Annotated in this window: 53 protein-coding genes (2 of these 53 cut by a window edge); 14 read left to right on the top strand and 39 right to left on the bottom strand. The window is 39.9% G+C overall.

Annotation, left to right across the window (positions count from 1 at the left end):
• The 23 genes from trmL to cpxR all read right to left on the bottom strand — a co-directional run.
• A protein-coding gene (gene trmL / locus ACE2AL_RS20000) for a tRNA (uridine(34)/cytosine(34)/5-carboxymethylaminomethyluridine(34)-2'-O)-methyltransferase TrmL (RefSeq protein WP_206085996.1) crosses the window boundary here: on the bottom strand, positions 1–255 show its 5' portion. Its footprint begins 249 nt before the window's first position; 255 of the gene's 504 nt are visible here — the first part of the coding sequence; the start codon lies at positions 253–255; its stop codon lies off the left edge, out of view.
• Positions 256–397: 142 nt separating this feature from the next.
• Positions 398–1,423: a UDP-glucose 4-epimerase GalE gene (gene galE, locus ACE2AL_RS19995; protein WP_375083797.1), complete on the bottom strand. Its 1,026-nt coding sequence runs from the start codon at positions 1,421–1,423 to the stop codon at positions 398–400.
• A 17-nt stretch (positions 1,424–1,440) separates the two neighbouring features.
• Positions 1,441–3,519 carry a polysaccharide biosynthesis tyrosine autokinase gene (locus ACE2AL_RS19990; protein WP_375083796.1) on the bottom strand — a complete coding sequence of 693 codons (2,079 nt, stop codon included), beginning with the start codon at positions 3,517–3,519 and terminating at the stop codon, positions 1,441–1,443.
• A 35-nt stretch (positions 3,520–3,554) separates the two neighbouring features.
• Positions 3,555–3,983: a protein tyrosine phosphatase gene (locus tag ACE2AL_RS19985; RefSeq protein ID WP_349422700.1), complete on the bottom strand. Its 429-nt coding sequence runs from the start codon at positions 3,981–3,983 to the stop codon at positions 3,555–3,557.
• Between the two features lie 5 nt (positions 3,984–3,988).
• Positions 3,989–5,140 carry a polysaccharide export protein gene (locus ACE2AL_RS19980; RefSeq protein WP_375083795.1) on the bottom strand — a complete coding sequence of 384 codons (1,152 nt, stop codon included), beginning with the start codon at positions 5,138–5,140 and terminating at the stop codon, positions 3,989–3,991.
• Positions 5,141–5,255: 115 nt separating this feature from the next.
• A complete protein-coding gene (locus ACE2AL_RS19975; RefSeq protein ID WP_375083794.1) occupies positions 5,256–6,014 on the bottom strand; it encodes a glycosyltransferase family 2 protein in 759 nt (252 codons plus the stop codon).
• A gap of 1 nt (position 6,015) precedes the next feature.
• A complete protein-coding gene (locus tag ACE2AL_RS19970; protein ID WP_375083793.1) occupies positions 6,016–7,185 on the bottom strand; it encodes a nucleotide sugar dehydrogenase in 1,170 nt (389 codons plus the stop codon).
• Between the two features lie 24 nt (positions 7,186–7,209).
• Complete coding sequence (locus ACE2AL_RS19965; protein WP_375083792.1) at positions 7,210–8,172, bottom strand: hypothetical protein; 963 nt, start codon at positions 8,170–8,172, stop codon at positions 7,210–7,212.
• Positions 8,169–9,293 carry a glycosyltransferase gene (locus tag ACE2AL_RS19960; RefSeq protein ID WP_375083791.1) on the bottom strand — a complete coding sequence of 375 codons (1,125 nt, stop codon included), beginning with the start codon at positions 9,291–9,293 and terminating at the stop codon, positions 8,169–8,171. The genes ACE2AL_RS19965 and ACE2AL_RS19960 overlap by 4 nt, the downstream gene beginning before the upstream one ends.
• The gene (locus ACE2AL_RS19955) at positions 9,290–10,498 is read right to left on the bottom strand and encodes a lipopolysaccharide biosynthesis protein (RefSeq protein WP_375083790.1); all 1,209 of its coding nucleotides are present in this window, start codon (positions 10,496–10,498) and stop codon (positions 9,290–9,292) included. Before ACE2AL_RS19955 ends, ACE2AL_RS19960 begins: the two co-directional genes overlap by 4 nt.
• Positions 10,491–11,777 (bottom strand): O-antigen polymerase, encoded by a 1,287-nt coding sequence (locus ACE2AL_RS19950; RefSeq protein ID WP_375083789.1) that lies wholly within the window; start codon positions 11,775–11,777, stop codon positions 10,491–10,493. Before ACE2AL_RS19950 ends, ACE2AL_RS19955 begins: the two co-directional genes overlap by 8 nt.
• Positions 11,778–11,803: 26 nt before the next feature.
• Positions 11,804–12,574, bottom strand: coding sequence for an oxidoreductase (locus tag ACE2AL_RS19945; protein WP_375083788.1), 771 nt, complete (start codon positions 12,572–12,574; stop codon positions 11,804–11,806).
• Entirely contained in the window at positions 12,574–13,263 is a 690-nt protein-coding gene (locus ACE2AL_RS19940; RefSeq protein WP_375083787.1) for a cytidylyltransferase domain-containing protein, read from the bottom strand. Before ACE2AL_RS19940 ends, ACE2AL_RS19945 begins: the two co-directional genes overlap by 1 nt.
• A gap of 24 nt (positions 13,264–13,287) precedes the next feature.
• The gene (locus tag ACE2AL_RS19935; RefSeq protein ID WP_375083786.1) at positions 13,288–14,271 is read right to left on the bottom strand and encodes a Gfo/Idh/MocA family protein; all 984 of its coding nucleotides are present in this window, start codon (positions 14,269–14,271) and stop codon (positions 13,288–13,290) included.
• On the bottom strand, positions 14,264–15,331 hold the full coding sequence (locus tag ACE2AL_RS19930) for a nucleotidyltransferase family protein (protein ID WP_375083785.1): 1,068 nt from the start codon (positions 15,329–15,331) through the stop codon (positions 14,264–14,266). Before ACE2AL_RS19930 ends, ACE2AL_RS19935 begins: the two co-directional genes overlap by 8 nt.
• A 15-nt stretch (positions 15,332–15,346) precedes the next feature.
• Positions 15,347–15,994: an acetyltransferase gene (locus ACE2AL_RS19925; protein WP_349425181.1), complete on the bottom strand. Its 648-nt coding sequence runs from the start codon at positions 15,992–15,994 to the stop codon at positions 15,347–15,349.
• Positions 15,987–17,060 carry an N-acetylneuraminate synthase gene (gene neuB / locus ACE2AL_RS19920; RefSeq protein ID WP_375083784.1) on the bottom strand — a complete coding sequence of 358 codons (1,074 nt, stop codon included), beginning with the start codon at positions 17,058–17,060 and terminating at the stop codon, positions 15,987–15,989. Before neuB ends, ACE2AL_RS19925 begins: the two co-directional genes overlap by 8 nt.
• Before the next feature lie 10 nt (positions 17,061–17,070).
• Positions 17,071–18,237 (bottom strand): UDP-N-acetylglucosamine 2-epimerase, encoded by a 1,167-nt coding sequence (gene neuC / locus ACE2AL_RS19915; protein ID WP_375083783.1) that lies wholly within the window; start codon positions 18,235–18,237, stop codon positions 17,071–17,073.
• A 12-nt stretch (positions 18,238–18,249) separates the two neighbouring features.
• Positions 18,250–19,395, bottom strand: coding sequence for a LegC family aminotransferase (locus tag ACE2AL_RS19910; protein ID WP_375083782.1), 1,146 nt, complete (start codon positions 19,393–19,395; stop codon positions 18,250–18,252).
• A gap of 12 nt (positions 19,396–19,407) precedes the next feature.
• Entirely contained in the window at positions 19,408–20,598 is a 1,191-nt protein-coding gene (locus tag ACE2AL_RS19905) for a UDP-N-acetylglucosamine 4,6-dehydratase (RefSeq protein ID WP_375083781.1), read from the bottom strand.
• A gap of 817 nt (positions 20,599–21,415) precedes the next feature.
• Complete coding sequence (locus ACE2AL_RS19900; protein ID WP_375083780.1) at positions 21,416–22,855, bottom strand: capsule assembly Wzi family protein; 1,440 nt, start codon at positions 22,853–22,855, stop codon at positions 21,416–21,418.
• Between the two features lie 485 nt (positions 22,856–23,340).
• Positions 23,341–24,711 (bottom strand): envelope stress sensor histidine kinase CpxA, encoded by a 1,371-nt coding sequence (gene cpxA, locus ACE2AL_RS19895; RefSeq protein ID WP_047756819.1) that lies wholly within the window; start codon positions 24,709–24,711, stop codon positions 23,341–23,343.
• Positions 24,708–25,406 (bottom strand): envelope stress response regulator transcription factor CpxR, encoded by a 699-nt coding sequence (gene cpxR, locus ACE2AL_RS19890; RefSeq protein WP_206085856.1) that lies wholly within the window; start codon positions 25,404–25,406, stop codon positions 24,708–24,710. Before cpxR ends, cpxA begins: the two co-directional genes overlap by 4 nt.
• A gap of 150 nt (positions 25,407–25,556) precedes the next feature.
• On the opposite strand from cpxR, the gene ACE2AL_RS19885 reads away from it, so the two are divergent.
• The 9 genes from ACE2AL_RS19885 to ACE2AL_RS19845 all read left to right on the top strand — a co-directional run bounded on the left by ACE2AL_RS19885 (position 25,557) and on the right by ACE2AL_RS19845 (position 33,650).
• On the top strand, positions 25,557–26,132 hold the full coding sequence (locus tag ACE2AL_RS19885) for a Spy/CpxP family protein refolding chaperone (RefSeq protein ID WP_206085858.1): 576 nt from the start codon (positions 25,557–25,559) through the stop codon (positions 26,130–26,132).
• 183 nt (positions 26,133–26,315) lie between these two features.
• Positions 26,316–26,675: a type II toxin-antitoxin system RelE/ParE family toxin gene (locus tag ACE2AL_RS19880; RefSeq protein WP_371007502.1), complete on the top strand. Its 360-nt coding sequence runs from the start codon at positions 26,316–26,318 to the stop codon at positions 26,673–26,675.
• Positions 26,660–26,944: an addiction module antidote protein gene (locus ACE2AL_RS19875; RefSeq protein ID WP_349422687.1), complete on the top strand. Its 285-nt coding sequence runs from the start codon at positions 26,660–26,662 to the stop codon at positions 26,942–26,944. Before ACE2AL_RS19880 ends, ACE2AL_RS19875 begins: the two co-directional genes overlap by 16 nt.
• Positions 26,945–27,023: 79 nt before the next feature.
• A complete protein-coding gene (locus tag ACE2AL_RS19870) occupies positions 27,024–27,605 on the top strand; it encodes a HutD family protein (RefSeq protein WP_206085938.1) in 582 nt (193 codons plus the stop codon).
• Between the two features lie 227 nt (positions 27,606–27,832).
• Positions 27,833–28,585, top strand: a complete 753-nt coding sequence (locus ACE2AL_RS19865; RefSeq protein WP_375083779.1) for a M48 family metalloprotease — start codon at positions 27,833–27,835, stop codon at positions 28,583–28,585.
• Positions 28,586–28,802: 217 nt separating this feature from the next.
• A complete protein-coding gene (locus tag ACE2AL_RS19860; protein WP_206085940.1) occupies positions 28,803–29,444 on the top strand; it encodes a 1-acyl-sn-glycerol-3-phosphate acyltransferase in 642 nt (213 codons plus the stop codon).
• A complete protein-coding gene (locus ACE2AL_RS19855; protein ID WP_206085942.1) occupies positions 29,441–30,385 on the top strand; it encodes a phosphatidate cytidylyltransferase in 945 nt (314 codons plus the stop codon). Before ACE2AL_RS19860 ends, ACE2AL_RS19855 begins: the two co-directional genes overlap by 4 nt.
• A gap of 405 nt (positions 30,386–30,790) precedes the next feature.
• Positions 30,791–31,768 (top strand): 6-phosphofructokinase, encoded by a 978-nt coding sequence (gene pfkA / locus ACE2AL_RS19850; RefSeq protein ID WP_047756829.1) that lies wholly within the window; start codon positions 30,791–30,793, stop codon positions 31,766–31,768.
• A gap of 868 nt (positions 31,769–32,636) precedes the next feature.
• Positions 32,637–33,650, top strand: coding sequence for a sulfate ABC transporter substrate-binding protein (locus ACE2AL_RS19845; RefSeq protein WP_206085944.1), 1,014 nt, complete (start codon positions 32,637–32,639; stop codon positions 33,648–33,650).
• Positions 33,651–33,937: 287 nt separating this feature from the next.
• Here ACE2AL_RS19845 and ACE2AL_RS19840 read toward each other — a convergent pair whose 3' ends face one another.
• From ACE2AL_RS19840 to ACE2AL_RS19830, 3 genes are all read right to left on the bottom strand, one after another.
• Positions 33,938–34,882 carry an autotransporter outer membrane beta-barrel domain-containing protein gene (locus ACE2AL_RS19840; protein WP_349415948.1) on the bottom strand — a complete coding sequence of 315 codons (945 nt, stop codon included), beginning with the start codon at positions 34,880–34,882 and terminating at the stop codon, positions 33,938–33,940.
• Between the two features lie 323 nt (positions 34,883–35,205).
• Complete coding sequence (gene tpiA, locus ACE2AL_RS19835; protein WP_375083778.1) at positions 35,206–35,976, bottom strand: triose-phosphate isomerase; 771 nt, start codon at positions 35,974–35,976, stop codon at positions 35,206–35,208.
• A 178-nt stretch (positions 35,977–36,154) separates the two neighbouring features.
• Positions 36,155–36,769, bottom strand: a complete 615-nt coding sequence (locus tag ACE2AL_RS19830) for a DUF1454 family protein (protein WP_206085955.1) — start codon at positions 36,767–36,769, stop codon at positions 36,155–36,157.
• Positions 36,770–36,820: 51 nt separating this feature from the next.
• Here ACE2AL_RS19830 and ACE2AL_RS19825 point away from each other — a divergent pair, with 51 nt between their 5' ends.
• Positions 36,821–37,240: a DUF805 domain-containing protein gene (locus ACE2AL_RS19825; protein WP_272539881.1), complete on the top strand. Its 420-nt coding sequence runs from the start codon at positions 36,821–36,823 to the stop codon at positions 37,238–37,240.
• 44 nt (positions 37,241–37,284) lie between these two features.
• On the opposite strand, the gene fpr is transcribed toward ACE2AL_RS19825, so the two are convergent.
• Positions 37,285–38,031: a ferredoxin--NADP(+) reductase gene (fpr, locus tag ACE2AL_RS19820; RefSeq protein ID WP_206085959.1), complete on the bottom strand. Its 747-nt coding sequence runs from the start codon at positions 38,029–38,031 to the stop codon at positions 37,285–37,287.
• Between the two features lie 440 nt (positions 38,032–38,471).
• Between fpr and emrD the strand changes: the two genes are divergently transcribed.
• Positions 38,472–39,656 (top strand): multidrug efflux MFS transporter EmrD, encoded by a 1,185-nt coding sequence (gene emrD / locus ACE2AL_RS19815; protein WP_206085999.1) that lies wholly within the window; start codon positions 38,472–38,474, stop codon positions 39,654–39,656.
• Positions 39,657–39,692: 36 nt separating this feature from the next.
• Here the strand turns inward: emrD and ACE2AL_RS19810 are convergent, their stop codons facing one another.
• The 3 genes from ACE2AL_RS19810 to ACE2AL_RS19800 form a co-directional block, all read right to left on the bottom strand.
• The gene (locus ACE2AL_RS19810; protein ID WP_375083777.1) at positions 39,693–43,406 is read right to left on the bottom strand and encodes a hypothetical protein; all 3,714 of its coding nucleotides are present in this window, start codon (positions 43,404–43,406) and stop codon (positions 39,693–39,695) included.
• Positions 43,407–43,604: 198 nt separating this feature from the next.
• Positions 43,605–45,131: a glycerol kinase GlpK gene (glpK, locus tag ACE2AL_RS19805; protein ID WP_206085963.1), complete on the bottom strand. Its 1,527-nt coding sequence runs from the start codon at positions 45,129–45,131 to the stop codon at positions 43,605–43,607.
• Positions 45,132–45,134: 3 nt separating this feature from the next.
• Positions 45,135–45,995, bottom strand: coding sequence for an MIP/aquaporin family protein (locus tag ACE2AL_RS19800; protein WP_206085966.1), 861 nt, complete (start codon positions 45,993–45,995; stop codon positions 45,135–45,137).
• A gap of 305 nt (positions 45,996–46,300) precedes the next feature.
• Here ACE2AL_RS19800 and zapB point away from each other — a divergent pair, with 305 nt between their 5' ends.
• Complete coding sequence (gene zapB, locus ACE2AL_RS19795; RefSeq protein ID WP_004265299.1) at positions 46,301–46,540, top strand: cell division protein ZapB; 240 nt, start codon at positions 46,301–46,303, stop codon at positions 46,538–46,540.
• Positions 46,541–46,900: 360 nt separating this feature from the next.
• On the opposite strand, the gene rraA is transcribed toward zapB, so the two are convergent.
• The 7 genes from rraA to priA form a co-directional block, all read right to left on the bottom strand.
• Positions 46,901–47,410 (bottom strand): ribonuclease E activity regulator RraA, encoded by a 510-nt coding sequence (rraA, locus tag ACE2AL_RS19790; RefSeq protein WP_375083776.1) that lies wholly within the window; start codon positions 47,408–47,410, stop codon positions 46,901–46,903.
• A 120-nt stretch (positions 47,411–47,530) separates the two neighbouring features.
• Entirely contained in the window at positions 47,531–48,454 is a 924-nt protein-coding gene (locus ACE2AL_RS19785) for a 1,4-dihydroxy-2-naphthoate polyprenyltransferase (RefSeq protein ID WP_206085971.1), read from the bottom strand.
• Positions 48,455–48,639: 185 nt separating this feature from the next.
• The gene (gene hslU, locus ACE2AL_RS19780) at positions 48,640–49,974 is read right to left on the bottom strand and encodes an HslU--HslV peptidase ATPase subunit (RefSeq protein WP_206085972.1); all 1,335 of its coding nucleotides are present in this window, start codon (positions 49,972–49,974) and stop codon (positions 48,640–48,642) included.
• An 11-nt stretch (positions 49,975–49,985) separates the two neighbouring features.
• Positions 49,986–50,516 (bottom strand): ATP-dependent protease subunit HslV, encoded by a 531-nt coding sequence (hslV, locus tag ACE2AL_RS19775; protein ID WP_004265304.1) that lies wholly within the window; start codon positions 50,514–50,516, stop codon positions 49,986–49,988.
• A 166-nt stretch (positions 50,517–50,682) separates the two neighbouring features.
• Positions 50,683–51,498, bottom strand: coding sequence for a cell division protein FtsN (gene ftsN, locus ACE2AL_RS19770; protein WP_349422846.1), 816 nt, complete (start codon positions 51,496–51,498; stop codon positions 50,683–50,685).
• 73 nt (positions 51,499–51,571) lie between these two features.
• Positions 51,572–52,600 (bottom strand): DNA-binding transcriptional regulator CytR, encoded by a 1,029-nt coding sequence (gene cytR, locus ACE2AL_RS19765; protein WP_206085974.1) that lies wholly within the window; start codon positions 52,598–52,600, stop codon positions 51,572–51,574.
• Between the two features lie 351 nt (positions 52,601–52,951).
• A complete protein-coding gene (priA, locus tag ACE2AL_RS19760) occupies positions 52,952–55,150 on the bottom strand; it encodes a primosomal protein N' (RefSeq protein WP_206085975.1) in 2,199 nt (732 codons plus the stop codon).
• 217 nt (positions 55,151–55,367) lie between these two features.
• On the opposite strand from priA, the gene rpmE reads away from it, so the two are divergent.
• Positions 55,368–55,583: a 50S ribosomal protein L31 gene (gene rpmE / locus ACE2AL_RS19755; protein ID WP_004265313.1), complete on the top strand. Its 216-nt coding sequence runs from the start codon at positions 55,368–55,370 to the stop codon at positions 55,581–55,583.
• 217 nt (positions 55,584–55,800) lie between these two features.
• Here the strand turns inward: rpmE and ACE2AL_RS19750 are convergent, their stop codons facing one another.
• A complete protein-coding gene (locus ACE2AL_RS19750; protein WP_272574410.1) occupies positions 55,801–56,544 on the bottom strand; it encodes a hypothetical protein in 744 nt (247 codons plus the stop codon).
• 212 nt (positions 56,545–56,756) lie between these two features.
• Positions 56,757–57,074, bottom strand: coding sequence for a met regulon transcriptional regulator MetJ (gene metJ, locus ACE2AL_RS19745; protein WP_004265315.1), 318 nt, complete (start codon positions 57,072–57,074; stop codon positions 56,757–56,759).
• A 315-nt stretch (positions 57,075–57,389) separates the two neighbouring features.
• Here metJ and metB point away from each other — a divergent pair, with 315 nt between their 5' ends.
• A protein-coding gene (gene metB, locus ACE2AL_RS19740) for a cystathionine gamma-synthase (RefSeq protein WP_272539885.1) crosses the window boundary here: on the top strand, positions 57,390–57,671 show its 5' end (the start). It continues 879 nt past the right edge of the window; only the first 282 of its 1,161 coding nucleotides appear in the window; the start codon lies at positions 57,390–57,392; its stop codon lies beyond the right edge, outside the window.

Genomic DNA, 57,671 nt, shown 5'->3' with positions numbered 1-57,671 from the left:
CACGCGCGCCCCACTTTCAGATTGGTTATTATCCGGGTTTAGCCCTTCACTTTTCAAAAATGCATAATAATCATGGTGATGTTTGATATCGGCAAATTCACTGTAATCTAACCCAGCACGGCGCAGGCGTTTATCATCCCACGTAAACCCGAGCGGGTGGATAAGGTGCAAACTAAAGCCCGTATTGGCACAGAGGCGAATGATATTACCCGTGTTTGGTGGGATTTCAGGTTCGAATAAAACAATGTGTGGCATAGCGTTTAACTGATATTGTGATGATAAAAATGATGGGAAGAGTGTACGCGCAAATCGCATTATTTTCATGCGGAACTTTTAGTTGCGTGCTAAAAACAAAAAACGCGCCACAGAGGCGCGCTTTTAAAGTTGCTAATTGAGGTTAGCTTTTATAACCATTTGGGTTCATGGACTGCCAGCGCCAAACGTCATCAGCCATATCTTGGATGGAGTATTTTGCTGTCCAACCTAGATCACGTTGTGCTTTCGCTGGCGTTGACCAGTATTCTGCAATATCACCAGGACGACGTGCTGAAATAGTATAAGGGATGGGTTTACCAACTGCTTTTTCAAAGGCAGCAACGACTTCCAAGACACTTGTCCCAGTCCCTGTTCCTAAGTTATAGATATGCAGGCCAGCTTGCTGACTAACTTTATTTAAAGCAGCAATATGGCCATCTGCTAAATCCATCACATGGATATAATCACGCACACCCGTACCATCTTTAGTTGGGTAGTCTCCACCAAACACCGCGAGCTCTTTACGGCGACCTACCGCGACCTGCGCAATAAATGGTGTCAGATTATTTGGAATACCATTCGGGTCTTCCCCCATCAAACCTGAGTTATGAGCACCTACAGGGTTAAAATAGCGCAGTAATGAGATAGACCATTCGCTATCTGCAATATTTAAGTCAGTCAAAATGCGCTCAACCATATATTTACTGGTACCATACGGGCTATTGGTATTACCCACCGATGCTTCTTCTGTTAATGGGATATGTTCAGGTTCGCCATATACGGTTGCCGATGAACTAAAAATCAGGCTTTTTACACCCGCTTTTTTCATGCTTTCCACTAATACCAGTGTGCCATTGACGTTAACATCATAGTATTCAATCGGTTTTTCAACCGACTCACCTACGGCTTTGAGGCCTGCAAAGTGGATCACTGAATGAATTTGGTGATTGGCAAAAATAGTGTCTAAAATTTGGCTATCGCGCACATCCCCTTGGTAAAATATAGGTTTTGTGCCTGTAATCGCTTCAATACGGTTAAGCACTTCAAGGTTAGCGTTATGCAGGTTATCTAAAATAACCGGTTGCATTCCTTGCTGGATCATCTGCACACAGGTATGGCTACCAATGTAGCCAAGACCACCAGTGACTAAAACCTGTTTGCCATCCATCTCAAATTTCCTGAGCCTTAGTATTCGTAGTGGTAGTTATAATCGTCCGATCTGGCATCAATACCATTGAGGATTACACCGGTAATTTCGATATCATTTTGCTTAAAGCGTTTGAGTGATAAATCCACGTCTTTCACCGTATTAACGCCGTAGAATGCAATTAGTAGTGATGTACCGACATATTTACCAATAATCGCTGAGTCAGTAATTGCTAAGATTGGCGCGGTATCGATCACCACAATATCGTATTGGTTTTTCACTTTATCCAGTAACTGCTTAAAGCGCTCACCCATTAATAACTCAGAAGAGTGAGTAACATTTTTACCACGGCAAATCACATCGAGGTTTTCAATCACATTAGCGTGAATAGTTGGCGATTCTAAACTTTGTTGTGATAAATATTCGGATAGCCCAGCTTTGTTGCTTAAGCCAAAAGCTTTATGCAAACGGCCCTTACGTAAGTCCGTATCGATTAATAATACTTTTTTACCTGCGTTAGCCAGTACCACCGCCATATTGGAGGTGACAAAGCTTTTCCCTACCCCCGGTGACGCACTGGTGACCATCACCAAGTTATTACCTTGGTTCATTACCGAGAAATAAACACTGGTACGTAATGAACGGATAGCTTCAACGGCGGTATCCGCTGGGTTTTCTATCGCTAATGGGTTCTTATTGCCCGCCTCAATCAGTTTTTTCTCATAGGTAGAGAATGGGATGGTGGCGTAGACATTGACACCCAATGCATCGATATCTTCCGTGCTCTTAATCTTATTATTAAAGAACTCACGGGCAATTACATACGCGCAGCCGATAATAAAGCCAAGGATAGTGGCAAGTACCACAATCAGTGATTTTTTCGGTGCTACAGGCTTTGGTTGTGACTCAGCGGAGTCAATGATACGCACATCTGCCGTAATACCGGAGTTCAATACGCTAAGTTCCTGCTGCTTCGCCACTAACTGCGTATAGATAGCTTGCTCTGCTTCCACATCTCGGGTTAAACGGACGATTTCTTGTTGGGTATTGGGTAACTTTTGAATATTTTTACTGATTTTTTCTTTTTCACGTAACAGCTGTTGGCGTTTATCTAACAGCGACTGATAAGCGGGGTGGTTACGAGTATACAGTTGCTGGATTTCCACCTCTTTAAACGTGAGTTCGTTAAGTTTCTCTTCTACTTGCAATGCAGTATCTAAAGCGGCTTTGGCCTCTAAAGAGAGGTCAATTGATTCATTCTTTTTACGAAAGGCATTGAGCTGGTTTTCGTAGTTATCTAATTTCTTTTTAATCGTAGGTAAGTAGTCATCTAAGAATACGAGCGTATTGTTAGTTACTTCTTTTTTACGTTCGGTATTTTGGTCTACATAGTTTTGGATAACACTGTTGAGGATGTTAACATTCTCAACTTTATCCGCACCTTTAATGGCTAAGCTGATAATACCAGTACCTTTACCCACTTCAGCGATAGTCAAAGTATTACGTAAGTCTTCAATGGTGGAGTAACGGGCGTTTTTAACCAGTGAAAACTCTTCACCAGTTTCAGCCGCGAAACTGGAAATTAATAGGTTAATTTCACCTTGTTTCAGAACTTCACCCACCTTACCTTGTAACACTTGGCCGTCCACATTTAGGGAATAATTATTATCCCCTAAATAAGTCAGGGTAAATGGCTGGCCAATCAGGTTCTCAGGTAATTGGAACAGGTCAACCTGAACGGGTGCTACTTCACCAAGTAATTTACTGATAAAGCCTTCAGGGGCTGTTTGGGTGTCTAAATTGAGGTCTGCAACGGTTTTGCCCAATACCATGCGGGACTTAATCACCTCAATCTCGGAATCCACTTGGTTATTGCTGTTACCAAATGGCATCACATCACTCATTTGGTCAAGTAATGAGACTTGCCCTAATTTATCATATTGCAGTGTGGCATTGGCTTGGTAAATCGGTGTTGCGAGTAGGCTATAAGCCACTGCAATGGCTGCAAAGATAACGGTAAAAAACCCAATTTTTATCGAGTTGGATTTCAAAACTTTAAACAGGGCGAGCAGATCAATTTCATCTGAGGCTGGGGAGCTATTTTTTGTTGTGTTCATAATAGGTTAAATGTTAAGTCATCCAATAAATAAAATTAAATTTTGCCTTGCCAAGCAATCGCGGCTTTTTCCATCAACTGGTAAACGTGCTCAAACATTTCATCACTGCGTTTGTGCGGATCTGGGATTTCGGTTTTATTGATCCACTGCCCAAATAACATCACCTTACCGCGAGTTTCAGGAAACTGCTGGTGGATTTTAGCAATATGATCATTTTCCATCACTAGGATTAAGTCGGTTTTTTTACATAATTCGCTAGTTAACCGACGTGATTGATGGTTTTCAAGGGAAAGACTATGTTGCTCGGCAATCCGGATGGCACTGTCATAGGCTGGCATGTCATTTTTGGCGATAATACCCGCCGAATGAACAGTTTTTTCGGGAAAATAGTGTTGCAATAAACGCTCTCCCGTAGGAGAGCGACAGATATTTCCCATACAAACAACGAGAATATTATTAAACATATCGATTACCAGTCGTGAATACGCTTGGTACCTTCGGTCAATTGATTATATGAAGCGATAGTTGGTAACAGTTGGGTAATCAGGCGGTTCCAACGTACTACAGGCGCAGCGGTAACATACACTAAGTCATAAGGTTGCAGTTTAAATTCAGTACCCATCACAAGTGATGTTGCATCCGATAAATCTAACTGATAGACAGCGGCCATTTTTTTCGGTAATAGTGCTTCGAGTTCTTTGTCTTCCGCTGGCTGGTTTTTAATTGGGCGAATAACAAATACCCCTGTTGCATTAGCGGTCGTTTGGTTAAGACCACTGGCTTTACTTAGTGCCTCAGTGATGCTCATGCCTGCACGGTCGATAGTCAGTGTGGTTGGTTGACCGACTTCACCCATGACAAACACTTTTTGTGAGTCATTACGCGGCACATACAGCACATCACCTGGTAGCATCAGGTAGTTTTGAGTTAAATCCCCATACTGGACTAAATCCTGTAATGACACTTTAATTTCTTTGCCATTACGGGTTAGCACCACATTATCCCAATCGGCTTTTTCCGTTAAACCGCCCGCATTATTAAAGGCTTCTAAGATAGTTAAAGGCACGTTAGTGATAGGTAATGTACCCGGTTTGGCGACTTCGCCAGACACATACATCTTTTGCGAACGGAAGGCGGCAATACTGACATCCACTTGTGGGGATTCAATATAGGTGGCTAAGCGGTTGCTGATTAAGGTACGGATTTCCGTGACAGTTTTACCGATAACCTTAACTTTACCGATATACGGGTAGTAGATGGTTCCATCTGAATGCACCCAGTTACCGGAATCTTGCGCACTACGGTATGAACCCGCAGGGATAGTCAGTTCAGGATGGTCCCAAACCGTAATGGTTAATACATCACCCGCACCTACACGGTATTCATAGTGAGTCAGCTGTTTTTCTAACTGCGCATTCGGTTTAGCAATGGTGGGTGCAGTGTACATATCATCCAACAACTTTGGTGAAATTGGGTAGATATCAACCAATTTAGTAATGTCACGGTCACCCGTATCAACAACATTTTTGCCTGAAGTTGACATATAGGCACCAGGGGTGACTGTACAGCCTGTTAATGCAGCTAGCATAAGTACAGTAATAGAAAGGCGTTTCAGCTTCATAAATGAGCTATTCCTATAATAAATATGTAAAAATATTGGTTTAGATGTATTATTATTAAAAATTGATATTACTTCGATACAAATGTATTTAGTAGCATTTCTTTTAAGCTTTTTACTATCTTGAGGTATAATGCTTTAAAAAGCCATAAAGAGAATAAAATGAAAAATACCAAGTAGATCGAATAATGCTCAGCTTCAATGTGTCCCTATAAAATAACCATTGATGTTTAGCCGCATTCAATTTGTTTTGAGTCATCCCTGAATCAGTACGATAGTGAGCTAACACTTTTGGATAGCAGTAGGCTCTTTCTTCTAATGAAAGCAATTTTAACCATAAGCCAAAATCTTGCCGTTTACGGATCAAAGGCATATATTGCTTTCCGAAATGTGCAGTATCATAAATTACAGTTAAGCAGCCTATTACATTACCATATAGCGATCTATGATAAGTGGTGAATTTAGGTGCAGTAATAATTTTTCCTAGTCCAGCTTCACTCAAATGTTGGTAGTAACTAAAAGTAAATCGGTAATTGTTTTCCAACATAAAATTAATTTGCTCACTTAATTTTGTTTTTAGCCACAAATCATCACTATCTAAGAAAGCAATGAACCGGCCTTTGGCTTGCTCAATTCCAATATTACGGGATACACCAGCCCCTTGATTTTTCTTTGAGACAATTAGATTAATTCTAGGATCTTTTAGTTGATTTAAGATATTAATCGTATCATCTGTTGAAGAATCATCAATAATAATTAGTTCTAAGTTCTGATAATCTTGAGTGAGAACGGACTGGATAGCATTCAGAATATTATTTTGTGCATTATAGCAGGGCATAATGACAGAAACTAAAGGCTTATCGATTACCATACTCATTTTAATCGTTACCAAACAAATCTCGAGTATAGACTTTATCCGCCACATCTTCGATTTCAGGCACCATACGGTTAGCTAAGATGATATCGCATTGGTTTTTAAATTCAGCCAAGTCATTGACCACTTTTGAATGGAAAAACTCAATTTCTTTCATCACTGGTTCATACACCACCACTTCAATCCCTTTGGCTTTGATGCGCTTCATCACACCTTGCACCGCAGAGGCGCGGAAGTTGTCTGAGCCCGCCTTCATCACTAGACGATAGACACCGACTTTACGCGGCGCTTTCGCGATAATCGCATCGGAAATAAAGTCTTTACGGGTACGGTTTGATTCAACAATGGCGTTAATCAGGTTATTCGGCACGTCATCGTAGTTGGCTAATAACTGCTTGGTGTCTTTCGGTAAACAATAACCGCCGTAACCAAATGATGGGTTGTTATAATGGCTGCCAATACGTGGGTCTAATGAAACACCCTCGATGATTTGACGGGCATTTAAACCGCGGCTTTCTGCGTAAGTGTCTAGCTCATTAAAATACGCCACTCGCATCGCTAAGTAAGTGTTGGCAAACAGTTTTATCGCTTCGGCTTCAGTGCCATCGGTAAATAACACCGGGACGTCTTTTTTGATGGCGCCTTCTAACAGCAAATCCGCAAAAATTTTCGCACGCTCAGAACGCTCACCGACCACAATTCGGGACGGGTACAAGTTATCCCACAAAGCACGGCCTTCACGTAAAAACTCAGGGGAGAAAATAACGTTAGTGTAGCCAAACTCTTCCCGCAAACGCGCGGTAAACCCAACAGGAATGGTCGATTTTACGATAATCGTGGCGGTTGGGTTGATTTCATTTACATCATGAATAACAGATTCCACCGATTTAGTATTGAAATAGTTGGTTTTTGGGTCATAGTCAGTTGGTGTAGCCACAATGACGTACTGAGCGCCAGTATAGGCCTCTGTTTTATCTTCTGTGGCACGGAAATTGAGTGTTTTTTTCGTTAAAAATTGTTCAATTTCGGCATCAACAATCGGTGATTGATGATTATTTAACATCGCCACTTTTTCAGGGATGATGTCCACCGCAACCACTTCGTGGTGTTGTGACAGTAACATGGCGTTAGATAGGCCGACGTAGCCGGTGCCTGCGATTGCTATTTTTAACATTATAAATTCCTAGTTCTAAATAATCTAATAAGAAATAAATCGTTGAGATGTTGTCAAAAAATGATATAGCGATCTCAGAGATTTTTGATATTGGTTTGGTATTAAATCAATGTTTATACTTTTAAAGTAAACATTTGAAGTTGGAAAAAGGTTTGCTAGGGTAAATAGCGCAGTAGAATAGATTGAAAAAACAAATTTAGGTGCCCATTGGTTCTCAATTAAATATAGTTCAATTGGTTTGTCAATTACGGTTATAACTATATATGGGATTTGTTTTTTTAATTTATCTAAGAATTCTTTTGATTCAGCTCTGTGAGGTATATATACAAGATTTCCATATGAAATATCATAGGCTTTAATAATCGCATTACAATAACTCTCAAAATTTAATATTTTTATATCGACATATTTTCCACCTAAAAAAATAGATGAGCTATTTAATGGTGAGAAATTTTCATTGTCTAATATTGTTATTTTTTCTACATTGTTAAATGAGCTATCAGCAAATATAGAGTAAAATGTAAATGAATCAATTGGCACTTCTTTGTATTTGATATTTAAAATTTCAAATGCAAGTTTTTTCTTTGTTGAAAGGTTAGCACCACCATTTAACATTGGGATAGGAAGGCCATTTTTCAGTAGATCTAATATTAACAAACTAGAAAACCCATCATCAAAAAAAAAGATTTTTTTTGAATTCGTGAAGCGAATGGCTGAGTGATAGTATATTGATTTTATATCACCAATAAAAATTTTCTGACAAAAAAAAGTAATCAATGAAAATAAGTTAAACAATAAAAGACTATTAGGAGTATATATTACTTTTATTTTGCTTGATTTTTTGATTTTTTCTATTTGATATGAAAGTTGATAATTGTCTGATTTGTTTTTTTTAATAACCAAAATACCACTTTTAATGCTTTTTTCGATTAATAATTTGTTTAGTATGATTAATTGAAATGCGGAGTTAACAAAAAAAATATTCATAAGCAATGTTCTTTATAAATCTTTAAAAGTTTATCTTTGATAATGTTTTCCTTAAAGCTCAAAGAATGATTATATGCTAATTTTTTTAATTCCTCTATATAATTGGTTGGAAACCCAATAACCATATCAAGTATTTTATAAAGGTGGAGTTTGTTTTTAGCGAAATAAAATCCATCAAGACCAGGTTCATAAATTCCTGTACCTTCCATTCCAATAACAATATTATGTCGAGAAGCAGCTTCAATATATGCCATACCAAATGTTTCATTTACACTAGGAAGTACAAAAACATCCGATTTGTCTAGGACTTTTTTTATGCCTTCAGTATCTAAATAACCAGTAAATATAATTTCTGCATTTGATTTTTTTTTTAATTCTTTATTCAACGGCCCATCTCCACAAATGATAAGGTTAAAGGATTTTTTTAAATTATGATATTCAATGAGCCAATCGATGTTTTTTCTTGAAATAAGGTTAGATACAACAGAAATTGTTATTCTATTTGAATTGGATGGTACATAATGAGTATGATAAAAAGTATTATCAAGTAGGTTTCCAACCCTGTATATCGGTGCAGTTGGATTAAATAACTTAATTTTTTTTTCTAGGCTGTATGTAAGTGCTATAATTGCTTTTGCATTATCGAGAACTGTCTTCATGATTTTTTTATTTAAAAAATTTTTATTTGCATTTTTAAAATCGCCTTCCCGAACGGTAATAACATATGGGATGTTGTTTTTTTTAAATAAACTTAAGGCTATCAGACCATCTGGGAAAATAAAATGTGCATGTATTATTTTTATATCGGAGTCAATATTATATGATTTATTCTTTATAAAAATCCACTCTATATATGGAGTTGAATAAATACGGTAATAATTTAATTTATTTATGTGAATATCGTGGGAAATAAACGAATTATTTAATTTAGACGAGGCTTTTATTCGTTTAGCAAATCTTAGAGGTAAAAGTTTGGTTAAATTGAAAGGGAGATGCTCATCAGGGTAATAAAATATTACTTCATGTTCTGTTTTTTTAAATATATTTGCTTGTTTTAAAATTATTGGGTTTTCTTTATATCCAGGTAACGGAATGTTTTTCGCAATATATCCAATTTTCATTTTCTATCCCAAGGAAGTATTTTGTTTTTGTGTAATGTGAAATAGGTAAATATAGTTAGAACAGCTGTTGAGAAAAGTGTTCCATAAGCAGCGCCAACGAAACCAAAAAAATAAATCATAGTAAAGGGTATAGCAGAAGCAGATAATAGGGATAGTAATGAATTACTCATAATTTGCTTATTTAATTGATAGTAATATAGATAGTTACATAATGATAGATAAATTCCTTGTATGAAAAAAGAAACTAATAATGTAATGAAAATGTTATTTTCTATAGTAAATTTTGAACCTATAATAAAAACCCCAAAAAAATAAATTAGTAAGTAAATAAATATGAGGCCAAAAACAGCAATAGCTATTTGAAGTAAAAATATTTTTATTGTACTTTTATTGTTTTTTAATTGTTCAAAAAGAATAGGCTGGATAACTCGATTTACAACTAAAACAAGAATGCTAAGAGAAAAAGCTAGTTGAAAGTTGATATTATATATTCCTAGTGAATAGTTTCCAAGTAAAAATAAAATCATATATTTATCTATAGAATATCTGCTCCAGTTTATAATCTGGTGTATAAGTAATGGCGTCCCATTTTTTAATAATGAAAAGTTGAAAAACTTTAATTTTAACGCGCTAGACGATACATTTTTGATAAAAAAGCATGCTGCGAGTGCAAAAAAAGGAGATAATAAAAAGCCAATTAGTCTCCCATCAATTCCCAAGCTTAGATAAATGACTAGAATTACTGAAAAGGACATATTAGAGGCTGTTAATATAAGTTGAATTATGGCATAGTTAGCGATTTTTTTTTGTGTTTGGTTAATAGCTAAACAGTAGTTAACTAGAGATAATAATAATGCGGATAAGAGAATATATATATATACTATATTTAGTTTAAAGCTGTATATGGAAATGCATAAAATTATAAAAATCATTATTCCTAAATAAAAGGAGGTTGAAAATATTTGATTTTTTAGGTTGATAAAATCATCATAATTATTTTTATGATATCCCACCGTGAGTAGACTTGTGAAGCCAAAACTAAGAACTATAGATAATAGCTGCCATGTTAGTTGATACGTAGTGACTGTTCCATATTCACTGGGAGTTAAATATCTTGTAAGGATGGGAAGTAAAATGAATGGAATAGACTTATTTAATAGTTCAATTCCACCATAGGCAAGTATTTTTTTAAATATTTCATTCATTATTTTTAGTGAGCCTATTTAGCATAAAATAAAAAACAAGAACAGAAAGTAAATTTAAATCCCAAAAAAATGGTCCAAGAGCTTTACCTGAAAGGCGTGCGTAATGAAAGCTTAAGTATACTAATAAGGCTAAACTAGGAAGAGTTATCTCTTTTTTATTTAAAAAAATTGTATCTATTGTTACTAAAATAAAGCCTACAATACAAGAGTAGAGTATTACACCGAATAATCCAAAGTTTGCATAGGCATCAGCCCAAAATACAGTCGGGTTTTTATAAGTTAATCCTATACTTGAACGATATGAGTTCATTAACTCCCAGGTTTTTGTTTCCAAGTCAAAAAATGTAAAAGGTAGTATTGATTTAGGATTGGGCAATGTAGTTCCATATAAAAAGTCCGAATTCTTTATATATTCAATGACATAATAAGCTGGAGCTAATTGCCCTGTTGTTATTCTGCTTAGAACCGAACCCGAAATAGACAATAAATTAAAATTACCGTCAGTTGGCAATAAATAATATTGTATTATTGTGGCTACAGAGACAATTAACACTGTTCCGGAAAAAATCCATGAGAATGTTAGTTTCTTATTTTTCTTAAATAAATATAATATCCCCAAAGAGGCAATTAGAAAAACAACGCCGCCTTTAGATAAATTACTAGCAAGAGTAATACTTAGAATAATGAAAGAAATAAAAAATAATGTCTTATATTTTTTGTTGTAAATATAATTGCAAAATAAATACAGGGTCCAATAAAAACTAATTTCATTAGTAATGAACTTGATGTGTTGTTCTTTAAAAAAACCACTATCGTTCACTTCAGTCTGTCGGGCATAGAATGCTTCAACTATATTTCCCGACTTTAATAATAAATATATAGGTGAGTCAGTGGATATAATATAATAAATTGAAATTAAACAAATAATGCCGGTTATTAATAGTGTTGTGAAATTACCAGGTATGTTTTTCTTTTCTAAAACTAATGGCGCTGAAGTTTGTCCTCTTTTAAACAATATCAAAATGGTTATTATGATTACTATTGAAATAGAGCAGTACATCCATATTTTAAGAAGTATATCATAATTAATGTATATATCATTTAATCTTTTACTGTCAAGGCCAAGTAATAAAATTAGAGAGCCTAGCACACAATAAAAAAAGAAAAATAACAAAAAAATACATTCAGAAGAAACTATGCTAATTCTCTTTATTCTATAGAAAATAATAAAGGATAAAAGGCATGTAGATAATATTATTAATATTTCTTCAATTATCATAGAGCAATCTTTTTTTGTAGTTAAATTTATAGAGAAAATCCATCGTCAACAATGATATTCTGCCCTGTAACGTATCTCGACTGATCCGATAATAAAAATGTTATGGTACCAATGATTTCTTTCACATTGAGCATTCCTTCACCGTGGGTATTAGCTTTATAAGCCTTCAGGAATTCTTCTGGTTGAGAGTCAAATATACCACCAGGGCTAACGCAATTAATCCTGAATTTACTATCATTTATATAAGAAACAACATATTTATTTAAGTGGAGTATAGCCGATTTAATAGCTGCGTATTCAACTGGCATGGTCATGCTCGTTTTCTCATATATTTCAAACTTAGGTGCAATTACCCCATATATTGAAGATATGTTGACTAGAGAAAATGGCTTTTTATGTCTCAAAAAATAAGCTGCACATTGTTGCGTAAATAAAAATGAACTACCTAAATGTAATGATAAATTTTCGTTAAAGCTTTCTAAGGATACATCGAAAAAGTGGCTGCCATATTTATTATTTCTAGGGTAAGTTGTATTAACTGCACCGTCGATTTCAAGTGCACTATCTAACACTTTTTTTATTGATTCTTTATCTACAATGTTACATTGTAAAAGATGAATATTCGAATTTTTTGTATTAATATTTATCGATTTTAATCGATCATTCATCGTTTCTAGATTTATATCTGCTGCAATAACTTTTACTTTTTGATTTAATAATTCAGCTACTAATGTAGATCCCAATAAGCCACCGGCACCAATAACTAAAATATTTTTATCTGCTAATAAATTTCCCATTATTTGTACTCCATAATAATAGCTTCAGCTAGGCGAAAATCATAAATATCATCTATATCAACCGCACGATCTTTAGGTATTACTATGCAGGTTACTTGTCCTGAAAAAAGCCCATAATTATTTTGAACAAATTTAGGAGTTGTTGCGTAAACAACAGTTGTTATATCGAATACTGAAGGTGCATCTTGTCGGCGGGTCACTTCATCATTAGGTGGATTAACTATCTCCACAAATCCATTTGCTGTTTTTTTTACCATGTTAAAATAAGGACTACGGCTTGATGGGGTGACAGAAATGCAAATATCTGCTTGTTCGTTCTCTCTTTTAGCAATAGCATCTTCTACATCTTGAATACTACGTAACGGACTTGTTGCTGGCAGACTGACAAACCCATCAAATTGACCATAATATTTTTCTACCCAATCAATTGCATGGCGCCATGAGAGCCATTCAGGACTGGTATCGCTTGCTAACTCTTTGGGGCGAGGAATCACAATTGCTCCATTTAATTTAGCAATTTTAGCAATATCTTCATCATCAGTTGATACAAATATTTTATCAATAGAGGAGGTATTTTTTGCGATATCAATTGAATATTGTAATAATGGTTTACCAGCTAATAACTTAATATTTTTATGAGGTAACCCTTTGGAACCACCACGAGCAAAAATAAATGCAAAATTTTTCATTGGGAACGAACCTATATTTCATTATCACTTTGATATCATAGTGATTGGATAAGTTTTTTTAATATTTTCAATAAATTGAATGGTTCTAATTGATTCAGATAATGTTACTGACTGATTTTTTCTTCCATTTATTTTTTCAATAAAATCTAGCAGCATTTTTAAATACATATTATTTTTATCCCATTCGGGCTCACTGTATAAGGTAGTAATTTGATTTTTTGTTGTTAAAATAATTTCGTTTTTGATTAAATCCCACTCTAATGAACCAGTAGTTCCTACAAATCTACAGTGTCTATATGCTTTGCGCTGTAAAAAATCTAAGTGAATGTTAACGATGGTGTTATCGCTAGTTGTTGCAAGTATATTTACATTATCTTCTATGTCTAAATTTAATTGTTCAGAGCATTGTAATATAGCATATTGTAGGTGCAAAGTCCCTAACAGCCATTGTGTATAATCAATTTCGTGGCTAAGCTCTAATAATGCTCCGCCACCTAGTTTGGAATTTGCAGATACACAACTACGATAATCTTTATCTGGTCTCCAATCTGGTAAGTACTGCCCGATTTCAATATTTACATAAGATAATGAGCCGATTTGCTGCGCTTCTATTATTTCTTTTATCACTTGTGCTGATGTCAGGTAACGTAAGCAATATCCCACGGCTATAGGAGTACTATATTTATCAGCTATTTCTTGAAGTTTTTTTGCATCTTTTAAAGTAGATGTAACAGGTTTTTCAATTAATACTGGAATATTTTCCTTAATTAATGGAATTGCATGGAGTGAATGAAAAGTGGCGGGTGAAGCAATAATAACAAATTGAACATCTTCTAGAATTAGTTCATCAATAGACGTAACCAATTTATCACAGTCGCTTATATTTTCAGCTGGAATACGTCCACTAGCCGACATAGCGTATATCTTTGCGTCAGGAAATAAAAACTTTAGATTACGTCGATGTCTGCTTGCAATATTACCTAAACCAATTACAGCAATATTATTCATGATTGAACCTTAAGGTTTTGATATCAACTTGAGCCCTATTAAAGTCATCCATTCGGCCAATATCTAACCAATACTCATAAATCGGGAACATTAAAATATTATTTCGTTCATTCATATGCTGCTCGAGTAACGTTGGCATATCTATACGGTGATTTTTAGGAACCGAGTTTATTACTCTAGGAGAAACTACATAGATACCAGCGTTCACAAAAAAACGCTGTATAGGTTTTTCAACCATACTAGTAATTTTATTGCCTTCACCATTGATGACACCATATGGGATTTGGTAGTCATATTCTCGGACACACATAGTAGCATCTGCGTCATGTAAGACATGGAAATCAAGTAAACGCTTAAAATCTACATTAGTAAGGACATCACCATTCATCATGATGAGAGGGAGGTCTTTGGGTAAGTCTTTAGGAAGTAAACCAAGGGCTCCTCCTGTACCTAGAGGCACTTCTTCGTGGATATATGAGATTTTAACACCTAATTCATTACCATTGCCAAAGTGTTCTTGGATCTGTTCTGGCATATAATGAGTCGATATATAAAAATTAACGAATCCAGCAGAGATAAAGCTAAAAATAACTGTTTCAAGGATTGGTTTATCTCCAATCTTTAACATAGGTTTTGGGCAGCTATCGGTCAGTGGACGTAAACGAGTACCGAATCCACCAGCCATAATAAACACTGGATTTTGGTATGTTTTTTTATTAGGAGAGTTACTGAGAGTTTCTAAACCAACTATTCTATTTTCATCGTCAAGTATTGGTATTGATAAAATACTTTTTGATTCCATCAATTCAAGAAGTTTTTGACGTGAAGTTCCTACTTTAGCAGTAGTAGGTGATTGATTCATAATTAAGGATATAGAATCATTTAACTGTAGATTATTTAGTAATCCTCTGCGGATATCTCCATCAGTAACAATACCGACTAAGTGTTGTTCCTCATCAATTACAAGCGCAACGCGTAAAGCTTCATTATTTATAATTTCTAATGCTTCACGAATAGTGTTTTCTGTATTAATAAGCACATTTTTCCAACGATAACTCATAGAATCCCTTTAAACCTATTTATTTGTTTTGACGGTAATTGGGCTTGGGTAACAAATACTTGATAAAGAAATATCTTGTGTAATTATTGCACCAGCTCCAATGACTGAGCCTTGAGCTATGCTAATACCTTGAATGATAGTTGCATTAGCACCGATAAATACATCATCAAACGTTGTAACTTCGCCACAAATAGTGGAAGCAGGGGCAATATGGTTATTGCATCCAATTACACAATCATGTTCAACTATTGCCCCAGTATTAACAATGGTATTGTCTTTAATGATAGCGCCAGCTTGAATTACTGCTCTTGGTAAAATTTGTACGCTAGAGTGAAGTGTTGCATAATTGGAGACAATGGCACTATCAGCGATGACACTATCAAATTGATAGCCCAACGATGTAAAGTATGAGCTCACTTTGGTTCGTAAATTCGAGTTTGGAAGTATACCTATTCCATTAATTAATAAGATTTCATCTGGGTGAAACTTTTTAATTTCATGGTCATGTATTAAATGTGGGAGGTTTTTAAAAATAGCTCTCACCCGTATATCATCAGGGCAAACAACGGAAAGAATTTCCCTACCTTGATTGTGTAATATATCCGCTAATACACTTGCATGACCACCCCCGCCAATAATGACGACTGGCTTTCTATTACTCAAGAATTAAATCTCCAGGATAATACTCATTATGGGAGGTATTCCCTAGGATGTCCCAGTATCTATATGGTGATATTCCATTTCCAGGTCGTTTAATTGTTAGGTTTTCAGAACTAAATGTATCACCAGCTTTAATTCGTTTAGCAGCAACTAAACTTTTACGAGCAACTGATTTATTATTGATTTCAGATATGGTTGGTGTTTTTATTCTAGAGCCTAAAGCAAGCTCGACTTGTCGTATGGCCCTCACCATTTCGGTTAACTCTTGAGGTTCTAGAGATGCCTTATGATCAGGACCTTCCATATTTTTATCAAGAGTAAAATGTTTTTCAATTAATACAGCCCCGCGAGCAGTAGCGGCAATTGGAATTGTAATTCCTTCACTATGATCTGAATATCCCATCGGTAGAGAAAATGCAAGGCCCAAAGTATCCATCGCATATAGATTAATTTCTTCCATTGGAGCTGGATATTCAGTGGTACAATGCAATAACGTAACTTTAGTTTTTAATGCTTTTTGTCCTGCTTTGGACGCATATGCTTCTTGGAAGGCAGATATTGAAGGAATCACATTTTTATCTTTGGTATAACCAAAAGCAATTACACTTAATGCCATCTCAATTTCAGCTAATGTTGCCATTCCTGTGGATACTATTAGATCACAACCACTGCGTGCATGCTTGAGCACTAATGGCGCATTTGTTAATTCTCCTGAAGGAATTTTTAAGCGAGTTAAACCGAGGTCAGCCACTAAAAAATCAAGACTTTCATCATCAAATGCAGTGGATAAAAATTCAATACCTAATTTATTGCAATACTTAATAAGTTTGTGATGAGTGTCATAGGAAAGTTCCAACCGATTTAGCATTGCAAGTTGCGATTCTTGTTTTTGTGTATTTTTAACTTGATATGTAGCTTGTTCCGCATGTTCTGTAACCAAATTCTTAGCTTTAAATGTCTGGAATTTAACGATATCCGCACCAGCATTGAAAGCTGCATCAACAAGTTCAAATGCTAGTTTTTCACTACCATTATGATTAACACCCGCCTCAGCGATAATAATAGTCATATATTGTGCCCTATTGTTTCAGTTCAAATGGTAAGTCAAAAAATTTTTTACAAGGCTCAAAATGCAATGTTTTTATCATTTCAATTACTTGGCTGCTACTATCACCCTGACCATAAGGATTTATGACATTCTCATTATTAAGACCATAACGCATGTTAAGTGCTAATTGGATTGTATCGTATATCGATTTTGAGTTAGCAGAACAATTTAAAACACTTTCCGCAGCCAGCCGACCTTTTTGTCGAACACCTATGTTAACTGTTGGTACGTTAAATGACGGTACTTCAATGATACCACTTGAGGAGTTACCAATAACTGCAGCAGCATGTTTGACTGCACTGAGATAACGGAGCTGACCAAGGGATGGTATAGCGAGAGCTCGTTCAGGATTTCCAGTAGCGTATGCTTCTAGCATAGGGATAATTCGTCGGCCACCATCATCAGCATTTGGATAGGTTAAAATAACTTGATAGTCAGGATATTGATCTAGTGCACCCAAAATTGCTTGAAAGCTTTTTTCAGGGGACTCATCAGCTAATGTCACTGGATGGTATGTGACTAAAAAATAGGGTTTTTCTAATTTAAAATTTAAAGCTCTACTGAGATCTTGAAGCCTTAGAAACTGGCCTCTTTTAAGATGATCTAAACCAATAGCCCCTATATTTTTTACCCGCTCAGGGCTCTCTCCAAGTTGGATAACTCGTTGGCGGTATTCTTCTGTTGAGGTTCCATGTAAATAACTAAGCTTGGTGATTGCATGGCGAATTGCATCATCATAAGCACCTTCCGTGATTTCTCCTCCATGTAAGTGAATCACAGGAATTCGCAAAATCATTGCGGTTTGTGCGGCGGCTAATGCTTCAAACCGATCTCCAAGTATAATGAGAGCATCTGGTTTTATTCTAGAAAATGCATCACTAAAACCAAGTATACCAAGCCCCATACTTTTTGCAGTTCCAACGGGGGAGTTAGAAGATAGTAATATTTCTATTTTCTCAGTAATATTAAATCCATCTTGCTCTATTTGTTGGTATGTTTCTCCAAACTCAGGAGATAAATGCATTCCTGAAACGATAAGTTGTAGATTTAGTTCAGGATCTGCTTGTATATCCTTTAAGAGCCAAAATAAGAGCCCATATTCAGCACGAGTACCAGTAAATACAGCTATATTTTTCATTTAAAGTTCTTCTTAAACTAAAATAGGAGTACTAGGCAAGTTAATCAAGTGTGCTTCAATAAACTCTGACTGTTGAAGATCACCGCATAAAGCATCTTTAAACATTGGTAAACGGTGCATTAGTTTCCAAATAGGGCGAGTCATCACTCCTGCTGCATTGGTTTTTTCTAGTAGTTCATCGCGTAATTTGGCATCTGCACAAATTACCGCATTTAACCAATAGTTAGATTGAGCATAAGATGGCTCAACAACAAATTGATAATCACTACCTGCAAAGAAATTTTGATATTGATTCGCTAACTTGCGCTTTTGTTCTAAAAATAAAGATAAATGCTCCATTTGAGCACAACCTAAAGCTGCGTTTAAATTTGGTAGGCGATAATTAAAGCCTGGCTCATCGTGGAAAAATTCATATGGGTGAGGAATTTTGGCTGTCGTGGTGACGTGCTTTGTGTGTTTTCCCGCTTTTTCTGTGGAACAGAGAACCATTCCGCCGCCACCTGTGGTAATAATTTTATTACCATTAAAGCTCAGTGCGGCAAATTCACCAAGCGTGCCAGTATGTTTACCTTTGTAGAAAGAACCTAAGCTCTCTGCTGCATCTTCTACTAGAGCTAAGCCCCATTTTTTACACACGATAAGCAGTTCATCGAGTTCAGCTGGATGACCGAATGTATGCATTGGAACGACGGCTTTAATTGCTTGCTTTGTTTGTTTATGAAAGCAGCCGTCTTCAGTGAGTTCAGCATGTTCTTCGAGATATTGTTCTACCGCTTTAGGGCATAGGCTTAAACTGATAGGGGATACGTCGACAAAAATAGGTTGGGCACCCATATGATAGAGTGCATTACAAGTGGCAACAAAGGTTAATGCTTGAGTAATCACTAAATCGTTCGCACGAACACCAGCCATATAAAGTGCGGTATGTAATGCTGCGGTTCCATTAACGGTAGCAACAGCTCGAGCGCTACCAGTAAACGCTTCCATTTTTCGTTCAAATTCGTCAACGAATTTCCCAACACTGGAGACGAAAGTGCTATCGATCGTTTCCACAACATAATTTTTTTCATTGCCTGTGAATGTAGGGGCATGCAGGGGAATAAAATCATTAGTTTTGTATGTGTCTCGAATAAACTCTATCAGTGCTTGTGGTTTCATTATGTTGTGACCTTACATTTTACTATCGAGATATTTACCTGTTTCTTGATGACCAAAATCAGGGATCATTTTGAAAAATAGCTCAACGATTTGTTCTTTTTTCCATTCTTTTTTTGCTTTCATTTGTTCAATGTTTTTTTCAAAAAAGTTTAGGAGATCTGGTTGGTAGTTAGCTTCATTTTTAATGATGCCGAGGTTTTCAAAACGGATCATATCAAGTTCTTCTTTGTCAGTGAAAAACTCTTCGAAATCTTTTTCACCAGTCGTATCGCTTGATGTGAAGAGGCAAGGCCATTTACCTTGGGCTGGCAGTGTTTTAGCGAGTTCTCTAGCTTCGTCCTCATCTTTACATAAATGGGGTTCATAGCCACGTTGTTTTAGGTATTTAACTGCAATATCAGCAAAGGTAATAAGGTGAAGGGCTTCACTAAGTTTGGGGAAGAAAATGTCTCTATTTTCTCCAAAAATACAAGACATTAAACATAACTCACCTGACTCTTGAGGTGTAACGAAGTAGCGTTTAATATCATTAGGAGCAACGATAGGTTGTTGTTTTCGAATTCGTTGATCAAATCCGTGGAGAAGCGAGCCATCAGAAAAGGCGACATTGGCAAAACGTGCTGTTGAGATTTCGATTTTCTCGCTTCGACGCATTAAGAACATTTCCATAATACGTTTTGATGCACCCATCATATTGACTGGATTAGCGGCCTTATCGGTAGATACGCAAAAGTATTTTTTAACACCCGAATTAATTGATTGTTGGATTGTTTTATCGGTATTAAAAATATTGACGTCAATCATGCGCATTAGGGTAAATGGGTCTTTTTCACTGCGGACATGTTTTAGTGCAGATAAATTAAGCACATAGTCATACTGACCATCAGCCTTAATAAAAGCATCATATTCGATGGAACCAATATCTAAAGCAAAGGTTTGGAAATCGCCATTGATATAACCAAATGAGCTGCGAATATCTCTCACTAATTCAACCATGTTGTTTTCGCTAATATCAACAACATGAAGTTTTTTAGGGTTACGTTTAAATATCTCTTTCGTTACAGCTTGACCAATTGAACCAGCCCCACCTAGAACTAAAAAACGTGATTGACTAACTATTTTAATAAGTTCGTTTTCATGAGCCTTAATGTCTTGACTAAATAAAGCATTAGAACGACCGATAAGAGGGAGTATTTGATTCATAATTCAGAGACCAATTTAATTAAATTTGAACTATGGATTATTCAATCTATTATTAATATTTAATAACAACCCATAGCTACCGCACTGGGTTGTCGGGTCCCAGAGCACCATTGAATTTGTAAATGCATACTTATTAATTGAAAACGTTACATTTTTTGCTATCGCGTTCAATTGATAAGCATGGCTTATTGTTTTTTGCCGCCCAAAGGGTATGCCTCATGGCGAATCGGGTCAAGCAAAAGCGCTTAATAATACCACCAAACCTAGGTAGTGACTATCACTGCGATTGTGTTAGAGAATAGTCCTAATAGGAGTATCAAATGAATAAGTTATTTTAAATTATCAGGTTATAATTCTTATTATACGCTTGTTCCGTGATTAAATATTTTGCTTAAGTTAAGTCTTTTATATCATTGCATTTAATATGGATATAATTAGCTCAAAAATAAAACATACCTATTTTTACGCGAATTTGGCGTTACGATGGATTAATAATATGCGTGATTGATAATATTAATTTACCCAATTTTTACGTTTATTTTTCAGCCAGATATGTTTTACTGCAAAACAGAAACAAATTGGCAAAAAAACGGATTATAGTTTACCTATAATCCGTCAGACTGCAGCCAAACCGATTAGGCTTGGCTGCAGGTTGGATAGGTTTTGAAAAAACAAAGGAAAATCAAAGAATTGATTTTCGGCTGATAACACAAAGCAGGAAAACCACGCTTTTATCCTGCTTTGTCAGCAACCTAATGGATTATAGTTTACCCATAATCCATTTCAATAATAAGCATGGCTTGTGACTATAAGATGATTACCACTTAAATGGCACGTTTACCGTCACTGCGGCACCGACATCATTGCGTGTTTCATAATCGGTTTTTGAAACCCACACTTTTGCGTCAGTACTGACGTCATTGTCAAAGTTATGCCACCAACCCATATCAACACCTTTGATGGTTTCAGATTTAGGGAATAACTTGTTGCCGTCAAAGTTAGACTTATTCACTTTCGCATACATCAAACGTGTGCTAACACGGTTATCATCATCAAGGGTATATTCCACTTTGGTGGTTAACATACGTCCATCACCACCCATACCATGGCCTAATGATGCACCTTGTTGGTAATAACCATTTTTGTAAATAAAGTGGCGATACATAACGCCGTCTTTATCCCACTCAGTGTGAGTATTCGCGCCTTCAATATACCAATTTAATGGTTGACCCCATAGCGTGTGATAGCCCTCGATACCGCCCATAAAGGCATTTTTCGATGGAAAAAGGTTGGCTTCATCTTCACCGACCATTTGGCCATATAAGCTGACAGGTAGATCGATTAATGGGTAAAGTTTCAGTTTAAAGTCTAAACCTGCGAGTTGGTTACCTGGATCGTCATTTACATCACCAGTATTATCCCTTCCGCCCATGGCATTCCAGAAAGAATTCCAGTTATTAGGACGGCCATCGCCTCCCCACATCACCACGCGGGAACCGCCGAGTTCAAAGAAATCAGTTGGGTTCATGGTCATGCGTAAACCAATCAGTTTAGTGTTTGGCTGGGATGAGTATTGTTTGATTTGGCCAGCGGTGAGCTGATATTGCCACGAGCCAATCCAAGAAAGCCATGGGGTTTCAAATGGGCTTTGGTCGGCACGTTGCAGCAAAAAGCCAGTGACAGGGCGAGCAGCATCGGTGCGAATTAAGCTGCCGTCGTGGCCAGGGCCCCACCATTGTGGGATCTCACCAAAAGTGACCCATTGGTTCCAAATTTTTACACCACCATATGAGCCATTGAGGTTGTAGTCAGAACCATTTTCAACGCGCAGAGCGCGCTCACCATTAGCGGTGAGGTTTAAATCCACATCGTCTGTGCTGTAGTTACCTGAAACGGTGTAACGAATGTCACTTTTTTCACTTTGGGCAAAGCCTTGCGGCATAGAGTTATGGCTAGAGGCAAAGTGCGTTTCCAGTTGAACACTGTTCTTTTTACGGTCTAGGTTTTTCTTAATACGCTGAATAATCGCTTCTTGTTCGCTATTGGTAATATTTGCATTATTCAACGAGCGGGTAATTTCTTCTTGGGAGAGTGGCCAAGTGGATAAGCTAATTTGAATGACGTTACGCTCTGAAAGCCATGCTAAATCACTGCGTAAGTTATCATTGGGTAGGACTAATCCCCCCGCCACACTGTGTGCGCTCATTGCGCCTAATACCGCAAGCATTGCCAGCTTGGTAAGCTTGAATTTTTTCATTGATAAATCCGTTTGAAGTTGAGTTCGCCTAATATTGAACAGGTCAATAAAGATAAATAAATTTCTAAAAATTAAACCAATATAAAGTGTGGTGATATTTTGCTTTATTATAAGTATGCTAATTTTAACGGGTGAGCCACCCGTGTTATGTCGAGAAGCAATTATCACAATTAAATTAAGTAAAATAGAATATCAGATTAAACTATTCGGGATAGGAAAGAGTAACTTATTAAAATATATAGCAATGTGATATGCATTAGATTTGTGTGTCTATTATTTCAATTTTATTGAGATTTAATTTTGCTTTGTTATTTGAATTTAAAATAAACAGATTAATATTTTGCAGGATGGTTTAGGGTTTATTGCTATGGGAACTCAATATAAGAATATTCTATATTAGGTGCTTATAAATCCATTTGGGGAATAGAAATAAAAAAGCCCTCTATTTTAAATAGAAGGCTTTTGGGAGTAATGTTTGAAATGGCTTAACGGCCGTGCTCAGGTAGCCAGATTTGTAACCTTAGCCCGCCCAGAGGGCTGTCATCGGCTTTCACCCAGCCTTTATGCTGTGTAATCGCAGTTTCAACAATTGCTAAGCCTAACCCTGTACCGCCAGTTTCACGGTCTCGCGCTTCATCGGTACGGTAGAATGGGCGGAAGATATGCTCACGGTCTGCAGGGCTAACACCTGGGCCATCATCATCCACAGTAATCAAAATACCGTTGTTTTCTTCTTTAAAATCAACAGCAATATGGGTATGTGAATAACGCAGCGCATTACGGACAATATTTTCAAACGCACTGCCCACCGCTGAAGGATTGCAATACAACGGCCAAGGGCCTGGATTTGAGGTGATATCGAGCGTTTTGTTCATCTGTTCCGCTTCGAAGCTAGCATCATCTAAAATATCCCCCCAAAGTTCATCGGCTTTGATATTTTCGCGCAGAATTTCATTTTTATGTTGGCTACGTGAGAGCACCAACAAGTCATTGATCATGCTATCTAAACGATGCGTTTCGGTTTCGATGCGCTCCAGCTCTTTACTTTCACCATGGCGACGGCGTAATAGGGCGGTTGCCAGTTGTAAGCGAGTGAGTGGGGTGCGTAGTTCATGTGAAATATCAGAAATTAAGCGCTGTTGTGCACTCACCATGCCATCAAGTGCGCTGATCATCTGATTGAAACTGTTCCCTGCGGAGAGGAACTCTTGAGGCCCAGCTTCCAGTTCAGGGTGCGGCCGCAAATTCCCTTTGGCGACATCATCGGCTGCCATTTTGAGTTTTCGAGCGGGTCGAGCTAAGCTCCAAGATAGCCATAATAACAGTGGGGCACTGATTAACATGGTGGCAATTAAGAGCAAGAATGGCCTATCAAACAATAAGTTAATAAAGTCAGATTGCGGGCTGCTGGCTGGGCGCACTAAATAGAGTTGATAGTGGTCTTCGCCATCACGAATAGAGAACGGCCCGAGAATTTCAGCTCGACCATATTTTTTCTTTTTGGGGTGATCGGCGTTATCGGATTGACCAATAAAGTTACGGATCACCTGCATTTCACTTGGCATTGCACCAATAACACGGCCTTCACTGGTGACAATAATTAGCCGCTGACCCGGCGGCGCCCATTTTTTGATGGCGTTGGAAATCCGACGCCACCAAAGTAGGTCATTCATGGGAGCTTGTGCGAGTTCGGCTTCAATATGTTGCTCAAGCATCTCGCCTTGGCGTTGTTCACTTTCCATCAGGACGGTGATTTGCCGAGAGTCGAGCTTGGGCACCATCAGCACTAGCATTAGCACTAGTGCGAGGGTAAACCAGAAAATCGCAAAGATCCTTGCGGTTAAGCTGTTGATCATGTGGCAGAAACCATTAAGTAACCACGGCCACGTAAGGTTTTAAACCAAGGTTGGCCATCAGTGCGTTCTGGTAATTTACGGCGCAAATTCGAAATATGCATATCAATAGCGCGGTCAAACGGTGTTAGGCGTTTACCCAAAACTTCTTGGCTAAGGTGTTCTCGTGAAACTACTTGGCCTAAATGTTGTGCTAACAGATATAACAAGGTGAATTCGGTGCCCGTTAAGTCCAAAATTTCATTATCGAAACTGGCTTCTTGGCGACCTGGGTTGAGTTGCAGTTTATCAACTTGCAATACAGGGGTATTGCTGTTGCTATCCTGTGTTTGTTCACTCCAGTTTGAGCGGCGTAATAACGCACGAATACGTGCCACGAGCTCACGGTCATTAAACGGTTTTGGTAGATAGTCATCCGCACCTAATTCCAAGCCCAGTACTTTATCTAACTCACTACCACGAGCGGTTAACATAATGACAGGGGTCTGATGAATTTGGCGCAATTCTTTGAGTGTCTCAATACCATTTTTTTTCGGCATCATGACATCCAATAAAAGCAAATCAATGGATGAGTCAATCTGTTGCAATGCCTGTTCACCATCATAAGCGATGACGACATTGAAACCTTCCATTTCCAGCAGTTCTTTTAAGAGCGACGTGAGTTCACGGTCGTCATCAACTAATAGGATTTTATGCATTTTTTAAGTCCTCCAACTGCCAAAATACGATAACAATCTGTACGATTCCATGACTTTACGTTCTTTTACATGCTCTGACGCTAGTTTGCAGCCACAGGTGTATATTTATTCACATTGAATCACGAGCACAGTTCGGAGACAAGGTGTCAAATGCGAAGAACAACACATAGCAAAGTACATAATACAGTACATAAAACCGCAATGTTAGTTTTAGCTTCTGCATTTGTGTTCGGACCAACAATTGCTTTCGCAGAAGTTTCACAGAACGTTGCGAATGATGAAAGCTCAGTGCCATTAATGTTGCAGATGCAGCCTGAGGAAGTACCTTCGACAGCTCACCAAGTCGTTGTGCCATTTCAGTCACATGACATGTTTAGCAGTGAAGAACGCGCCAGCACATTTATGTTTAATGGTATCACATTAAATGAAAAGCAACGCCAGCAGCTACGTGATTTGATGGCAACGCAGCGCCATTATCGCACTGATAGCACGGCATTAGTGCAAGAGCGTGAAGCGTTACATAAATTAATTATAGCGGATAGCTTTGATGATAAAGCGGTTCGCCAGCAACTTGAAAAAAGAATGCAAAAAGAATTGGAACAACGCGTTGAAATGGCAAGAATTCATCATGAATTATACCAATTATTGACGCCAGAGCAGAAAAGTGAGCTTGAACAGATTCACCAACACAAAATGGCTGAATATCAAGCGATGCAGTTCCAATAAATCAGATTGAGAGTACCCGTAGTTGTAGTTGAGTAAGTAAGTTAATTTCAGATCCTTAATTTTGAAGTAAGTAGTGAAGTAGCAATAAATGAAGTTTTTCCTTGCCATAGACACCATCCCTGTCTTTTATAGCCCCTTTTAGGGGCTTTTTTTTTGTTTAAATAGGTTGAGTGTTAACTATAGTTGACAATTTGTCGAGGGCGATTAAGATACAGGTATCAAGACAAGGAGACAACAGTATTAACGACAGATCTATTCGACAACTGGATACGCGATCTCAAGGATTTAAGGGCGAAAACAAAGATTCAAGTGAGAATTCGGCGCCTAAAAAATGGAAATTTTGGCGATATTGAGCCAATTAGTGATGGCTTTTCAGAGCTGAGGATACATGAGGGGCAAGGGTATCGTGTTTATTTAAAACAGAAAAATAACGTTATGGTCATTTTGCTCTCAGGTAGGAGTAAAGGAACCCAGCAAAAAGATATCATCAAAGCCAAACAGGTTTTTAGTCAAATTGAAGGTGAATTATGGCCACAAAATTAAAAGAATATGATATTGCTGAGCATTTAAATAGCGAAGAAGAAATCCAATTGTATCTTAATGAGATCTTGGAGGAAGGTGACCCTGCTTTAGTATTATCGGCTCTCGGGGATATAGCAAAAGCTCGCAATATGAGTCAACTAGCTAAAGAGGTAGGGATGAGCCGTGAAGGTTTATATAAAGCATTATCAGGTCAAGGTAATCCTACATTCACCACAATCATAAAAATAGTTAACTCTCTTGGTTTGAAGCTACAATTTAAAAGTATTTAATACTCTGTTTTTATTAAAATAAAAACTTCTTATCTCATTATCTTGCTATTACCTCTCTACTAAAAAATAGGATAACGTTATGGTTCAGGTGTTAACAGCTCAGGATTATCGCAGTATGCCTTGGAAAAATGGGCAAGGCGTCACGTTGGAAGTGGCGAGAAGCCATGGTGAAGGGCTTGATGATTTTGACTGGCGGGTATCAATTGCGGATGTGAAAGCTGCGGGGCCTTTTTCTCATTTTTTAAATCGCCAACGTATTATTGGTGTGCTGGAAGGGAATGGGATGACTTTGCTTGTGGATGACCAGAGCCCAGTGACGTTACAGCAAAAAGAATTCTTTGCCTTCAAGGGGGAGAGCAATGTGCATGCTGAATTAGTTAAAGGCGCTATTCGTGATTTTAATCTCATTTATAATCCTGCAAAATATTCAGCACGCCTACAGTGGGTAAATTCAGCATCGGGTAGTTCTTGGATTAGCGATGCAGCCCAAATTCTCATTTTCAGTACTGCGCCAAGTATGAGCTTGGACGTAAACTCGCAACCGTTTGTGTTAAAACATTTTGAAACGTTGTTAGTGAGAAATAATATCCAGCCACTGCAATTTTCAACTCAGCAATCTGCAGGACAGGATTTCTGCATAATAGAGTTGTTTATTAAATAGTTAGGGACTTAATGCTATTTATTTGGATGTTTTTCCAATATTTTTAGCATTAATTATTTTTTAGGTTGGGATATTACTCTGTCGATTAAATTATTTTAGTAAAAATGTTATCAAATTCATAGAACCTGTAATTATGGCTTTATTCCTATTGTTATTTTCCGCAAAATTTATAGTCTTTAGCGTCACTAAAAAAATAAGAATGGTATTTCTTAAAGGAAAAATGATCTATGAAAATGAAAGCGCTTGTCGCCGTTGCTGTCTCTGCTGTGATTTTAACTGGCTGTAAAAATATGGACCAAGGGATGTTGACTAACTCTGGAATGCAATTATTCCAAGCAGCAACACTGAGTGATTCAGATGTTAAGCAATTAAGCGATCAATCTTGTAAAGAGATGGACGCACAGAACAAAATTGCTCCTTCATCAAGCAAATATTCCAAACGTTTAGACAAAATCGCTAAAGCTCTGGGTAACGAAGTTGATGGTACACCCGTTAACTATAAAGTTTACATGACTAACGATGTAAACGCATGGGCGATGGCGAATGGTTGTGTGCGTGTATACAGCGGCCTGATGGATATCATGAACGACAACGAAGTTGAAGGCGTTCTGGGCCATGAAATGGGTCACGTAGCATTAGGCCATACTCGTAAAGCAATGCAAGTTGCTTATGCAGCAGTTGCAGCGCGTACAGCGGCAGCATCAGCTGGCGGCGTAGTTGAACAACTGAGCGCATCACAAGTTGCTGCATTGGGTGAAAAACTGATCAACTCCCAGTTCTCTCAACACCAAGAAAGCGAAGCGGATAACTTCTCTTATGACTTACTGAAAAAACGTGGTGTAAAAACTGACGGTTTAGTGACTGGTTTTGAAAAATTGGCAAAAATGGGTAGCCAAGAGACCAGCATGTTTGACTCTCACCCACCTTCAAGTGAGCGCGCACAAAACATCCGTGACCGTATCGCTGCTGATAAAAAATAATTATTAATTATTTTTGATAATAAGGTGTAACAGTGTAAATAAGCATTGTTGCACCTATTATGTATTTCTTGCAGATATTCTTATTTCAGAATTAGAAATCAGAACTTCCCCCGTTGTACTTCCTTAAATCACTCACTATCTTATCTATTAAATAATATTCAGGTTTTTTCATGGTGTTGCAGTTTTATGTTTGATAAAACGCTAACAAGGAAAAAAGATGGAAAAAGTGCAGAAAATTTCCCTTCTTGCAAAAGGAATGGGAATGCTGTTATCGGGAACTTGCCGTTTATTAACAGGGGTTCGTACTCGTTGGGTTGGCTGCCAGCCTGCCATAACCCCGCGTATTTATTATGCAAATCATTCAAGCCACTTAGATGGGTTAGTCATTTGGTCTGGTTTACCGCCGCTGATGCGCCATTTTGTTCACCCTGTCGCCGCGAAAGATTATTGGGATAAAACGCCATTTCGCCGTTATTTAGTGAATAACGTTTTTCGCGCTGTCCTTGTCGATAGAAAAGGGGACAAACCTGCGCAAGGTAATATCTTGGAGCCTCTTGAGTCCGTTTTGGCAGCAAAGCATTCATTGATATTTTTCCCCGAGGGAACCCGTGGTAGTGGCGAAGTGCTAGGTCAATTTAAAAGTGGCCTGTACCATTTAGCGAAAAAATATCCCGATGTTGAAGTCGTCCCCATCTACCTTGAAAACCTTAACCGCGTATTACCAAAAGGGTCTAAATTAGTTGTGCCTGTTATTTGCTCTGCGGTAGTCGGTAAGCCTATCTCTCCTTTAACCGAAGCTGAAAATAAAACTGAATTTTTGCAACGCGCCAAAGAAGCGCTAGAGGAGTTGATGCCATGAGCGTTTGGGACAGCGAATTAGCCTTACTGTTATCGGGTGTGTTTGGAATATTAGTATTTGCGAGTGTCGTTGGTGGGATCTTGGCTTACCGTTATTCTGGTGATAAAAGCAATCCAACAATTGATAACCTGAATGCTCGTATCCGGGCATGGTGGGTGATGTGTATTATCTGCGTATTGGCGGTAGTGCTTGGCAACATTGCAGTCGTTATTTTATTTGCATTGATATCATTCTTTGCGTTGCGCGAGTTTATTACTTTAACGCCAACACGGCGAAGTGATCATGAAGCGTTATTTTGGTGTTTCTTTATTTTCATTCCATTGCAATACCTTCTGGTCGGTATTGAGTGGTATGGGATGTTTTCAATTTTTGTGCCTGTGTTTGTTTTCCTCTTTTTACCTACACGTATTGCACTCGCAGGGGATACCTTTCATTTTCTTGAGCGCACGGCAAAAATTCAATGGGGGATGTTGGTGACGGTTTTCTGTTTAAGCCACGTTCCCGCGTTGTTGATGCTCAATATTGAGGGTTATGAAGGGGAGGGTGTGAAATTATTGCTCTTCTTAATTATTGTGACGCAAATTTCCGATGTCTTGCAGTATGTATTCGGTAAACTGATGGGTAAACGTCCGATTGTACCTAAATTGAGCCCAAATAAGACGATAGAAGGCTTTGTTGGTGGGATCTTATCCTCTGTACTGATTGGAATTTGCTTATATTGGGTTACGCCATTCAGTTGGTGGGTTGCTGGTTTAATGTCATTGGCGATCACGATTATGGGGTTTGTGGGTGGTTTATGTATGTCAGCCATTAAGCGTGATAGTGGTATTAAAGATTTTGGGGCGATTATTGAAGGGCATGGGGGCATGCTGGATCGCATTGACTCATTGTGTTTTGCCGCGCCTATTTTTTTCCATTTAACGCGTTATTACTATACATAGGCCAATTTTATTTTCGTTTTTGTTCGTTAATTAAAAGAGCACCAAATGGTGCTTTTCTTTTGTTTTATAGGTACAGCATAGAAGGAATTTAAGTGTTATCATCAGTACTTAATTTTTATTTCAAACTAAGATTCAACTAGGGTAATTCGCTTGAGTTGGTACTCTAGGGCTTTTTTTGCATTGAAAGATTTACCTATTGGGGTGATCGGCTAGAATTATGTAAACTGGATCACAATAAAACATAAAAGCTTGATGGAAAGCAGATGCATAATTCACTCTTTGCCGTATTATGCTGTTAGGTGAATCAATTCAGCACTAGTAAGCCAGCGTAATTAGCGTTAAAAAGATTAGCAGCGTAACGGTTTTATCGATTTGCAATTTTATGTTCATTAATCAGAGGTCATCATGGTCAAGCAGATTAAAAGAATTGGGGTTTTAACGAGTGGTGGCGATGCACCAGGTATGAATGCCGCGATCCGTGGTGTGGTACGTGCTGCTTTAGGTGAAGGGCTAGAAGTGATGGGTATTTTTGATGGGTACCTTGGCCTGTATGAAAACCGCATGAAACAATTAGATAGATACAGCGTATCGGATATGATCAACCGCGGTGGCACCTTTTTAGGCTCAGCTCGTTTCCCACAGTTCCGTGATGAAAAAGTACGTGCAATAGCCTTTGAAAATCTGAAGAAAAATCATATTGATGCGCTAGTCGTTATTGGTGGTGACGGTTCCTATTTGGGTGCGAAAGCACTGACCGAAGCAGGCTTCCCGTGCATTGGTCTACCAGGTACAATCGATAATGACGTTGCAGGAACCGATTACACCATTGGTTATTTTACTGCGCTTGAAACCGTTGTTGAAGCAATTGACCGCTTGCGTGATACCTCTACATCTCATAAACGTATCTCTATTGTTGAAGTGATGGGACGTTACTGTGGTGATTTAACATTATCTGCGGCGATCGCGGGCGGGTGCGAATTCCTTGTATTGCCTGAGCAAGAAATGGCGTTCGATCGCGAAGAATTGTTATCTGAAATCAAACGCGGTATTGAAAAAGGCAAACGCCATGCAATCGTTGCTATCACTGAACACGTTTGTGACGTGGGTGAGTTAGCCAAATATATTGAGCAAGAAACACACCACGAAACTCGCGCAACGGTTCTCGGCCATATTCAACGTGGTGGCTCGCCAGTGGCTTATGACCGTATTTTAGCATCACGCATGGGCGCATACTCTATTCAATTATTACTTGAAGGCTACGGCGGCCGCTGCGTGGGTATCCAAAATGAGAAATTGGTTCACCATGATATCATTGATGCGGTAATGAATATGAAACGCGTCTTTAAGAAGGATTGGTTTGATACAGCTAAGAAGCTCTACTAAAATCTTCGTCATATTTCAAGCTGTAGGGGTGTTGGCTACGCTCACTAACCCTAGTCACATACTTATGTATGCTCCTAGGGATTAGCTTTGCTTGCCGCCTACCTACAACTTGAACTATTTAGAAGATGGATATTTATCATATTTCAAGCTGTAGGGGTGTTAGCTACGCTCACTAACCCTAGTCACATACTTATGTATGCTCCTAGGGATTAGCTTTGCTTGCCGCCTACCTACAACTTGAACTATTTAGAAGATGGATATTTATCATATTTCAAGCTGTAGGGGCGTTGGCTACGCTCACTAACTCTAGTGACATACTTATGTATGCTCCCCGAGCTATCCTCGTTTGCCGCCTAGTCACAACTCAAATTATTTAGAAGATGGATATTTGTCATATTTCAAGCAGTAGGGGTGTTAGCTACGCTCACTAACCCTAGTGACATACTTATGTATGCTCCCCGAACTACCCTCGTTTGCCGCCTAGTCACAATTCAAATTATTTAGAAGATGGATATTTGTCATATTTCAAGCAGTAAGGGGTGTTGGCTACGCTCACTAACCCTAGTCACATACTTATGTATGCTCCCCGAGCTATCCTCGTTTGCCGCCTACCTACAACTTAAACTATTTAGAAGATGGATATTTGTCATATTTCAAGCTATAGGGGTGTTGGCTACACTTACTAACCCTAGTGACATACTTTTGTATGCTCCGCGAACTATCCTCGTTTGCCGCCTAGTCACAACTTAAATCTCTCCCTTACCTGTTCATATATTCCCCGTAAGCATAAGTTTTTCTTTTTAATTATTTCCAGTTATTGATGCTATCTGTCAGCCTCGCCTTATCGACAATTTGATGAGGGCTCAAAATGGCACGTTCATGGCAGGTAACAAAATCACAATTAACGACCGCATTGTTATTAATATTGACGACGGGGGCTTGGGCGAAAAATATTCAACTGTTGAATGTGTCTTATGATCCTACGCGTGAGTTCTATCAGCAATATAATCAGGAGTTTAGTGATTATTGGCAAAAGAAAACGGGGGATACTGTTACCGTGCGTCAGTCTCATGGTGGATCTGGTAAACAAGCTATCTCAGTTATTAATGGGTTAGAGGCGGATGTTGTTACGTTAGCCTTAGCCTATGACGTGGATGCTATTGCGCAAAGTGGGCGAATAGATAAAAACTGGATAGAAAAACTCCCCGATAACTCAGCTCCTTATACCTCAACGATTGTCTTTTTAGTCCGTAAAGATAATCCAAAAAACATTCGCGATTGGGATGATTTAGTCCGCAAAGATGTCTCTGTGGTGACGCCAAATCCGAAAACTTCAGGCGGTGCACGATGGAATTATTTAGCGGCTTGGGGTTATGCACTAAATAAAAATCAACAAGATCCTGAAAAAGCGAAGCAATTTGTGAAGCAGCTTTATCAAAACGTAGAAGTATTAGATTCAGGGGCTCGAGGGGCGACAAATAGCTTTGTTGAACGCGGCATTGGTGATGTATTAATTGCCTGGGAAAATGAAGCGTTACTTGCTATCAATGAATTAGGTGAAAATGGCCAGTTTGAAGTGGTTACACCCAGTATTTCCATCTTAGCAGAGCCAACGGTCGCAGTTGTTGATAAAACAGTTGATAAGCGTGATCGCAGAGAGGTCGCAGAGGCCTATCTTACACATCTTTATTCACCAGAAGGGCAAGAAATTGCTGCTAAGAATTATTATCGACCACGAGATAGTGAAGTTGCAAAAAAATACCAGCAGCAGTTTCCAGAATTGAAGTTGCTAACGGTAGATAAGGATTTCGGTGGCTGGCAGGCAGCGCAAAAAACGCATTTTGCGAATGGGGGAGTATTTGATGAGATAATTCAGCGTTAATACTCGTCATATTTCAATTTGCAGGGAGATTTCTTCATATTTTGAGCCGCAGCGTTGTTGGCTGCGTGCGCTCACCCTAGTCGCATATTTATGTATGCTCCTGTATTTTCTTCATATTTTGAGCCGCAGCGTTGTTGGCTGCGTGCGCTCACCCTAGTCACATACTTATGTATGCTTCTAGGGATTCACTTACTTGCCGCCTAGCTGCAACTCAAACTATTTTGAAAATTGCTATTTTGATATTTTAAACCGTAGAGTCACATACTTATGTGTACTAACTAGTGCGGTTACCAAAGGTATTTTACGCCAATGTTTCCGAGATAAAGCGTCTGCTTATTATTATTACCAGATGTTGTACCATCATCTTTTGGATGTTTCCATGTTGAGGGTTCATAGGCGACACCACCCCATAATGTTAAGGATGGAGTGGCTTGATATTCGATATTTGTTCCTAGACGAAAACCGTTATTAATTTTTTGAACGAGATAAAAATGTTCATCATAGGTGTCTTCCTGTAAAGCATAACGAACATAAGGCGTAATACGCCAATCAGACTTTAAAGTGAAAGGTAAATAAGCGCGGACTTGTGATTGCATAAACCGAGTACTGAAGTGTTTATCCCATGCTTTGTCAAAGTATAAGGTCAGTTTTGCTTTTAAGGCCTCAGAGTGTTGGTAAGTGGCTCCAAATTCTGTTTCTGCTTCATGGCTATTAGAACTAAAATAATTACTGTAATAATAATAAGAAAGCCAGAAATTAAAAGACCATTTATCATTAAAATGATAGTTACCCGCTGGTGTTAGTGCGTATAAGCTATTGGAGGAGCGTACTTTGGTTCCTGGTGGGGAGTCATTAGATTCTTTTCGATATCGGGCGCCAATTTCAATGTCTGATTGTGGTGTTTTAACAAATTGTTTTGTAATGTCAAGTTGAGTGCGGCTACGAAGATAAGAATCACGGGAAGTACTGAAATTACGCCCATGGTTTCTCAGTGATTCGCGGTGTTCTATGTCAAATCGCCACTGAGATGCTGGGTTTGTCAGGGATAATTGGCCTACGGTACTGATTTTATCGTACACTTTATTTTTAAATGCATCGACTTGCCCTTGATATTCTTCTATTTCCATATAGACATTGGTTTTAATTCGCCAAAAATCATTATTTGTTTCTGAAAAGCAAATGGCTGGAAATATAATTATAATATTAAATACTAAACTAATTATATATTTCATTTTCATCCTTTAAAGTAAACTTTATTAATTGTTATTTACTAATTTGTTAAGCAGGATAAATTTGAATTAAACTTTCAGTAGTGTCTATTGTTATTATTTGATAGTGGATAAACTAAAGATGTGAATATTATATTTATCACTTTGAATTTAATTGGTTTTATTGTTTTTTATTTTTTGTGTGAGGTAATGAGTTTTCTCAAGCGTTTGATTTTAAAAATAATATTAATTTAAACTATTCGTAACTTTAATAATTAAAAATTTGCTACTCGTTAAATAAAAAAACCGCCAATAATGGCGGCTAATCATTAAAAAACAAAATAAATTTATTTTGTTTTTTTCGCTTCAGCGGCTGCTTTGACAATGACAGCAAATGCATCTGCTTTCAGGGATGCGCCACCCACTAATGCGCCATCGATATCTGGCTGAGTAAATAATTCAGCAGCATTGCTTGCATTGACTGAGCCGCCGTATTGGATGATGACTTGCTCAGCAATCGCCGCATCTTTTTTCGCAATATGGGTACGAATGAATTTATGAATAGCTTGTGCTTGTGCTGGCGTTGCGGATTTGCCTGTACCGATAGCCCAAATTGGTTCATATGCGATGACGGCACCTTGGAATGCTTGCGCACCTAGGGTGTTCAGCACTGCGTCAATTTGACGAGCACAAACTTCTTCAGTTTTACCTGCTTCGTTTTCCGCTTCGGTTTCACCAATACACAGAACAGGGATTAAGCCTTGCTCTTTCAGCACTGCGAATTTTTGAGCAACAAACTCATCACTCTCTTTGTGGTAAGTACGGCGCTCAGAGTGGCCAATAATAATGTATTTTGCACCTACATCTTTAAGCATTTCAGCCGATGTTTCACCCGTGAATGCGCCAGACAAGTTAACGTCAACGTTTTGTGTACCTAATGCAATGCGGCTGCCCGCTAGAGCATGTTTTGCTTGAGTCAGGTAGATTGCGGGTGGTGCGATAGCTACATCACAGCCATCGACGCTGCTCAGTTCGTTACGCAGACCTGCGATCAGGTCATTGACCATATGGGTGCTGCCGTTTAATTTCCAGTTACCCATTACCAATGGATGTCGCATGTTATTTCCTCCAACCAGAGAGTTTGAATGATTAATCAATAAGTTATTCATTGCGCATTAATGTTGCCAACGCAACGGGACAGTTTTGTCGCCATTCACCTTAAGTATTATAAGAACATTAGGGCATAATAGCTTTGCTTTTCATCATGCTTGTTCTTAGAGCGTGATCACAGTCTGTTTAGGGTGTTTGTTGCTCTAGCTTAATCGGTTCAACAGCAAAAGTAAGCACATTATTGTCACTTTTTACTAAAATATATCGCAGGTCGCCTAACCGAGCTTCTTCTGCACGGGTTGGGTTTTGATCTGCCATAAATTTATTTAAGGCAGTGGTTAGCTCTGGGGCTTTATCTAAAGAAACATCTGGGGCAAATTGATGGATGATTGCAAGCGTATAGCGTTCCATTAATTGACGGTTTTCTTGGGCTTCTTGTACGTTATCTGTTGGGAGTAAGGTAATTTGTAAGCTTTTAATTTTTTCACTACCGCGTTCTAACACCGCAGAAGAATAAATTTGTTGATTGATACGGGAAGCGGCACGAATATAAGGAGCTGCAATGTCTTGGCTCGCAATGACTTTATATTCATGAAGATATAAATCTTTATAGGCTTGATTAAACTGAGTGCGTAACTCAGGGATGGTGAGGTTAAAAGAAGCCGCATCAGGGGCTAAGTAAGCGACTTCAAAATCAGTATCAGGTAAGGTTGGCACTTTTTGGGCGAATGCCAATGGTGGCGCACTGAGTGTAAAAATGGTTATGATGGCGGATATCGAACGAATTAAGGTTTGAGTCATTTTTTTGCCACTCATTCTTTGGGTTTTCACATTGTATCAGGATTATAAGTAATGACATTACAACAATGGGCTTTTTCCTTCAAAGGTCGAATAGGGCGGCGACCATTTTGGGTCGGTATCGCTGCCAGCTTTATTTTGGTGGCTGTGATTGTCCTGTTACAGAATACGTTTTTATTACCTGAAATGGTTACTCTTTTTCTTTTTGTCCTCTTGCTTTATCCTTTAGCCGCGATTTTTTCAAAGCGCCTACACGACAGAGGAAAATCAGGTGGGTGGTTCGCATTAATTGTATTGGCTTTTGCGCTTTATTCAATGGATGTCAGCCAGTTCGAACCTATTTGGCAGTGGGGAATTGGGCGATTCTTACCCCTATTTATTGCGATGATTATGCTATTGGATTGTGGTGTGTTTGTCGGAATGGATAGTGCGAATAAATACGGTGAAAAAACTGAGACTGTGAATTATTTATAACGCATTGACTACCCTGAAATATTCAGGGTAGTGTTTATCTCTCTTTACCAGTATTGCTCGCTGGAAATATGACCAGGCTTACGGCGTAAATGCTTAATCATTCCATGGCTAATTTTTAGCGTATCTCGTGTGTCACGTACCATTTCAGGGTTACCACATAACATCACATGGCAAGTTTCAGGCGAAAGGGATAAACCAACCGCATTTTCGAGAGCATGACTTTCAATTAAGGCAGGGACTCGACCATGCAAAGATGTTTGGGTTTGCTCTCGACTGACAACAGTGACAATTTTTAATTTTCCTTGGTACTGTTGCTCAAGTTCCTGCATTAATGGCAGATAGCTCAAGTCTTTTTCATATCGAACAGCGTGCAATAAAACGATTTTTTCAAATCGTTCGAGATCTTTTCCTTCTTGTAAGATTGATAAGAATGGGCCAATAGCTGTCCCAGTTGAAAGCATCCATAAATTTTTACACGCTGGAATTTCATCTAAGACAAAAAAACCTGCCGCTTCATCTGTTATTTGTAATGTATCGTTAGGCTTTAGCTGTGCTAATTTGGGACTCAGTTTGCCCCCGGGAACAATCACAAAATAAAACTCAAGTCGGTTATCGCTGGGGGCATTCACATAAGAATAGGCACGTTGAATTCGTTCTCCCTCGATTTCAAGGCCAAGTTTAGCGTATTGTCCTGCAGTAAAAGGTTTAATGGGGGCGTCGATGACAAGGCTAAACAATGTATCAGTCCAAAACTTGGCTTCAATCACTTTCCCAGTTACCCAATTTGCCATAAATCCACCTCTTATTATTTCAAAATCAATCCCGCTAAGTGAGTGATGTTTTACCTTAAGTTAGTCGGGGTATTGCTCATTAGGATTTAATACTAAAACAGTTCACTATTTATGCTTATCGATAATGTGTTCCAGTGTTTTATTCTTAATAATAGTTATTTATTAATTTTAATGTACAGTTATGTTGACAGATGTGGCGAATATAGCTGCCGTTGGTGTATAAACTAAAATGTCGAGCTACTTAGAAAAAATCGTAAATTTTGTTATCTTAATCACATTAGAGCAAAACGTGCTATCTGTTGTTTATCTGGGATAGTTCTAATGCGTAAAAACAACATTTAAATATTCGTCATTAAATTCCAATATTCGGTTTGTATTATTAACTTTTAATAATACTGGGTTGCTGTGTGTCTGGAATTTTTGCTGTGTCCGAGAGAAAAATGAGAAAGCTGGAACATTTCAATCTGTTATTAATGCTTATTGCATTGGCGGCTGTTGGCCAAATGACGCAAACTATTTATGTCCCTGTGATTGCTGAAATTGCAGTGTACTTTAATGAACCTTCTGGTGCCGTTCAGAAGGTGATGGCGGCATATTTATTTTCATATGGTTTTTCGCAACTATTATATGGGCCATTATCCGACCAAATTGGTCGTCGTCCTGTTATTTTAGCGGGGCTGACTATTTTCTTATTTTCGACCATTGTGGCGATTTTTGCGCCGACTTTAAATACGCTCACTATCGCAAGCGGCATGCAAGGCCTTGGTACAGGGGTTGCGGGTGTTATGGCGAGAACCATGCCCCGAGATTTATATAAAGGCACGGCATTGCGCTATGCAAATAGTTTATTAAATATGGGTGTTTTGGTAAGTCCATTATTAGCGCCGATGTTTGGTGGAATATTGGCTCACTTTTTTGGTTGGCATGCCTGTTATATTTTCCTATTTATCCTAGGTGCGGGCGTATTATTTAGCATGTATCGGTGGCTACCTGAAACACGGCCTGTATCCCCAGAAAAACGTAAAATGGTGGCGTCATATTGTGAGTTACTCTCTAATGGGGCATTTTTGTCTTATTTATCGATGTTAATTGGTGCGCTGGCGGGGATTGCTGTTTTTGAAGCGAGTAGCGGTGTTTTAATGGGCGGTGTATTGGGCCTCAGTAGCATTACTGTCAGTATTTTATTTATATTACCTATCCCCGCTGCCTTTTTTGGTGCGTGGTATGCAGGGCGTGAAGGAAAAACGTTCTACAACTTGATGTGGCAATCGGTATTAATTTGTTTGCTTGCAGGTTTAATGATGTGGATGCCGAGTTGGTTTGGCATCATGAATACGTGGACGTTGTTAGTCCCTGCCGCCGTATTTTTCTTTGGAGCAGGTATGTTATTTCCGCTTGCGACCACAGGAGCGATGGAGCCATTCCCTTATTTGGCGGGCGCTGCGGGCGCACTTGTGGGAGGCTTACAAAATGTCGGTTCTGGGGTTGCAACATGGGTTTCTTCATTAATGCCACAGCATGGGCAATTTAGTCTTGGCTTGCTGATGTTCTTGATGTCGGTTCTTGTACTCTTGTGTTGGCTGCCGCTGGCTCGTCGTATGGGGCATTCGGAAAGAACAGTTTAATATTAAATAGTTAGGCGGGGGCACCCGCCTAATTATTTATTGAGTAGGTATCCCCATTAAATAGGGTTTCGGTGTGGTAATATCGGATAATGAAGTCGCCGTGTATGCCTCCTGTGTTGGAAGCGCCGATATAAGTTCCGCTTGGTTGGCGAGTGCATTAAACACAACTGGACGATGATAATCTAAAAATGTTTTATCCTCTGTTAGCAGTGAGTTTTTGTCTTGTACAAGCCAAATTTTCCTCGCGTTGATACTATCTTGTAAATGTGAGTCAATATGAATAACGATATCAGTGCACTCTAAGCCTGGTGTGCTGTCAATGGTTCCTCTTACTGTTAATGTCATCTTTTCATGTGAAAAGTGCCAATCCTCCAGTGGCGTCTTTTCTTGTTGTTCACCCTTTTTATCAACCATCTTTAGAGTTACCCAATAACGATACTCACCTTCAGGTAATGATAAGCTCGTTATGTCAATTTCCTGGTAAATATTCATATCAGCAATCAATAACTGTTCAGCGCGGACGGCGATACATACAACTTCCTGTGATGTTTCTATCTGTTTATTGAGGTGATTTATTGGCGTGAAAGATTGAGAAGTATACACGTTATCTTTCACGCCAAATGGGTCAGATAAAGAAAAATACTGTTGATGTAGTTTGCCACCTACAACCCAATTTGCCTTTAGTGCACTTAGTGGTGTAATTTTTTCTTTATTTACTTTACCCGTTGAAAAATCAATAGCATCTGCATCTGTACTTGCCCAAAAAAGTGTATTTCCTTGCCAGTAGTTATCCAAAATGAGTCTCTCTGGCAATTCATCAGTGTGGCTATTTGCAAATAAACGATTTGCCAATGAGGAAGGGTTGGTGTATCGGATGATTTCTCGCCCCAGCTCTTTTTGAGGGTTGAGCTGGTATATTGCGAATTTAACCAGCTCTCCTTTGTCTGCAATATTTAAGCTAATATCATTTTTATATATTTTGACTTGTAACTTTTCTGTTATTAGGCCTTTGGGTGTTGCATAAGTCACCACAATGGCATGGCTATGATAGGGGTAATAAGGGCGGCCTTTACCCGTTTCAAGGTTATGATAATCAGCGGATAGGTTACCGATTGTACGGTCTACCAGTAAAGTATTATAAGGATGAGGAATGTCGTCCTTGAAGGATAACTGACCGCGAAGCCAATACACTGGTACATCACGTCGATGGGGCCATTCATCGATATTTTTGTATGGATAATATTGGGTGAAATTTTCCTGCGTTAAGGTTTCCCACTGTTTTTCTGATTCGTTCCAACGTTGGTAAAAACCATCCCCTGCAAAGTTGTTATCCTCAATATCTTCCCCTTTAATGTGATTCGGTTGCCAGCGTGTTTTTTGGCTTAAAAATTGCGAAATACGTTGGTTAAAATAATCAGAGTGGGGCAAAAATGCATCATATTGTTCGCTAGTAAAATAGGAGAGGCTGGAGTACATCGCTGGGTAAAGGGGAGCGGTGGTTCCATGTTTATCTTGGTATTGATAAGTGGAATAGTGCTGGCGGTGTTGGTTATAGGCAGGCGTTGGGCCGTGGGCTGTTGGGTCATAAGGGTATGTCGTATTTTTAACATTGGTATGAGGTAAGCCTAACCCATGACCAAAGATTTCATGCCATAAGGTTGCTGGCTCATGTATGCCGCCGCCTGCATGTTGCCTCGCCAAGCCGAGAACATGGTAACGGAGTGATGCGGTAAAGGGGTGAATCGCCGAATAATGGTAAATTTCATCTGAATGATTTGAATTGTGAAATTGTGAACTATTTAAATATGCCCAGTTGATTTGTGAGTTGAGATGGTGAGGAACTTTTTTGGGATCATCATATTTAGGGTGAATTAAATTTTCTGCGTCATAAGCGAGTTCTTTATAAGGGTGCACGCCTGGGCTTCGAGTGGTTGCAGGGGGGCTATACAGAGTGAGTTGCTTAATTGGCAATATCGTCACTGCTTCTTGTCCCCAGCTCAGTGGAGAATAAGCATAAATACCGTGGCCGTGCTGGTATAGGGTATAGTTATCAACATAGGCGGTGATATGACTATCCAATGTGACGTTGGGTGAAATGAGGCCGTATTGGTTTGTTTCTGGGGTAATCAAGGCTTTTTGGTTGGCAACGATAACAATTTGAAAACCAGGTTGTACCCATTCACCTTTTATGGGTGCGGTAAAACTTTGGGCGTGCTGGTGGTAGGCTAAGGGATTCGTGGTATTAGGGAGGGGGGTTAATTGAGTTGGTAGGTTGTCAGGCCCCGTCAGAGCGACTCGTGCCAATATTTTTTTTTCTTTATTGCTGACAATAGCCACTAAATCAGGGGAATTAGCTGAATAGGGATGCGTGATATCCACTTTGAGCAGTGCCCAGCGGTTAGCGATTAGGCTAAAATAAGGGTCATTTGGTGACTGTAAGTGAGTTTGCGCCAGTTGAATAGCATGAACCTGCATACCCTCTGGTGTGGGGTGATATCGTCGTTTGGGAGCCTGGTAAATCGGGTCTGAAAGGGTAAAGGTTCGTTTTCCTGGTATAACGACTTGGGGAGCTTCATCCGTTTGTAAATGAATGGAAATCGGTGCAGATTGGCGACCATCGTGGCTGATTGTCGCTAAATCAAATTGATCTAGGTTTGATCTTAATGCAGTTTCATGGGGGATATAGATCCATTCTCCAGTTTGCGGATCGACGGTCACATCGCCAAATTTAGCCTGCTCAAGAATCTGATATCGCTGAATATTATCATGCTGAGCTAATTGCCCTGTTACGGTGCCAATAATCAGTTGATTGGGATGTTTATGGGGGTTTTCAGTCACTAAAATCGGTAGTATTTGTTCCCCTCGTTGTTGCTTTAGCTGAAATTGTGAAAAAACAATGTGCTTTCCCGTCATATTCAGCGTGTTATTTTGATATCTCACCGTGATAGGGTTTTGCTGTAATGCTGCTATCTCTTGATTTACATGAAATTCAATCGCTTGAGCGATAGAATTCCATGATGTGTGGCGTTCAAGGGCAATATCATGCAACGTAACAAGTGGTTTGCCATCAGTGTCGTGAATGGCAATCGAAAAATATTGTGTATTTTCCAATAGAGCATCGGTTAATTTGAGTGCATTGATTGAGGCTGGGGAAAGCGTAATGGTGTGTTGGTAACCATGGTGTTTCACTCGTGATGGCCGAATTTTATTTTGCTCTACAGGGGATAATTCAGCTATCAATTGCTGGACTGGTTGAGATGCTGCTTTTTGGCTATCTCTAATGATTAACAGACTCCCCCCAGTTAATTCCAGCCAGTGACGAATTAATTCAACTTGTTTATCGTTGGCGCTTTCAGAAAGCACCACGATATCATAATGGCGATGCCATTGGCCGCTGGGTAGTAGCAAATCGGCAATTTGTTCTTGAGCGCGGGGTTCGCCTTCACGCCATTCGTGGGGTGAATTAAAACTATCAACAAATAGGCCCTGTAGTGAATGAAAGGCAAAACCCGAAAATGTTTCCTCGGGTAGGGTGCTAAGCACAAAGTGATACTTAGTTTCTCCAATCATTCTAGGCTTATCAATTAGCCAGCTGAATAGGCTATGTGACGCTTTTGCTTCCTGAGAGGACACGGGATTTTTTTGTAATGCGCCCAACCATGGTGAATTTGCATCTAGTACTGCGACTCTGCCTCTATTTCGATATAACCCTAACTTTAATACTTTCTGTTGTTTTTGTTGGTCATCCATAACCTTGTACCTTTTATAAAATACGTCATTTTATGTACATGTGAAGCAACGATTTTAAACAAGAAAATAGTGTCTTTCTAATTTATTATTAGTCTGATTATTTCCATTCTATTTATTAGCGAATTGATTTTATAAAAATAAAAAAGGCGGCACCGAAGTACCACCTTTGTGACAACGAGATCAGTTTTAAGTTAATGCCTACGCTTTATCTTCCCACTCTTGTGCCCGTGCGACTGCTTTTTTCCAGCCTTCGTATTTGAAATTACGCTCGGTGGTTTCAATACCTGGTTTAAAGACGCGCTCAATAGTCGCTTTGCTTTGCAGCTCATCCAGGTTATTCCAAAAACCAACCGCTAGACCAGCAAGGTAAGCCGCACCCAGTGCAGTGCTTTCACGTACTTCAGGGCGTTCAACAGGCGTGCCTAGGATGTCAGATTGAAACTGCATTAAGAAGTTGTTTGCCACTGCACCGCCATCAACACGCAGTGCTTTTAGGCGTTCGCCAGAATCGGCTTGCATCGCATCAAGCACATCACGGGTTTGATAAGCGATAGATTCTAACGTTGCGCGAATGATGTGGTTACGGTTCGCACCGCGCGTTAATCCAAAAATCGCGCCACGTGCGTATGGGTCCCAGTATGGTGCCCCTAAACCAGTGAAAGCAGGCACCACATACACGCCATTACTGTCTTTCACTTTGGTAGCGAAATATTCAGAGTCTGTGGATTCATCAATCAGTTTTAGTTCATCACGCAGCCATTGAATGGATGCACCACCAACGAACACTGCGCCTTCGAGGGCGTAATTCACTTCCCCTTTTGGCCCGCAAGCAATGGTGGTTAATAGCCCATGGTTAGAACGAACCGCGGTTTCCCCTGTATTTAACAGCAAGAAACAACCTGTTCCATAGGTGTTTTTGGCCATGCCTGGTTTTACGCACAACTGACCATACAGTGCCGCTTGTTGGTCACCTGCCATGCCCGAAATGGGAATACGCGTACCACCTTTACCCCCAATGTTGGTTTGACCATATACTTCAGAAGAAGGGCGAACTTCAGGTAACATGGCACGTGGGATATTCAATGCTTTGAGAATTTTGTCATCCCACTCTAAATTGCGAATATTAAACAACATGGTACGAGATGCATTGGTGTAATCAGTCACATGTACGCGGCCTTGGGTCATTTTCCAGACCAGCCAGGTATCGACGGTACCAAATAGCAATTCCCCTTTTTCAGCACGTTCGCGAGCACCCTCGACGTTATCTAAAATCCACTTAACTTTTGTTCCTGAAAAATAAGGGTCAACCACAAGGCCTGTATTTTGGCGAATATACTCTTCTAAATCTTTTTCATTTTGCTTGAGATGAGTACAGAAATCAGCGGTACGGCGGCATTGCCACACAATCGCATTATAAATAGGTTTACCTGTCTCTTTTTCCCAGACAATGGTTGTTTCACGTTGGTTGGTGATACCAATCCCTGCGACTTCATCGGTACGAATATCTGCTTTAGCTAATACTTCGACCAATGTGGAACTTTGTGATGCCCAAATTTCCATTGGGTCGTGCTCTACCCAGCCAGGCTTAGGGTAAACCTGAGTGAATTCACGTTGTGAAATGCTCACAATATTCGCATCGTGGTCGAGTACGACAGCTCGAGAACTGGTAGTGCCTTGATCAAGTGCAACGATATATTTTTTTTCAATGGTGGTTTCAGTTGTCATAATTTAAGCCTGTTCCGAGGATTTTGGGTTTTTGACGGATAATTTTTCTGCTTTGGTCTCTTCTTCACATACCATGCAAGGCAAGTGGCGACCGATTAATTTGCGATAACCGAAGGCTCCTAGCAGACCACCGACAATAGGCGCTGTCAATGGGACAAGGAAATAGGGAATGTCTCGACCACCCGTGAAGGCAATATCACCCCATCCAGCGAGATAAGCGACAACTTTAGGGCCGAAATCACGTGCTGGGTTGAGGGCAAAGCCTGTCAGTGGACCAAATGAACCGCCGATAACCGCAATTAAGATACCAATTAATAGGGGGGCGAGAGGGCCGCGTGGCACACCGTTACCATCATCAGTTAAGCCTAAGATTAAGCAAACGAGGATGGCAGCGATGACGACTTCAATAAAGAATGCATGAAAGACGCTAATTTGCGGAGCGGGATATGTTGAGAACACCCCAGCGGTAAATAAGCTTTCTTGTGTGCCGCGGATAATATGGTGAACTTGTTCGTAATCGAAAAAAACAGGGGAATACATGGCGTAAACGAGTGCAGCGGCACAAAAGCCACCTAACATTTGCGCAATGATGTACGGCACAACTTTGCGCTTATCAAAGCATGCAAACAGCCAGAGAGCGAGGGTAACTGCAGGGTTAAGGTGGGCACCTGAAATACCTGCTGTGAGATAAACGGCTAAAGCGACGCCGAATCCCCAGATAACACTAATTTCCCAGAGGCCAAGTTGTGCCCCTGCGATTCTGACGGCGGCAACACAACCTAAACCAAAGAATACAAGTAGCGCAGTCCCTAAAAACTCCGAGATGCACTGACCAGTGAGTGATGTTGAGGTCATTTGGCTCATATGTTTCTATCCTACGAAAATGAAAATTATTGTAATGTTTTTTTAAGTTAAGATTTTCTAATGGAAAACCCTTATCTGTAAATTTATCGTTAAAGAACATAAACGAGAAATATCGAAATTGAAAATTGTGTGTTACATCACTAAAGCGAACAAAAACAAACAAAAATAGTGATGTAATCGACCTTTGCTATGTGATCAGACCAGTGTTTTTATCATCACAATGTACTGATTCAGATGGAAGGAGCTGGACACAGAGGATCATGCTACTTACAATCGTGTAAAAGCTGATAAGGGAGACCAGAAACATGTCATTTGAAGTATTTGAGAAGCTCGAATCCAAAGTTCAACAAGCGATTGATACAATTACCCTGTTACAAATGGAAATCGACGAATTAAAAGATAAAAACGGTGCATTAAGCCAAGAGTTAGAAACTGCAAAATCAGGGACCGATTCACTCGTGCGTGAAAATGAACAATTGAAGCAAGAACAGCAAGCTTGGCAGGAGCGTTTACGGACTTTGCTAGGTAAGATGGAAGAAGTGTAATTTCTCGTCATACTTCGCGTTGTAGGGGTGTTGGCTTCGTCTCTTCGCCCTAGTCACATACTTATGTATGCTCCTAGGGTCTTATCGACTTGCCGCCTACCTACAACACGAATTATTTAGAGAAATGTTTGTTATACCTCACGTTGTAGAGCGCTGGCTTCGTTTGGATACCCTAATTACATACTTATGTATGCTCATCGGGATATCCTTCACTTGCCGCCTACCTGTGACTCGAATTATTTTGGAGTATGTTTTCTGAGATATGTGAAAAGTGAGTGAAAAAACAGAAAGCGGAAGGCAGAACAAAAAAGAAAAAGGCAGATATTCGAATCTGCCTTTTTTTATTGAATTTGGTGAGGCTTATTCGTCGAATTCATTCTCTGTAGTTTCTTGGGCGAGCGGTTCTTCAGACAAAATCATGCCAGTATTATCCGCATACAGATAATCACCTGAGAAGAACGTAACACCACCAAAATTAACACGGATATCGCTTTCGCCGATACCTTCATCAGGGCAGCCCGCAGGCATCGCAGCGATAGCTTGGATCCCAAGGTCAAGTTCCATCAGGGCATCAACTTGGCGCACGGCACCGTAAACTACAATGCCTTCCCAGTGGTTATCGACAGCTAACCTTGCCACTTCGGCATCGATTAGTGCTTTACGGACAGAACCGCCACCATCAACGAGCAGAATACGGCCAGCGCCTTCTTCTTCCAGCAAATCATACAGGAGGCCGTTATCTTCAAAGCACTTCACTGTAATGATTTGACCGCCAAATGAAGTACGTCCACCAAAGTTGGAGAAAAGAGGTTCTACCACGTTAACGCTTTCTTGGTATATATCGCAGAGTTCGGAAGTATCATATTTCATAGGATTTAGGTCTTTTTTTGCTGCAAGAGGATGCCAGTATATCCCTTTTGATCTGTACTTGGCAAAATTCCCCGCCTAAAAATAGGCGGAAAAAGTCAAAAAATGGTCAAATAACGCAGGTTATTTACTCATTACCACGCCAACAGCGAATAACACGTTCGTCACAAGGGCGGCTTTAACCATGTTCTCAAGAAGTGGGCGCATCCCTTCGGGGGTGGGGTCGGTCAGGACACGGCGAAGGTGATTGAGCAATATTGGGACTGCGAATAAGAATAACCAACCACTCCAGCCTGATAAGTAAATCAACTTGAACAGCACTAAACATAAAATAGCCACAATAATAATAATGGCATGGTAAATACGTGCACCTTGTGGCCCTAAACGAACCGCTAAGGTATTTTTTCCTGCTTTGATGTCGTTCTCAATATCACGCATATTGTTGATATTTAATACGGCGACAGAAAGTAGGCCACATGCGGTAGCAGGTAAGACGGTGATGATGTTGAATGTATTCGCTTGCAAATAATAGGTGCCAATCACACTTAGCCAACCAAAGAAAATTAAGACGGAGATATCACCTAACCCCAGATAACCATAGGGTTTTTTGCCCACGGTATAGGTAATCGCGGCCACAATCGCCACGAGGCCTAGCGCAAGAAAGCCAAAGGCATCTTCAGGCTTTTCGCAGGCGACAATAATCAGTAATAACCCTGATAGGCAGGCTGCGGTAATATTGAGTTTCAGCGCTTTTTTCATATCCGCTTGGGTAATCACCCCTTTTTGCATTCCGCGCAGTGGCCCAATGCGTTCAGCGGTATCCGACCCTTTTACGGCATCGCCGTAATCATTCGCGAGGTTTGATAAAATCTGGAGTAAGCCTGCTGTAATTAGCGCAAGCAAGGCGACTGGCCATTTGAAATGACCTGTCAGGTAGGTGAGTGCAGAGCCAGTGACAATGGCGATAACCCCAAGAGGCAGGGTTTTAGGGCGAAGACTTTCAATCCAAGCTTGTTTACGACTTATTGTTGTGGATGTCGGCTGCATGCAGTTACCTATAATTCAAACTCTTTGAGATACGTTCTTAAAAATGTAATAACCCACCGCATGAAGAAATACCTGAGTATATTCAATGCAATGGGCTGAATATTTCATAGAAAAAGTGCAGCGATAAAAGCTGCACTTTAGTCGATGTATATTAAGGATACATGAAAACCTGATAATTAATAAGATTATAAAATAAATCTACTCAAGTCTTCGTCCGCAACCAGCTCATCTAAGTGCTGTTTCACGTATTGCGCATCAATTTGGATGGTTTGGCCATTACGGTCGCTTGCATCAAAAGAGATGTCTTCCATTAAACGCTCAAGCACTGTGTGCAGGCGGCGTGCACCGATGTTTTCGGTAGACTCATTGACCTGCCATGCAGACTCAGCAATCTTACGAATACCGTCAGCAGTGAACTCAATATTTACCCCTTCAGTGGCCATCAGTGCTTTATATTGTTCCGTTAAAGAGGCATTTGGCTCCGTTAATATCCGCACGAAATCTTCCGTGGTCAACGCTTGTAATTCAACGCGAATTGGCAAACGGCCTTGTAATTCAGGAATTAAATCCGATGGGCTAGAGACTTGGAAGGCACCAGAGGCAATAAACAGGATATGGTCGGTTTTTACCATACCGTGTTTAGTCGAAATGGTACAACCCTCGATGAGTGGCAGTAAGTCACGTTGTACCCCTTCACGAGAGACATCTGGACCTGAACTTTGCCCACCGCGTTTACAGATTTTGTCGAACTCATCGATAAACACAATACCGTTTTGCTCAACGGCTTCGATGGCTTGTTCTTTTAACTCTTCAGGGTTAACTAACTTAGCGGCTTCTTCTTCCACCAGCAACTTGAACGCTTCTTTGATTTTCATCTTACGCGGTTTTTGTTTTTGCCCTGCGAGATTTTGGAACATCGATTGCAGCTGGTTGGTCATCTCTTCCATACCTGGAGGTGCCATAATCTCAACACCCATCGGTGACGCAGCGACTTCAATCTCAATTTCTTTATCGTCTAACTGTCCTTCGCGTAATTTTTTACGGAAAGTTTGGCGTGCTGGCGAATGCTCATCTGCAGGCTCCGTTTGTCCCCAGTTATTTTTTGCTGGTGGGATCAACACATCCAGAATACGTTCTTCTGCCATTTCTTCCGCACGGTAGCGGTTTTTTTCAATAGATTGCAAACGCACCATTTTTACTGCGGAGTCAGTTAAATCACGAATGATTGAGTCGACTTCTTTACCCACATAACCTACTTCAGTAAATTTGGTGGCTTCAACTTTAATAAATGGCGCGTTGGCTAATTTAGCTAAGCGGCGGGCAATTTCAGTTTTACCTACCCCTGTTGGGCCAATCATCAAAATATTTTTAGGCGTGACTTCATGGCGTAACACTTCGTTTAACTGCATGCGGCGCCAGCGGTTACGCAGAGCAATGGCAACAGAACGTTTGGCTTTATTTTGGCCAATAATATGATTGTCGAGTTCGCTGACAATTTCGCGTGGAGTCATTTCGGACATGCTAACAATCCTTATGATTTTGAAGAAATTTCTTCAAAGTTGACATTATGGTTGGTGTAAATACAGATATCGCCTGCAATGGCGAGTGCTTTTTCAGCAATTTCTTTTGCGCTTAAATCTGTATTTTCTAACAGTGCGCGTGCAGCAGATTGTGCATATGGGCCACCAGAGCCAATAGCGATTAAATCATTTTCTGGCTGAACGACATCACCATTACCCGTGATGATGAGGGAGGTATGTTCATCTGCTACGGCAAGCAGTGCTTCTAGTTTGCGCAGCATACGGTCTGTACGCCAATCTTTAGCGAGTTCTACGGCCGCTTTGGTTAAATGGCCTTGGTGCAGTTCGAGTTTGCGTTCGAACAATTCAAAAAGCGTGAATGCGTCTGCGGTGCCACCGGCAAATCCGGCAATGACTTTGTCATTATAGAGACGGCGAACTTTGCGGACATTGCCTTTCATGACGGTATTACCCATCGTCGCCTGTCCATCACCACCAATTACGACCTGGCCATTACGGCGAACACTTACGATTGTTGTCATGAGTTAGCCCCTGGTTTTATTACAAAAAAATGCAGTTGAGTTTTATTTTCAAGAGATAAAACCCAAGTGATAGTTGTTGATTAGCTATCACTTGGATTAGGTTAAAGATAAAAACAACCGCTCATGAGTGCGTTAAAACAGTAGATGGGGTGGGGGATGGGGTTTTTCAACCCCCTGATGCACGAAGAATACAACCTGAAACGCCAACACCTGCTGCGCGGTCACGCATTTTCTCTGCAGTTGACTTGGAATAAGGGCCAAGAACAATTCGATGCCAGCCACCACCTGCAGTCACGCGGCTTTCAATCCCTGCAAAAGCTAAAGTGGCGCGAACAGACTCCGCTTGGTCAGCGGTACGGAATGAGCCACATTGTACCAACATGTTTTGCATGCTATTTGCGGGCTTTGGCTCCGCAGGTGTTGCAGGTTGTACAGGGGCAATTGGCGCAGTAGGGCGAGTTTCTGGTTTTGGCTCAGCATTCACCACGGGTTTACGTGGAACAGGCTCAATAGGTTGAGCGGGCTCATTGATAATCACTTGAGAACGAGGAACAGGTTTGCCGTTGGACGGCACTTCTTGCAAATTCGTGACGGGTTGGCGTCTATCTGAATCCATTTGCTCTAATAATTGGCGTTGTTCAGGGGTTAAGTCTGAAGGGCGCAGAATATTATTACCCGAGCTAGGTTGCTGGGTATTTGGCAAATCAACGCCACGGCGTTCTAATTCTTTAATATAGCGCCAGCGCTCTTCAGGTTTGGGGGGAAGCGTGCTGCCTGCAGGAGCTGAAGGTGTAACAACTTGCGGCTGCGGCGCATCCTTTTTGTTGTGGGTGATATAAAACAGGCCACCAACAAATAGCACAACAATTGCCACCGCAACAACCAGCGTGGTCATTGGTAGACCTTGTGCTTTTTTTGATTTCCCTTTGCCTTTTTTACGGGCGGATGACCGCCCACGAGCTACATAATCTTTTTGTGCCACGCTATTAATTCACTAGTTATCAATCGTTAGTCATCATCTGGATTAACATGTTACTTAACCTGAACAATTTTGACTAGCTTTTAGGCGCTTTTGTGCTTTCTCTGATGATTAAATCAGAATCTAGGAGACGTGAACCTGGTGTAACGTTGTTGCCATGGATTTGTTCAAGTAGCAATTGCATTGCATGATGACCAATTTCCGCGCGAGGTTGGTTAATTGTTGTTAACGCAGGTAAGGTATATTTTGCTTGTTCTAAATTATCAAATCCAACAAAAGATAAATCATCTGGCAGAGTTAACCCCATCTTTTTGGCTTGCCACATTGCGCCAATAGCCATGATATCACTGTGGCAAAAAATCGCAGTTGGTGGTTCAGGGAGAGATAACAGTGTTTTCACGGCTTCAGCGCCACCCTCATGTGTAAAGTCGCCACGAATAATATAGTCATCACGCAATTTTTCCCCTGTTCTCAACATCGCTTTTTTGTAGCCTTCTAAACGATATTGGCTAAGTGGCATATGCGATGGCCCTGCAATACACGCAATCAGCTTGTGGCCTTGTTTTTGAAGGTAATGGGTGGCATTAAATGCTGCTGTTAAGTTGTCAATGTGTACAGTCGGTAGTTTTAATTCAGGGGCGAATTCATTCGCCATCACAATAGGGGGTAAGTTTTTTTGTTCTTCAGTCGAAATATCGAACGGGATATTTGAGCCTAATAACACCATGCCATCGATTTGTTTGGTGATTATTAGATTAATAAAAGCATTTTCCTGTTTTTCTTGGTGTTTGCAGTCACCAATCAACACAAAGTAGCCTTCTTGTGCGGCAATTTCTTCAATGCCACAGACCACGTCACTAAAAAACGGGTCACGAATATTGGGAACTAACACCAAAATGGTTTTTGATTCATTGCGTTTATAGCTTCTTGCTAAGTTATGAGGATAGTAGCCAACATCCATAACCGCTTGTTCGACTTTTTGGCGGGTCTGTAAGGAGACCTTTTCAGGGTTCATTAATGTTCTGGAGACCGTCGCTGTCGAAACGCCCGCGGCACTAGCAACATCTTTCATTGTTGCTGTGTTATTGTGTTTTTTACTTTCCACAACGCCTTCCTTAGATTGATTTAATCGTTTGCTTTTTTTTGAATGGCGCAAGCACGTCATTATTTATGATTAGAAGTTATTCTAATTGGATTCTCAATAATATCTGTTACCTAGTTTGCATAAAAAGTGTGACATGCGTCATTTTTTAGAGCTGCTTCGCAAATTTCAAAAATAATTTAGGATGCAAAAAGATAGGTGAAACTCAATCTGTTCGAAATTCACACAAAAAATGATATTTATGCAAAAAAGTAGATAGCTCATAATATCAATAAACTGAACGCCAAGAGACGAAGAACGACTGATAGAATAATCAGGGTAAAATAAAATACCCCTTTAAATTTCGGTCATGCTTTAGCCGTCTGTTGGGTCGACATCTACATTCCATTTTACTTTGCGACTTTCTGGCTGCTTAAGAATTTCAGGGAGTAACTGCGCCATAAATTGTTGTAAATAAGGGCGAGAAGGGTGCTGTAACAGCAGTTGCCAGCGGAAACGACCGCCACGTTTTGCTTGAATCGACGGAGATGGCCCTAAAATCCATAGCTTAGCATCGCTTTGTGGGTGCTCTGTGATGTACTGACGGACATTTTGTAAGAACTGTCGTGAGTCCTGGTTATTATGATCTTCTGAGCGGATCAAAATATGGTTGGTATAAGGTGGGAGCATTGCTACACGGCGTTCTTCCATCGCTTCTTGAGTAAATGCGTTATAGCCGTTTTCCAATAAGGTTAATAGTAAAGGGTGTTCAGGGTGGTGAGTTTGTAAAAGTACTTCCCCTTGTTTACCCGCACGACCTGCACGACCTGAAACCTGCACATACAGTTGAGCAAAACGCTCTGCGGCGCGAAAATCACTGGAAAAGAGGGCACCATCGACATCCAGTAATGCGACTAGCGTAACATCAGGAAAATGATGGCCTTTGGCTAACATTTGCGTACCAATTAAAATGCGAGCTCCGCCCTCGTGGACTTGGTTCAAGTGTTGTTCAAGTTCCCCTTTACGGCTTGTTGTATCTCGGTCAATGCGTGTGACAGGGGTATTAGGGAATAGCTCCGATATCCCTTCTTCGAGTTGTTCCGTTCCCATGCCAACGGGAACCAAATGGGTTGAGCCGCATTGTGGGCATTGGCGAGGAACGGGGCGCTGGCTATCACAGTGGTGGCAGCGTAACTGGTGGAAGTTTTGGTGCAACGTATAGTAGTGGTCGCAGCGTTGGCACTCAGCAATCCAACCACATTCATGGCAAATCAGCGCAGGGGAGTAACCGCGGCGATTTAAAAACAAAATCACCTGATTATTTTGTGCTAGATGCTCTTTAATGTGTTGGATAAGCAAGTGTGAAAGACCAAACTTCAACGGTTGGCCTTTTAAATCAATTAAATGCTGTGTAGCAGGGCGTGCATTTCCTGCGCGGATAGTCAGATTTAGTTGGCGATATTTTTGTTGCTTCACATTGAGTAAGGTTTCGAGTGAAGGGGTTGCAGTGCCCATCACTATTGGGATGTTATTTTTTTTCGCTCTAAAAACGGCCAAATCCCGTGCGTGATAACGCCAGCCATCCTGTTGTTTGTATGAATTGTCGTGTTCTTCATCAATAATAATGATGCCGAGGTTGGCAAATGGCGTAAAAAGGGCAGAGCGCGTACCAATGATAATGGCGGTTTGGCCTAATTTAGCGCGTAACCAGACGGCTAAGCGTTCGCTATCATTAAGAGCGGAATGTAGCACATCCACAGGGGCTTTAAACCGTTCGCGAAAGCGGTTAATCGTTTGTGGCGTTAAACCAATTTCAGGCACCAGGACGAGCGCTTGTTTTCCTTGTGCCAGCACATTTTCTAGCACACTCAAATAGACTTCTGTTTTCCCTGAGCCCGTGATACCTGCTAGTAACCAAGGCGAAAACTCATCGTCTTGAGCACGTATCGCCCCGACTGCTGTAGCTTGTTCACTATTAAGACGTAACCGTTCACCGCACACTTCAAAAGTGGATTGCCATTTTTCGGCAGTCGGTTGCACAGGATGTAGTTCGACATACTCTTTCTTTTTAAGGGATTGTAGCGCGCTTTCACTGATTTCAAGCTCACTAACTTGATGGCGATAAACCGCGCGGCGTTTGAGGAGTGCTAGCGCTTGTTGCTGTTTGGGCGATCGCTTAAATTCATTGAGATCGGCAGCGCTCCCCGTTTTAGTGACTTGCCATTGCCAGATTGGCGTAAATTCAGCGGCTTTCCCTTGGCGCAGTAATATTGGTAAGGCATGAAAGAGAACCTCGCCTATCGGGTAATGGTAATATTGAGAAGACCACAGTAAGAGCTGCCACACATCATCAGGAAACAGTGTTTGTGTGTCGAGAACCAGTTCGATAGTTTTTAGCTGATCTTCTGTAAACTCGCTTTTATCGCTATGTTTGACCACAATACCAAGGGCTTGGCGTTTACCAAATGGTACCATCACACGGCTCCCCACAACAGGAAGAGGCATGTTATCTGGCAGTCGATAATCAAAAGTGCGGTTTAAAGGAACAGGTAAAGCCACCTGAACGACGATCATAACTGGGTTTCCGTCTATTTTTTATGCGATGATAACAATAATATTTCACTAGAGTATCACAAAATTTACTCGGTTTTCATTGCGTGATAAACAGAATTTCTGTATGATCCGCCGCCTTTGGTACTTAATTTTACCAATACGTAAATTCAATCAACACGACGTGTGGTGTCCGGCGTTAGGGCTGGAATGGCGACACGGCCTTAATAGAGGTTCTCCCATGAAAAAAGGTATTCACCCTAAATACGAAGAAGTTACTGCAACTTGTTCTTGCGGTAATGTAATGAAAATTAATTCAACTGCTGGTCACTCGCTGAACCTGGACGTTTGTGGTAACTGCCACCCGTTCTATACTGGTAAACAGCGTGATGTTGCAACTGGTGGTCGTGTTGATCGCTTCAACCAACGTTTCAGCATCCCAGGTTCTAAAAAATAATCGAACTTGTGAAATGCGAAAAAAAGGGAAACTCAGTTTCCCTTTTTTAATGCCTAAAATAGGCGTTTCTTGTTTTTAACCGAATAAATTAGAAACGGTTAAGCACGCCGAACATGCCATCATTACTACGGACTTATACTTTAGACTTGAGTGTATCGCCATCGTCGTTATAACTGACATCAGATTTACCCGCGTCTAAGAAGCGATAGCTTATTATCTATCGCTTACGGCACGGAGCCGGTGCGTATTGCGTATCTGCTGGGAACGGATTGGCTTCACAATCAGGTAATTCTTCACGGACTTCAAAAAGTGCAAAACCAATGACGCCAATATTTCGTTCATCGCCTTGGGCATTTTGATTCACATAGGACTCTTGCGGAGCGGCAAAACGGAATGCGGCGACTTGATCTTGGCTTTTACGGAAGCCTTCAATAGTCACTTCACTTCTAGGGCGAATTAAATATCCACTATTTTGATAAGAACCTGCGCGGCCATTTAATACATCAATGCCATCGACGCTTGTCACCACTTCATAAATCCGATTTCTATCGGTATTTTTGATGGTTAATTGGTAACGTTGGCCTTCTTGAGCAGGCAAAATATATTGCCCTTGGTTATTACGGTACATTGGCATTTTACGACCACGTTCATCTGTCACCTGAATTTCGACGGGAGATAACGCGATATAGCTCATGGTTTGAAGATGGTTAGGAACTCGTTCGCCACGGTAATAGATAGCAGCAGTATCAAAAGGCGTGTTGGTTAAGCGTGTGGCATTAACGGTGGTAACCGCAGAATTGACATCTTCCCCCCATTTTGTCCCGAGTTTTTTCGCTGAAGATTGGGGTGCTGCGACATCTTTATTGTCTTGGAATTCCGCATATGGGCGATTCCCACACCCTGCGGTGACCAGTAACATACCGCTTAGTAGCCCAATTAAAGCCAGATTGTATTTATTCATTGCACTATCCTTCGTGATTTTAACTATTAGCTATGGCTATGGATTAATACTCGAAAGTGTAGAGCGTGGGAGTGAATAAAGCCTGAGGGGGATTCTGAATTGAAAATAATTCAGAAGAATCTAGCCCATTTTTTATCTAGGAAACGGCACTACGCCACAGAGATTGTGGCGTAGTACGGGTATTTGGAATGCGTAAGTGCAATTCGTAAGAATTAATATTCCCACGTTTCTGGGTCAATACCCAATTCGCGCATAATTTCTTTTGCGGCTTCTGGGATCTCGTCATTGCGTTCTTTACGCAGATCTTCATCATTTGGCAGTGGTTGTCCAGTGAACGCATGTAAAAATGCTTCACACAGTAATTCACTGTTAGTGGCATGACGTAAGTTGTTAATCTGACGGCGAGTACGTTCGTCAGTTAAAATTTTGAGTACCTTTAACGGAATAGATACTGTAATTTTTTTTACTTGCTCACTCTTTTTGCCATGTTCAGCATACGGACTGACATATTCACCATTCCATTCAGCCATGAGATACCTTGGATATTTTCAGTAATAATAAAAAATAATATGCATATTCTTTTTAATAGAAACTTATTCTAAGCTCTAAATCGAGAATGCCTGCATATATGTTAGGCGCGACTTAATGTAGTTTAACACAAAATATTGCGTAAAATTAACGATCTAAGCCTACTTATGCGATTGACTATCAATTAACACATAATTATTAAGGCTGATTATTCCATTACTTGATATAAACGTAAAGAGGTTTAGACGTCTAGATATGTTGACGTCTAAACATCCAATGGGTATGATTTGGTCTATCACTGTTCAGGAGAAGCGTTTATGACTTACAAGCCGTCAACCATCGCAATTCATAATGGATTAAATGAAGACCAACAATTTGGTTGCGTAGTGCCTCCCATTTATTTATCCAGTACCTATAATTTTACTGACTTTAATGAGCCTCGGGCTCATGATTATTCACGTCGTGGCAACCCAGGACGTGATATTGTGCAAAAAACATTGGCACAGCTGGAAGGTGGTAGCGGAGCAGTGATGACAAATAGCGGTATGTCGGCGCTTCACCTAATATGTACTGTATTTTTGCGACCAGGAGATTTATTA

The sequence above is a fragment of the Providencia xihuensis genome (genome assembly GCF_041953405.1).
GTDB classification, from domain to species: domain Bacteria; phylum Pseudomonadota; class Gammaproteobacteria; order Enterobacterales; family Enterobacteriaceae; genus Providencia; species Providencia vermicola.
Note: the sequence above shows the minus strand (reverse complement) of the source record. Positions and strands in the feature narration are given on the sequence as shown.

Coding starts and splice junctions, on each gene's coding strand:
- galE (WP_375083797.1), bottom strand. CDS start 1,423: ATGGATGGCAAACAGGTTTTAGTCACTGGTGGTCTTGGCTACATTGGT.
- ACE2AL_RS19990 (WP_375083796.1), bottom strand. CDS start 3,519: ATGAACACAACAAAAAATAGCTCCCCAGCCTCAGATGAAATTGATCTG.
- ACE2AL_RS19985 (WP_349422700.1), bottom strand. CDS start 3,983: ATGTTTAATAATATTCTCGTTGTTTGTATGGGAAATATCTGTCGCTCT.
- ACE2AL_RS19980 (WP_375083795.1), bottom strand. CDS start 5,140: ATGAAGCTGAAACGCCTTTCTATTACTGTACTTATGCTAGCTGCATTA.
- ACE2AL_RS19975 (WP_375083794.1), bottom strand. CDS start 6,014: ATGAGTATGGTAATCGATAAGCCTTTAGTTTCTGTCATTATGCCCTGC.
- ACE2AL_RS19970 (WP_375083793.1), bottom strand. CDS start 7,185: ATGTTAAAAATAGCAATCGCAGGCACCGGCTACGTCGGCCTATCTAAC.
- ACE2AL_RS19965 (WP_375083792.1), bottom strand. CDS start 8,172: ATGAATATTTTTTTTGTTAACTCCGCATTTCAATTAATCATACTAAAC.
- ACE2AL_RS19960 (WP_375083791.1), bottom strand. CDS start 9,293: ATGAAAATTGGATATATTGCGAAAAACATTCCGTTACCTGGATATAAA.
- ACE2AL_RS19955 (WP_375083790.1), bottom strand. CDS start 10,498: ATGAATGAAATATTTAAAAAAATACTTGCCTATGGTGGAATTGAACTA.
- ACE2AL_RS19950 (WP_375083789.1), bottom strand. CDS start 11,777: ATGATAATTGAAGAAATATTAATAATATTATCTACATGCCTTTTATCC.
- ACE2AL_RS19945 (WP_375083788.1), bottom strand. CDS start 12,574: ATGGGAAATTTATTAGCAGATAAAAATATTTTAGTTATTGGTGCCGGT.
- ACE2AL_RS19940 (WP_375083787.1), bottom strand. CDS start 13,263: ATGAAAAATTTTGCATTTATTTTTGCTCGTGGTGGTTCCAAAGGGTTA.
- ACE2AL_RS19935 (WP_375083786.1), bottom strand. CDS start 14,271: ATGAATAATATTGCTGTAATTGGTTTAGGTAATATTGCAAGCAGACAT.
- ACE2AL_RS19930 (WP_375083785.1), bottom strand. CDS start 15,331: ATGAGTTATCGTTGGAAAAATGTGCTTATTAATACAGAAAACACTATT.
- neuB (WP_375083784.1), bottom strand. CDS start 17,060: ATGACTATTATTATCGCTGAGGCGGGTGTTAATCATAATGGTAGTGAA.
- neuC (WP_375083783.1), bottom strand. CDS start 18,237: ATGAAAAATATAGCTGTATTTACTGGTACTCGTGCTGAATATGGGCTC.
- ACE2AL_RS19910 (WP_375083782.1), bottom strand. CDS start 19,395: ATGAAACCACAAGCACTGATAGAGTTTATTCGAGACACATACAAAACT.
- ACE2AL_RS19905 (WP_375083781.1), bottom strand. CDS start 20,598: ATGAATCAAATACTCCCTCTTATCGGTCGTTCTAATGCTTTATTTAGT.
- ACE2AL_RS19900 (WP_375083780.1), bottom strand. CDS start 22,855: ATGAAAAAATTCAAGCTTACCAAGCTGGCAATGCTTGCGGTATTAGGC.
- cpxA (WP_047756819.1), bottom strand. CDS start 24,711: ATGATCAACAGCTTAACCGCAAGGATCTTTGCGATTTTCTGGTTTACC.
- cpxR (WP_206085856.1), bottom strand. CDS start 25,406: ATGCATAAAATCCTATTAGTTGATGACGACCGTGAACTCACGTCGCTC.
- ACE2AL_RS19885 (WP_206085858.1), top strand. CDS start 25,557: ATGCGAAGAACAACACATAGCAAAGTACATAATACAGTACATAAAACC.
- ACE2AL_RS19875 (WP_349422687.1), top strand. CDS start 26,660: ATGGCCACAAAATTAAAAGAATATGATATTGCTGAGCATTTAAATAGC.
- ACE2AL_RS19870 (WP_206085938.1), top strand. CDS start 27,024: ATGGTTCAGGTGTTAACAGCTCAGGATTATCGCAGTATGCCTTGGAAA.
- ACE2AL_RS19865 (WP_375083779.1), top strand. CDS start 27,833: ATGAAAATGAAAGCGCTTGTCGCCGTTGCTGTCTCTGCTGTGATTTTA.
- ACE2AL_RS19860 (WP_206085940.1), top strand. CDS start 28,803: ATGGAAAAAGTGCAGAAAATTTCCCTTCTTGCAAAAGGAATGGGAATG.
- ACE2AL_RS19855 (WP_206085942.1), top strand. CDS start 29,441: ATGAGCGTTTGGGACAGCGAATTAGCCTTACTGTTATCGGGTGTGTTT.
- pfkA (WP_047756829.1), top strand. CDS start 30,791: ATGGTCAAGCAGATTAAAAGAATTGGGGTTTTAACGAGTGGTGGCGAT.
- ACE2AL_RS19845 (WP_206085944.1), top strand. CDS start 32,637: ATGGCACGTTCATGGCAGGTAACAAAATCACAATTAACGACCGCATTG.
- ACE2AL_RS19840 (WP_349415948.1), bottom strand. CDS start 34,882: ATGAAATATATAATTAGTTTAGTATTTAATATTATAATTATATTTCCA.
- tpiA (WP_375083778.1), bottom strand. CDS start 35,976: ATGCGACATCCATTGGTAATGGGTAACTGGAAATTAAACGGCAGCACC.
- ACE2AL_RS19830 (WP_206085955.1), bottom strand. CDS start 36,769: ATGACTCAAACCTTAATTCGTTCGATATCCGCCATCATAACCATTTTT.
- ACE2AL_RS19825 (WP_272539881.1), top strand. CDS start 36,821: ATGACATTACAACAATGGGCTTTTTCCTTCAAAGGTCGAATAGGGCGG.
- fpr (WP_206085959.1), bottom strand. CDS start 38,031: ATGGCAAATTGGGTAACTGGGAAAGTGATTGAAGCCAAGTTTTGGACT.
- emrD (WP_206085999.1), top strand. CDS start 38,472: ATGAGAAAGCTGGAACATTTCAATCTGTTATTAATGCTTATTGCATTG.
- ACE2AL_RS19810 (WP_375083777.1), bottom strand. CDS start 43,406: ATGGATGACCAACAAAAACAACAGAAAGTATTAAAGTTAGGGTTATAT.
- glpK (WP_206085963.1), bottom strand. CDS start 45,131: ATGACAACTGAAACCACCATTGAAAAAAAATATATCGTTGCACTTGAT.
- ACE2AL_RS19800 (WP_206085966.1), bottom strand. CDS start 45,995: ATGAGCCAAATGACCTCAACATCACTCACTGGTCAGTGCATCTCGGAG.
- zapB (WP_004265299.1), top strand. CDS start 46,301: ATGTCATTTGAAGTATTTGAGAAGCTCGAATCCAAAGTTCAACAAGCG.
- rraA (WP_375083776.1), bottom strand. CDS start 47,410: ATGAAATATGATACTTCCGAACTCTGCGATATATACCAAGAAAGCGTT.
- ACE2AL_RS19785 (WP_206085971.1), bottom strand. CDS start 48,454: ATGCAGCCGACATCCACAACAATAAGTCGTAAACAAGCTTGGATTGAA.
- hslU (WP_206085972.1), bottom strand. CDS start 49,974: ATGTCCGAAATGACTCCACGCGAAATTGTCAGCGAACTCGACAATCAT.
- hslV (WP_004265304.1), bottom strand. CDS start 50,516: ATGACAACAATCGTAAGTGTTCGCCGTAATGGCCAGGTCGTAATTGGT.
- priA (WP_206085975.1), bottom strand. CDS start 55,150: ATGATCGTCGTTCAGGTGGCTTTACCTGTTCCTTTAAACCGCACTTTT.
- rpmE (WP_004265313.1), top strand. CDS start 55,368: ATGAAAAAAGGTATTCACCCTAAATACGAAGAAGTTACTGCAACTTGT.
- ACE2AL_RS19750 (WP_272574410.1), bottom strand. CDS start 56,544: ATGAATAAATACAATCTGGCTTTAATTGGGCTACTAAGCGGTATGTTA.
- metJ (WP_004265315.1), bottom strand. CDS start 57,074: ATGGCTGAATGGAATGGTGAATATGTCAGTCCGTATGCTGAACATGGC.